Origin of the sequence: Nocardia sp. CA-107356 (assembly GCF_050946365.1) — a bacterium.
In the GTDB taxonomy this organism is placed as follows: Bacteria; Actinomycetota; Actinomycetes; order Mycobacteriales; family Mycobacteriaceae; genus Nocardia.
Genome location: NZ_CP191992.1, coordinates 10,201,383 through 10,246,516, shown reverse-complemented (window position 1 = coordinate 10,246,516; position 45,134 = coordinate 10,201,383). Strand labels below are relative to the sequence as shown.

Annotated in this window: 38 protein-coding genes (1 of these 38 only partly in view); 16 read left to right on the top strand and 22 right to left on the bottom strand. The window is 65.5% G+C overall.

The window, feature by feature from the left end:
- Window positions 1-617: 617 nt before the first annotated feature.
- The 6 genes from rpmH to rsmG all read left to right on the top strand — a co-directional run bounded on the left by rpmH (window position 618) and on the right by rsmG (window position 4,180).
- Window positions 618-761 (top strand): 50S ribosomal protein L34, encoded by a 144-nt coding sequence (gene rpmH, locus ACQP1G_RS46080; RefSeq protein ID WP_083898281.1) that lies wholly within the window; start codon window positions 618-620, stop codon window positions 759-761.
- A 21-nt stretch (window positions 762-782) separates the two neighbouring features.
- Window positions 783-1,214, top strand: a complete 432-nt coding sequence (rnpA, locus tag ACQP1G_RS46075) for a ribonuclease P protein component (protein ID WP_433197084.1) — start codon at window positions 783-785, stop codon at window positions 1,212-1,214.
- Window positions 1,211-1,561, top strand: coding sequence for a membrane protein insertion efficiency factor YidD (gene yidD / locus ACQP1G_RS46070; RefSeq protein WP_433197082.1), 351 nt, complete (start codon window positions 1,211-1,213; stop codon window positions 1,559-1,561). The genes rnpA and yidD overlap by 4 nt, the downstream gene beginning before the upstream one ends.
- A 4-nt stretch (window positions 1,562-1,565) precedes the next feature.
- On the top strand, window positions 1,566-2,657 hold the full coding sequence (yidC, locus tag ACQP1G_RS46065) for a membrane protein insertase YidC (RefSeq protein WP_433197080.1): 1,092 nt from the start codon (window positions 1,566-1,568) through the stop codon (window positions 2,655-2,657).
- Between the two features lie 146 nt (window positions 2,658-2,803).
- Window positions 2,804-3,334, top strand: a complete 531-nt coding sequence (locus ACQP1G_RS46060; RefSeq protein WP_433209456.1) for a protein jag — start codon at window positions 2,804-2,806, stop codon at window positions 3,332-3,334.
- Between the two features lie 117 nt (window positions 3,335-3,451).
- On the top strand, window positions 3,452-4,180 hold the full coding sequence (gene rsmG, locus ACQP1G_RS46055; protein WP_433197078.1) for a 16S rRNA (guanine(527)-N(7))-methyltransferase RsmG: 729 nt from the start codon (window positions 3,452-3,454) through the stop codon (window positions 4,178-4,180).
- Window positions 4,181-4,259: 79 nt separating this feature from the next.
- On the opposite strand, the gene ACQP1G_RS46050 is transcribed toward rsmG, so the two are convergent.
- Window positions 4,260-4,517, bottom strand: a complete 258-nt coding sequence (locus tag ACQP1G_RS46050; RefSeq protein WP_433197076.1) for a hypothetical protein — start codon at window positions 4,515-4,517, stop codon at window positions 4,260-4,262.
- 309 nt (window positions 4,518-4,826) lie between these two features.
- Here ACQP1G_RS46050 and ACQP1G_RS46045 point away from each other — a divergent pair, with 309 nt between their 5' ends.
- The 3 genes from ACQP1G_RS46045 (at window position 4,827) to ACQP1G_RS46035 (ending at window position 7,914) form a co-directional block, all read left to right on the top strand.
- Complete coding sequence (locus tag ACQP1G_RS46045) at window positions 4,827-5,777, top strand: ParA family protein (protein ID WP_433209453.1); 951 nt, start codon at window positions 4,827-4,829, stop codon at window positions 5,775-5,777.
- Between the two features lie 68 nt (window positions 5,778-5,845).
- Window positions 5,846-6,892, top strand: coding sequence for a ParB/RepB/Spo0J family partition protein (locus ACQP1G_RS46040; protein WP_433197074.1), 1,047 nt, complete (start codon window positions 5,846-5,848; stop codon window positions 6,890-6,892).
- Window positions 6,893-7,182: 290 nt separating this feature from the next.
- Entirely contained in the window at window positions 7,183-7,914 is a 732-nt protein-coding gene (locus tag ACQP1G_RS46035; RefSeq protein WP_433197072.1) for a GNAT family N-acetyltransferase, read from the top strand.
- Window positions 7,915-8,026: 112 nt separating this feature from the next.
- On the opposite strand, the gene ACQP1G_RS46030 is transcribed toward ACQP1G_RS46035, so the two are convergent.
- The 8 genes from ACQP1G_RS46030 to ACQP1G_RS45995 form a co-directional block, all read right to left on the bottom strand.
- Window positions 8,027-9,223, bottom strand: coding sequence for an N-acetylmuramoyl-L-alanine amidase (locus ACQP1G_RS46030; protein WP_433197070.1), 1,197 nt, complete (start codon window positions 9,221-9,223; stop codon window positions 8,027-8,029).
- Between the two features lie 186 nt (window positions 9,224-9,409).
- Window positions 9,410-9,736, bottom strand: coding sequence for a thioredoxin (gene trxA, locus ACQP1G_RS46025; RefSeq protein WP_433197068.1), 327 nt, complete (start codon window positions 9,734-9,736; stop codon window positions 9,410-9,412).
- Window positions 9,737-9,768: 32 nt separating this feature from the next.
- Window positions 9,769-10,755 (bottom strand): thioredoxin-disulfide reductase, encoded by a 987-nt coding sequence (gene trxB, locus ACQP1G_RS46020; protein WP_433197066.1) that lies wholly within the window; start codon window positions 10,753-10,755, stop codon window positions 9,769-9,771.
- A 243-nt stretch (window positions 10,756-10,998) separates the two neighbouring features.
- Window positions 10,999-11,847, bottom strand: a complete 849-nt coding sequence (locus tag ACQP1G_RS46015; protein ID WP_433197064.1) for a hypothetical protein — start codon at window positions 11,845-11,847, stop codon at window positions 10,999-11,001.
- A gap of 102 nt (window positions 11,848-11,949) precedes the next feature.
- A complete protein-coding gene (sigM, locus tag ACQP1G_RS46010) occupies window positions 11,950-12,534 on the bottom strand; it encodes an RNA polymerase sigma factor SigM (protein ID WP_433197062.1) in 585 nt (194 codons plus the stop codon).
- Between the two features lie 357 nt (window positions 12,535-12,891).
- A complete protein-coding gene (locus tag ACQP1G_RS46005; protein ID WP_433197060.1) occupies window positions 12,892-17,340 on the bottom strand; it encodes a lipid II flippase MurJ in 4,449 nt (1,482 codons plus the stop codon).
- Between the two features lie 183 nt (window positions 17,341-17,523).
- Window positions 17,524-20,250 (bottom strand): DUF6049 family protein, encoded by a 2,727-nt coding sequence (locus ACQP1G_RS46000; RefSeq protein ID WP_433197058.1) that lies wholly within the window; start codon window positions 20,248-20,250, stop codon window positions 17,524-17,526.
- The gene (locus ACQP1G_RS45995; RefSeq protein WP_433197056.1) at window positions 20,247-20,783 is read right to left on the bottom strand and encodes an NUDIX hydrolase; all 537 of its coding nucleotides are present in this window, start codon (window positions 20,781-20,783) and stop codon (window positions 20,247-20,249) included. The genes ACQP1G_RS46000 and ACQP1G_RS45995 overlap by 4 nt, the downstream gene beginning before the upstream one ends.
- A gap of 712 nt (window positions 20,784-21,495) precedes the next feature.
- Here ACQP1G_RS45995 and ACQP1G_RS45990 point away from each other — a divergent pair.
- The gene (locus ACQP1G_RS45990) at window positions 21,496-22,926 is read left to right on the top strand and encodes a CCA tRNA nucleotidyltransferase (RefSeq protein ID WP_433197054.1); all 1,431 of its coding nucleotides are present in this window, start codon (window positions 21,496-21,498) and stop codon (window positions 22,924-22,926) included.
- A 33-nt stretch (window positions 22,927-22,959) separates the two neighbouring features.
- Here the strand turns inward: ACQP1G_RS45990 and ACQP1G_RS45985 are convergent, their stop codons facing one another.
- The 3 genes from ACQP1G_RS45985 to ACQP1G_RS45975 all read right to left on the bottom strand — a co-directional run bounded on the left by ACQP1G_RS45985 (window position 22,960) and on the right by ACQP1G_RS45975 (window position 29,247).
- Window positions 22,960-23,775, bottom strand: coding sequence for a hypothetical protein (locus ACQP1G_RS45985; protein WP_433197052.1), 816 nt, complete (start codon window positions 23,773-23,775; stop codon window positions 22,960-22,962).
- 126 nt (window positions 23,776-23,901) lie between these two features.
- Window positions 23,902-27,519, bottom strand: coding sequence for a hydantoinase B/oxoprolinase family protein (locus ACQP1G_RS45980; protein WP_433197050.1), 3,618 nt, complete (start codon window positions 27,517-27,519; stop codon window positions 23,902-23,904).
- An 84-nt stretch (window positions 27,520-27,603) separates the two neighbouring features.
- Entirely contained in the window at window positions 27,604-29,247 is a 1,644-nt protein-coding gene (locus ACQP1G_RS45975) for a DUF4185 domain-containing protein (protein ID WP_433197048.1), read from the bottom strand.
- A 157-nt stretch (window positions 29,248-29,404) separates the two neighbouring features.
- Here ACQP1G_RS45975 and ACQP1G_RS45970 point away from each other — a divergent pair, with 157 nt between their 5' ends.
- Window positions 29,405-29,944 carry a hypothetical protein gene (locus ACQP1G_RS45970; RefSeq protein WP_433197046.1) on the top strand — a complete coding sequence of 180 codons (540 nt, stop codon included), beginning with the start codon at window positions 29,405-29,407 and terminating at the stop codon, window positions 29,942-29,944.
- On the opposite strand, the gene ACQP1G_RS45965 is transcribed toward ACQP1G_RS45970, so the two are convergent.
- Complete coding sequence (locus ACQP1G_RS45965) at window positions 29,934-31,286, bottom strand: MFS transporter (protein ID WP_433197044.1); 1,353 nt, start codon at window positions 31,284-31,286, stop codon at window positions 29,934-29,936. The two genes, ACQP1G_RS45970 and ACQP1G_RS45965, sit on opposite strands and share 11 nt — an antisense overlap.
- 480 nt (window positions 31,287-31,766) lie before the next feature.
- Complete coding sequence (locus ACQP1G_RS45960) at window positions 31,767-32,228, bottom strand: NUDIX hydrolase (RefSeq protein WP_433197042.1); 462 nt, start codon at window positions 32,226-32,228, stop codon at window positions 31,767-31,769.
- Between the two features lie 260 nt (window positions 32,229-32,488).
- Here ACQP1G_RS45960 and ACQP1G_RS45955 point away from each other — a divergent pair, with 260 nt between their 5' ends.
- Window positions 32,489-33,268, top strand: a complete 780-nt coding sequence (locus ACQP1G_RS45955; RefSeq protein ID WP_433209450.1) for a pirin family protein — start codon at window positions 32,489-32,491, stop codon at window positions 33,266-33,268.
- 116 nt (window positions 33,269-33,384) lie between these two features.
- A complete protein-coding gene (locus tag ACQP1G_RS45950; protein WP_433197040.1) occupies window positions 33,385-33,867 on the top strand; it encodes a DUF4190 domain-containing protein in 483 nt (160 codons plus the stop codon).
- Here the strand turns inward: ACQP1G_RS45950 and ACQP1G_RS45945 are convergent.
- Window positions 33,845-34,396, bottom strand: a complete 552-nt coding sequence (locus ACQP1G_RS45945; protein WP_433197038.1) for a hypothetical protein — start codon at window positions 34,394-34,396, stop codon at window positions 33,845-33,847. The two genes, ACQP1G_RS45950 and ACQP1G_RS45945, sit on opposite strands and share 23 nt — an antisense overlap.
- A 132-nt stretch (window positions 34,397-34,528) precedes the next feature.
- Between ACQP1G_RS45945 and ACQP1G_RS45940 the strand changes: the two genes are divergently transcribed.
- From ACQP1G_RS45940 to ACQP1G_RS45930, 3 genes are all read left to right on the top strand, one after another.
- Window positions 34,529-35,380 carry a Scr1 family TA system antitoxin-like transcriptional regulator gene (locus ACQP1G_RS45940; RefSeq protein ID WP_433197036.1) on the top strand — a complete coding sequence of 284 codons (852 nt, stop codon included), beginning with the start codon at window positions 34,529-34,531 and terminating at the stop codon, window positions 35,378-35,380.
- Window positions 35,381-35,390: 10 nt separating this feature from the next.
- Window positions 35,391-35,768, top strand: coding sequence for a DUF397 domain-containing protein (locus tag ACQP1G_RS45935; protein WP_433197034.1), 378 nt, complete (start codon window positions 35,391-35,393; stop codon window positions 35,766-35,768).
- Between the two features lie 104 nt (window positions 35,769-35,872).
- Complete coding sequence (locus tag ACQP1G_RS45930) at window positions 35,873-37,900, top strand: M13 family metallopeptidase (protein ID WP_433209447.1); 2,028 nt, start codon at window positions 35,873-35,875, stop codon at window positions 37,898-37,900.
- Between the two features lie 28 nt (window positions 37,901-37,928).
- On the opposite strand, the gene ACQP1G_RS45925 is transcribed toward ACQP1G_RS45930, so the two are convergent.
- From ACQP1G_RS45925 to ACQP1G_RS45895, 7 genes are all read right to left on the bottom strand, one after another.
- Complete coding sequence (locus ACQP1G_RS45925; RefSeq protein WP_433197032.1) at window positions 37,929-39,008, bottom strand: ABC transporter ATP-binding protein; 1,080 nt, start codon at window positions 39,006-39,008, stop codon at window positions 37,929-37,931.
- 68 nt (window positions 39,009-39,076) lie between these two features.
- Window positions 39,077-40,405 (bottom strand): ABC transporter substrate-binding protein, encoded by a 1,329-nt coding sequence (locus ACQP1G_RS45920; RefSeq protein ID WP_433197030.1) that lies wholly within the window; start codon window positions 40,403-40,405, stop codon window positions 39,077-39,079.
- A gap of 18 nt (window positions 40,406-40,423) precedes the next feature.
- On the bottom strand, window positions 40,424-41,215 hold the full coding sequence (locus tag ACQP1G_RS45915) for a carbohydrate ABC transporter permease (RefSeq protein ID WP_433209444.1): 792 nt from the start codon (window positions 41,213-41,215) through the stop codon (window positions 40,424-40,426).
- Window positions 41,216-41,286: 71 nt separating this feature from the next.
- Window positions 41,287-42,216 (bottom strand): carbohydrate ABC transporter permease, encoded by a 930-nt coding sequence (locus tag ACQP1G_RS45910; RefSeq protein ID WP_433197028.1) that lies wholly within the window; start codon window positions 42,214-42,216, stop codon window positions 41,287-41,289.
- A gap of 303 nt (window positions 42,217-42,519) precedes the next feature.
- Window positions 42,520-43,422 (bottom strand): L,D-transpeptidase, encoded by a 903-nt coding sequence (locus ACQP1G_RS45905; protein ID WP_433197025.1) that lies wholly within the window; start codon window positions 43,420-43,422, stop codon window positions 42,520-42,522.
- A 388-nt stretch (window positions 43,423-43,810) separates the two neighbouring features.
- A complete protein-coding gene (locus ACQP1G_RS45900) occupies window positions 43,811-43,975 on the bottom strand; it encodes a hypothetical protein (RefSeq protein WP_433197023.1) in 165 nt (54 codons plus the stop codon).
- A gap of 60 nt (window positions 43,976-44,035) precedes the next feature.
- Window positions 44,036-45,134, bottom strand: the 3' portion of a protein-coding gene (locus ACQP1G_RS45895; RefSeq protein ID WP_433197021.1) for a cytochrome P450. The gene runs 320 nt beyond the window's last position; the window shows 1,099 of its 1,419 coding nt (coding positions 321-1,419); its start codon lies beyond the right edge, outside the window; it ends in the stop codon at window positions 44,036-44,038.

Sequence of the window (45,134 nt, the reverse complement as noted above, 5' to 3'; positions counted from 1 at the left end):
GCAGTTTCCTCCCCGGAAGTAGGCGATAGGAGCAGACGGTCGGGGCATGCGGACTATCGACCGTGGATATGTCGATGTTGTGATTCCGCGTACGCCCGTAACCGGTTCGGACGCTGCCCGGATCCCCTATCCGGGCGGCGGCGTGGCACCGTCGGCCCTACGAATATGCCACTCCAGGGGTCTTTCCACACAATTATCCACAGATGTGGAGAACCCTGGGGAAATGTGAAACGGGGTTGCGCTCTGCCGCTATATGGCCTGGACCTGCGGTTCTGCAGCAATCTCCTGGCTACGTACGTTAGCGGCCGCCGTGTCCGATGGCTAGGGGTGTGGACGAACTCACGGTTATACCCAGGATGCGTGACTCCGGCCGAGCGGTGGTGAGCGGCATCGGAACGGGTGGGCCGAGTTTGACCCGTACTTTGCCGATCAGTACCCTCGTACAGTCACCCCTTGGTGCGGTGGCGGTCTTGTGCTGACCGTGTCGGGTCGATCGACCTCGTGCGCCAGGACCGACGCGCATCGATGATGACCACCTCGCGATTCATCGCGCAAAGACGTATCACTGACAAACTTTGGGCGCCGAACGGTGCCCACCTACTCGAGGAGTGTTGACCGTGGCCAAGGGCAAGCGGACGTTCCAGCCGAACAACCGTCGTCGGGCGCGTGTCCACGGCTTCCGTCTCCGGATGCGCACCCGCGCTGGTCGCGCCATCGTTTCCGCGCGACGCGGCAAGGGCCGCAAGTCCCTTACTGCCTGACCCTCGCTCTCGGACGCTCGGGTGTTGCCTGAGCCGTATCGGTTGCATCATCGTGCCGACTTCTCCCGGACGGTGCGCCGCGGCCAGCGAATCGGGAGGCGAGATCTGGTCGTACACGCGCTCGTGCACGGGTATGACGGAGTCGTGGGCGTGAGTGGACGACAGAGCGATGCGGCAGTGGCCGGATCGTTGGTCCGCGTGGGCGGTCCGCGGTTCGGATTGATTGTCAGCAAGGCGGTGGGCAACGCGGTGATTCGTCACCGCGTCGCCCGCCGCCTGCGTCATATGTGCGGCCAGGTGATCGCCGAGCTGCCCGCCGATGCCGACATCGTGATCCGTGCGCTGCCCGGTGCGGCGACCGCGGATTCGGCGGATCTACTCCGCCAGCTGCGTGCCGCGGTGCGCAAGCTCGATATCGCCCGTCCATCGGCTACCGTGGCCGGTGCGGGATGAGTGCTCGCGCCACCGTCGCTCGGCTTCCCGCGAACACGGTGATTTTCCTGATCGAGCTGTACCGAACGTACGTCTCCCCCATGCGCCTGCCGGTGTGCCGTTTCACCCCGACCTGTAGCGAATATGCGGTGACCGCGTTACGCACCCGTGGCCTGTTCGTCGGCCTCGGATTGACGGTCGTGCGATTGGCTAAATGTGCACCCTGGCACCCTGGAGGGTGGGACCCCGTTCCGGAGCGCAAGACGCGCGGACGGAACGAGGCAGCCGCCGACCCGGAGTCGGCGCCACACGCTTGTAAAGGATCACCGCGCGCGGTGATCGGCGACACGAACGACGGGAGTGCATAGAGCCGTGCTCGACTTCATTTATTATCCGGTGTCCTGGATCCTCTGGTTCTGGCATCGGGTCTTCGGGTTCGCGTTCGGCGCGGACAATGGACTCACCTGGGCTCTGGCCGTGGTGTTCCTGGTGTTCACGCTGCGCCTGGTGCTCTATAAGCCGTTCGTCAAGCAGGTGCGCACCACCAAGCAGATGCAGGAGCTGCAGCCCCAGATCAAGGAGCTGCAGAAGAAGTACAAGAACGATCGCCAGAAGATGGCGACCGAGATGCAGAAGCTGCAGAAGGACCACGGCTTCAACCCGTTGATGGGCTGCCTGCCGATCCTGGCGCAGGTGCCGGTCTTCCTAGGTCTGTTCCATGTGCTGCGCTCGTTCAACCGCACCGGCACCGGCATCGGCCAGCTCAGCATGTCGGCCTACGACAACGCGCATACGCCGAACTATGTCTTCAGCGCCACCGACGTCCAGTCGTTCTTGAGCGCGCGGATCTTCGGCGCACCCATCTCGGCCTACATCACCAGCCCGCCGAGCCAGCTGCAGGCGTTCGCCGATTACGGCGGCGTACCGACCAAGCTGAGCATCGCGCTGGTCTCCATCCCGCTGATGGTGATTGCCGGTCTGGCAACGCACTTCAACGCGCGCGCCTCGGTCGCACGGCAGAGCCCGGAGGCCGCGGCCAACCCGCAGTCGGCCATGATGAACAAGCTCGCGCTGTGGGTCTTCCCGCTCGGTGTGCTCGTCGGTGGTCCGTTCCTGCCGATCGCCATTCTGCTCTACTGGGTCTCCAACAACATCTGGACCTACGGACAGCAGCACCTCGTCTTCGGCCGCATGGCGAAGGAAGATGAAGTCAAGAAGCAGCAGAAACTGGAGCAGCGCGCACAGAACGCGCCGAAGCCGGGTGCCAAGCCGGTCAATGTCAAGAAGAAGCAGTCTCCAGCCGATGCGGCACCCGTCGATGCCGACGCGGCGGTCGAAGCGGCCGACGCAGCACCGTCGACGAACGGCACCTCGAAGTCTCCGACCAAGGCGGGACAGCGGCGCTCGGGCGGTCAGAAGCGACCGGGCAACCGTGGGCGACCCAACCAGAAGCGACGGCGCTGACATATCGCGCGCCTGCGGGATCTCTGAGCAACCCTGTTCGCGTTCTCCGATCGGCGCCAGTCGTCGGTCGCGCGCGATGAGCAGATGAAGGAAATCAAATGACTGTTGAAACCGACGGAGGGGACGCCACTGTGGCGACGACGACGATGGTGAACGACACGGCCGGTCATGACGTCGATGCGGGGACCGAACCCGCCGACGCCGCGAACGATTCCGAGGAAGCCCTGATCGAAGAGGGCGAAATCGCGGGCGACTACCTCGAGCAGTTGCTCGATGTGCTCGACTTCGACGGCGATATCGATCTCGATGTCGAGGGCGACCGCGCCATCGTGAGCATCGATGGCGGCCGCGATCTCTCGAAGCTGGTTGGCCGCAACGGTGAAGTGCTCGACGCGCTGCAGGAGCTGACCCGCCTGGCCGTACAGCAGGCCACCGGGGTGCGCAGTCGGCTGATGCTGGACGTGGCGGGCTGGCGCGCCAAGCGCCGCTCGGAACTGAGTGCGCTCGGCACGGCCGCCGCGCAGCGGGTGCTCGAATCGGGTAAGCCGGAGCCGCTGGCGTCGATGACTCCATTCGAGCGCAAGATCGTGCACGATGCCGTCGCCGCGGTCGACGGCGTCAGCAGTGAGAGTGAAGGCGTGGAGCCGAACCGGCACGTTGTCGTGGTGCCTTCCTGAATCCCACGTTGTGATTGGATAGGGCCTCTGGTCTTCGGACCGGGGGCCCTCGTCATATCTCGGCTGCTCTCCCCTCCCCCGCCTCACCGCCGCACTGAACGACTCGAGTTCGGAAGGATGTTTCACGTGGAACGAGATCTCGCTGGAATCACCGCATTGCCGGATGAGCTGGAGCCCCCGGCCGCGGCTGCAGTGGTGTTCGGTGACCGGCTAGATCTCGCGCGCCGGTATTGCGCCGCACTAGCCACCGCCGGAGTCGAGCGTGGCCTGATCGGTCCCCGCGAGGTGTCGCGGCTCTGGGATCGACACATCCTCAACTGTGCCGTGGTCGGTGAGTTGATGGCCGAGGGTACGACCGTGGTCGATATCGGCAGTGGCGCAGGACTGCCCGGAATCCCGTTGGCGATCGCTCGGCCGGACCTCCGGATTACTTTGGTGGAGCCGCTCCTACGCCGCACCATCTTTCTGAGCGAGTTCATCGAGGCGGCCGGACTCGATGTCACCGTGGTGCGCGGGCGGGCCGAACAATCGGGCGTGACGAAGGAAGCGGGCGGTGCAGATGTGGTGACCTCCCGTGCGGTCGCCCCGCTGGCGAAGCTGGCGCAGTGGTCCATTCCTCTCCTTCGTGACCACGGGAGGATGCTCGCGTTGAAGGGGGTCAGTGCAGCCGAGGAGCTCGAGCGCGACGGGGACGCCTTGGTGAAGGCGGGCGCGGGGAATGCGAAGGTTCTCGAATGTGGAGCCGGACTCGTCTCCACTCCCACTCTCGTGATCAGCGCCGAGCGACTGTCGCGAGCCGAGCGTCCCTCGCGGCGTGCGGGCAAGTCGGCACGGAAGTCGAAGTAGCCCATTCGATTCGGGCCAATGTTTCATGTGAAACAACGCCCGTGGAGTCTTGAATCCGGACGGCTTCCGACGCCAAGCTTCACGTGACGTTTTGAACCTGGTGCCATCGTATGGGGAAATCGATGACCCGGATTGCGCCAGCCTGATCGAGCGCGAGAGCGCCGAGCTTGTCACGCGCGCCGACACTCTCGGTGCTCGCGGGCGAGGGACGACGACGCGACGACGCGTCCCATGTTTCATGTGAAACATGATCCGGACGCCGATCCAGGACTTCATGTTTCATGTGAAACAGCGATTCGGGCGCGCCAATCATGTGTGCGGCAGCGAGATTCGACACAGATTCGCGTGTCCTTTGCGCGTTGCCGCGATTCAGCTTTCTAATCACGCTCCGTGCTGGCAAGCTAGTGAGCGTCGGGCGTGAGCGTTGATGCCACGGAGGGATCTGGGTGTTACAGCGGCGAGACTCCGCTCGGTCGATCGGGCGCCGCGGTCCCGATCGAGCATCATGTTCGATCCGACACAGCTATTTATGACACGGCGCCAAATTCGGTCGGGCGCACGTGATCTGAGGTTCTCGCGTTAGGAGCTGTCTATGTCGAGCGGTCCGGCGAATGTTTCACGGGAAACGACGTCGCGCGTGCCGGGGATGCTGGACTCCAGCACCTTCGATGCGGAGGCATTCGGAAGCACACCGTTCGGGCACATCTCCCCCAGTGAGACCCCGATAGCGGCCGAAGCCCAACGCGCGAGCCAGATATTGCATCCAGGAAAGGTGACAGTGCCGAAACCGTACGAGCAACGCATCATCACCATCGCCAATCAGAAGGGAGGCGTCGGTAAGACGACAACCACCGTGAATCTCGCGGCCGCCCTTGCGCATCAGGGGATGACGGTTCTCGTGATCGATCTGGATCCACAGGGCAATGCCAGCACCGCTCTCGGCATCGAACATCACTCGGGCGTCCCGTCCAGTTATGAACTGCTGATCGGTGAGGTGTCGGTCAAGGATGCGATCCAGCAGAGTCCGCACAACGAGCGCCTGCTGTGCATTCCGGCCACCATCGATCTGGCCGGTGCGGAGATCGAATTGGTTTCCATGGTGGCCAGGGAGGGGCGGCTCAAGGCCGCCATTCAGGAGGCCAATATCGCCGGGTACGACATCGACTACGTGATGATCGACTGCCCGCCGTCGCTGGGTCTGCTCACCGTCAACGCCATGGTCGCGGCCAAAGAGGTCCTCATCCCGATCCAGTGCGAGTACTACGCGCTAGAGGGCGTCGGGCAGCTGCTCCGCAATATCGGTCTGGTGCAAGCGCATCTGAATCCCGAACTCCATGTATCCACGGTGATCCTCACGATGTACGACGGTCGGACCAAGCTGGCCGACCAGGTCGCCGAGGAGGTGCGCGGGCACTTCGGTGATGTGGTGCTGAAGTCGGTGATCCCCCGCAGTGTCAAGGTATCCGAGGCGCCGGGCTACGGCCTGACGGTGCTCGATTATGATCCAGGCTCCCGGGGCGCGATGAGTTATCTGGACGCCGGTCGTGAGATGGCCGCGCGGTCGGTGGTCCGACCCGGTGCGGCAGAGCGCGCGTAATGATCCAACGGGATCACGTGATTGATCGGGTGCAGTGTGGTGGCGAACGAGGAAAGGGTCGATAACCGATGACTCAGGCGAAGAAGGGTGGGCTGGGGCGCGGACTTGCCGCGTTGATTCCGACGGGGCCCGCGGCCACACCGGGTCTCGGTGCCACACCGGGTCTCGGTGCCACACCGGGTCTCGGCAGTGCCGCGGCCAATGTCGTCATCGGAATCGACCCGATCGGGCCGCAGCCGGCATCGGCTTTCCTGCACCGAGTCCCCGACCCCAGCGATGAGCAGCTGTCGGATGGCGGCGCCACCTATCGCGAGATTCCGCCGGAGCAGATCGCACCGAATCCGAAGCAGCCGCGCCACGTCTTCGAGGAGGACGCGCTCGCCGAGCTGGTGCACTCCATCAAGGAATTCGGCCTGATGCAGCCCATCGTGGTGCGTCGGCTGGAGCCGGGGGTGGATAAGTATCAGATCGTCATGGGTGAGCGCCGTTGGCGTGCTTGCCAGGAGGCCGGGCTAGCGGCCATTCCGGCCATTGTCCGCGAGACCGCGGACGACGCGATGCTGCGCGATGCCCTCCTGGAGAACATTCACCGGGTGCAGCTGAATCCGCTCGAAGAGGCGGCCGCCTATCAGCAGCTGCTCGAGGAATTCGATGTCACCCATGAGGAATTGGCTTCGCGAATCGGTCGATCTCGACCGGTCGTGACGAATATGATTCGCCTGTTGAAATTGCCGATCCCGGTGCAGCGTCGGGTGGCGGCCGGTGTTCTCTCCGCCGGACACGCTCGCGCGCTGCTCGGTCTCGAGGCAGGCGCCGACGCCCAAGAGGTACTTGCCGCCCGCATCGTCGCCGAGGGATTGTCGGTCCGGGCCACCGAGGAAGCCGTCACCCTGGCGAACCGGGATCCGGATACGGCCGCTCCCCCGGCAGCCCGGCGTAAGCCGATTCATATGCCGGGGCTGCAGGATGTGGCCGAGCGGTTGTCGGAGTCCTTCGATACCCGCGTCACCGTGAGCCTCGGCAAGCGGAAGGGCAAGATTGTTGTCGAATTCGGTTCGGTCGAGGATCTCGAGCGCATCGTCGGCATGATGGAACATCAGCAGCTCGGCACGTAACAGAAGTGGCAAAAATCGCCCTGTGTTTCCCGTAGGCACGTCCTCAGCGTCGAAACGTCACTGTGACGGCGCGGGAAAACGGCCCCCGGACAGGCTCCTTACCAACAGCACAGCGGCGAGAGCGACGGGCCGAAGGCGGTGCCCTGCGTAGTCACGTAGGGCACCGGGAACGACGCAAATCAAACACAGCGACTGGAATGAGGCGGGTTCTCTTTGATCGCTTATTCTTGCTGGCGAGTGAATGCAGCGTGAGTGTGGATGAATCGGATAGCTGGAGGCTGAGCAGAGCGGTGTCGACCAGCGTCACAGCACTAACCCTCGGCGGACTCGACAAGTTACCCGCGCATGCGCGGCGTTGCGTGTTCTGGGAGATCGATCCGGCCCTCGCCGCGACGTCCCGCGAGTTCAGTGATCCGGTCTTCGAGAAGGAGGCCTGGCTCTCCACGGTCATGCTGGAATGGGGTTCGTGCGGTCAGGTCGCGAATGTGGACGGCAAGGTCGCGGGGTGTGCGCTGTATTCGCCACCGAGTGCCGTACCGCGCGCCGCCCTCTTCCCCACATCGCCGGTAAGCCCGGACGCGGTCCTGCTGACCACGCTGCGGGCCGAATTCCCCCACCAGGATGCCGACATAGCCCAGCGGCTCATGACGGCCGTGGTGGCCGATCTGGTACGTCGCGGCGTGCGTGCGCTGGAGGCCTTCGGGATTCGCACCGAGCCACCGGCGACGGCGATGTCGGATCGTTCGCTCGGTTCGATGCGGTTGATGGAGCGGATCGGCTCACCGGTCCGGGATGCGGCCTCGGCCGGTTCGGCGACCGAATGCTCGCCGGAGACCTGCATGATCGAGGCCGACTTCTTGGAGGATGTCGGCTTCGAAGTGGTGGCGCCACATCATCGTTTCCCCCGACTGCGCTTGGAGCTCAACTCCGATCACGGCTGGAAGGAAGACGTGGAGCGGGCACTCGATCAGCTGCTCGCGGCCGCCTCGCTGACGGTCCCCTTCCGCGTCGGAGCGCCCTGAGACTCCCCCCCGCACAGAACCGGTGCGCCCCTGCTGACGGATTGTCGGCAGGGGCGCACTCGTGTGGCTATTGATCAGTAGATCGTAATGTGTTGGGCCGGGATGTAATTCACTACATGCGGTCGGCCGCGGCCAACTCCTCCGCCAGCAGTTCGGCGAAAGTGTATGTGCCCGTTGGCTGATCGTCCTGCCCGAGTAGATAGAGCCGCTTCACCGAGATGAGGATGGCTTCGGCGATAACATCGCGCATCCGGGGATTGGTGAGCACCGATGCGTCGTATTCGTTGGTGAGATAACCGATATCGACCTGCACGGTCGGCATTTTGGTGAGCCGCAGCAGATCCCACGTGCGTGCGTGAGTTCGGCAGTCCTGCAACGAGGTTCGCGCGACGACCTCACGCTGGATGAATCCGGCGAGCACCTGGCCGATCATCGACACCGAGCCGTGCGAGTTGCCGAAATGGAAGCCGGCGACACCATTGGCCGACGGGCTCGGGTTGGTCGCGCAGCGAAGCGAGATCATCAGATCGGCATCGAAGGCATTGGAGGTGTCGGCGCGCTCGGCGTCGGTCGGATTCGCACCCCAGGGCCGCGACAGGAAGGTTTCCATGCCGGTGGCGGCCATCCGGCCCTCCAGCCTGCTGGCCAGATCCCACAGGATCTCCGACTCATAGACGTCGCCGTATTCGGTCGGCACCGGGAAACCCTTATCCGGGCCACCGAGGCCGGGATCGATGACGATCCGCTTACCGGTCAGCTGTGGACCGGCCCGGTGCACGACCTCCTCCTCGGCGATCCGGTGCGGATTGCCGCCGGTGACGCGCGCGCCGAGCAGCTCGAGTGAGCGCAGTGTGTCCGGACCACAGATACCGTCCGCGGCCAAGCCGATCTCCCGCTGGAATGCGGTCAGGGCGTCATGGGTATGCGGTCCGAAGTAGCCGTCGACGCGGTGCACGTAGAAACCGAGGTCCTGCAGCTTGCGCTGCAGGGTTGCCACGTCGTCGCCGTAGAGCGGTGCGGAGAGCTGGTAGATCAGCGTGCGGGCGCCGAGCCGATACGAAGCTTCCTTGAGCGCCCGGTACGTTGCCGGTCCGACGACGCCGTCGACCAGCAGTCCGCGGTGCTGTTGGAAGGCGCGAACCGCCGAGTCGAGCTGGCGATCGAAGGAGGCGTCGGTATCTTTCCAGTACTCTCGCGGATCAGCGTGATCGGCTGCGGCGGAGTGCGTGTGCAGAAACCCGAGACTTGCCAGGGTGCTCCGAACCTCGGCGACGGCTGGACCGGTATCGCCGTGACGAAGTCGGTGCATGCGTGAGAGCCCTTTCCTTCCGTCAACCCGGGTACCCACTCATGCGATGGCTACACACCTTCGCACGACCGGAGGTCGGTCGATTGTCTCAGACCCGGACCGGAATTCAGCAATTCCCGGCGTCCAGGCATCCTACGGCGCGTCGTCGAATGACGGCGTTCTTTGGACGTGTCGATTTATGAAACGTCAGATAATGCCGTCGAGTTCACGCAGCAGGGCGGCTTTGCCCTTCGCACCGACGATTTGCTTAACCGGCTTACCACCGGAAAACAGCATCATAGTGGGCAGCGAAAGGATCTTGTAATCGCGGGCGGTATCCGGGTTGGCGTCCACGTCCAGCTTGGCCACGGTCAGCTTATCCGCGTGCGTGCCCGCGATCTCCTCCAGTACGGGGGCGACCATCTTGCACGGACCGCACCAGTCCGCCCAGAAGTCGACCAGTACGGGCTTCTCGCTGAGCAGCACGTCGTCGGCGAAGGACGCGTCGGTCACGGTTACCGTGTTTTCGGACATGGCTATCTCCTTGTAGTGCAAAAGTGATGAGATCAGTTGGCGGGCACGCCAACCGGGTTACCGGCGTGATCCAGGGTGTTCGCGGTGATGTCACCCTGTTCGGCCAGCCAGCGCTCGGCGTCCATCGCGGCGCGACAGCCGGTGCCCGCGGCCGTGATGGCCTGACGGTAGGTATGGTCGACCAGATCGCCCGCGGCGAAGACGCCGGGCACCTTGGTCGCGGTCGACGGGTGCTCCACCTGCACGTAGCCCTCGTCGTCCAGTTCCACCTGGCCCTGGACCAGGTCGCTGCGCGGGTCGTGGCCGATCGCCACGAACAGACCGGTCGCGGGCAGTTCGGAGGTCTCGCCGGTGCGGGTGTCGCGCAGTGTCAGGCTCGTCACGCTGGTATCGCCGTTGACCTCGGCGACCTCGGCATTGAGTACGAACTTGATCTTCTCATTGGTCTTGGCGCGCTCCAGCATGATGCGCGAAGCACGGAATTCCTCGCGGCGGTGCACGATGGTCACGCTGCTGGCGAACTTGGTGAGGAAGGTCGCCTCCTCCATCGCGGAGTCGCCGCCGCCGACCACCACGATGTCCTGGCCCTTGAAGAAGAAGCCGTCGCAGGTGGCACAGGCGCTGACGCCGCGGCCGAGCAGCTTCTGCTCACCGGGAACGTTCAGATAACGCGCGGCCGAGCCCATGGCGAGGATCACGGCATAGGCCTGGTAGGTCTCATCGCCGACGGTGACCGTCTTGATCGGGCCGCTCAGGTCGATGGCGTCCACGTCCTCGGTGCGGATATCTGCGCCGAACCGCTTGGCCTGCTCGCGCATCTCCTCCATCAGGTCCGGGCCCATGATGCCGTTGCGGAAGCCAGGGAAGTTCTCGACGTCGGTGGTGGTCATCAGCGCGCCACCGAACTGGGTGCCCTCGAAAAGCAAAGGCTGGAGTTCGGCGCGGGCGGCGTAGACGGCAGCCGTGTAACCGGCGGGTCCGGAGCCGACGATGATCAAGTCGCGAACTGCGGTGCTCATGTGACCCTTCCGAGGGGAGTTTCGTTAGACGTGTCGGTCAACAACAGGGTAAACGGTGTTGTTCCCAACGTGATGCGGCACAACCGCCCGACGTGAACCAGCCCACTCACCGATGATGTTCGCGCGTGTTCTCCCCCGCCAGGCACTGATTCGCCAGTGAATCGTCGTGCGAGGAGCCGAACGTTGCGGGTCGAGTCGCACGATGGCCGTGACGCGGCTGGTCGGCGCGGATACCTTGTGGGGCTAACCGATATCGGTAAGTGCCAACTGTTGGGGATCGTTGGCGCCGCAACCTATTCCGACGACCAGTGCGGTGATCTTGTGCGGGCGCGGGCCGGTCAGCAAGATCAGGACGGCGTCCTTGCCCCGGAAGGTGGTATTGGTCGAGCCGAGCACGGTGCGGTCCAGGCCGTTGGCGTGTACGCAGCGATTCAGGGCCGCCGGGGTGCCGAGTACGCCGGTGACGTCGTTGCGACCGAGTGCGGTGAGTGCGACCGTGGCGTTGAGTTCGTCACCGAGTTGGACGTTGCCGGTGGTCGGTTGCGCGGTCGGCGCGACCTCATGTCCGCGCATGGTCGCCACGGCGATCGCGGCGCAGGCCACGGCCGCGATGAGGGCCGCCGCGGCAGCGAGCCAGCGGAGTCGGCGCGGGCGACGGTCCACGAGCGGGATCGGCGCGGTGAAGGGTTCCGGATGGGTGTCGGAAACCGGCCGCGTCTCGGAAACCATTGTGTCGTCGGCGGATTCGGGCCGCCCGGCGACCGACGTTCCGGACCATGTGGCGGTCGAGGGCAGGTGGTGGATGGTCGCGACCCGCTCGGTGGGCTCTTCGGCCACGTCGAGGCCGTCGACGAACTCTTCCAGCCGGGCCGCGATATCGGCGGGCATCGCGTGCATGATGCGTTCGTCGCGGCCGAGGGCGCGTAGTTCGGCGCTGACGTCGTCGAGCGAATTCAGGAAGCGTAGGGCCTCCGGATCGTTGCGGACCACAGGCCACAGCTGCTCGCTGAGTTCCGGCGCGACATTGTCGGCGTGTAGGTCGGCAAGCAGTTCCGCTGAGAACGGAGGCTGCGGAACGGACCGGGTCGCCATCACACCTCCGTGGTTCTCGAGTGGATATCGCGGGAGCCCGCACGTCGCGGGCACTGCGAATACATCGTCTGGTTGTCCGTCACTATTAATGACGCATCTCGGCTACTTCCGGTTCCCCGGATCGCGCAGAAATTCCAAACGTTCTTGTAGCCGCTGGCGACCGCGCGCACATCGGCTTTTGATCGTCCCCTCCGGAACGCCGAGCAGTGCCGCCGTTTCGGCGACACTACGCCCCTCCAGTTCTACCGCCACCAAGGCGGCCCGCTGATCCTGCGGCAGCGTGAACAGGGCGCGGTCGATCACCAGCGACATCTCCAGCTCGGCGATATCGTCCCTGGTGTCCTTCGGTTCCGGCATGGTCTCCGGCGACAGCGATACGGCTCGGCGGGTCTTATTGCGCCGGATCCGGTCCAGGCAGGCGTTCACCACGATGGCGTGCAGCCAACTGCGCACCTCGGCCTCCGCGCGGAACGAGGCGGCGGTGCGGTGTGCCGAGAGCAGGGCGTCCTGGAGCGAGTCGGCCGCGTCCTCGCGGGTGTAGGAGGTGCGCAAGGCGGTCTGCCAGAGATGGTCGTTATGGCGGCGCAGCAGTTCGGCGAAGGCGTGGCGCTGACCGCGCACATGGGCCTGCAGCAGTTCGACGTCGGTGAACTCATCGGGGATGAACGAACGCTCTCGGAACGCCACAGGCCGCGCCTTCCCCCCGTGGGATTCCTCGTTCAGTTCGGACGGCAAAACCAACCCCTTGGACAGCTCTCACGCGACGACGGGCGCGATCGACCATCATCGAAGATTTCGCAGCATCCAGGATCGAACAACCAGAACCCGGGGAGCTCCCCTGCTGAGAGCGCGGAACGATCATATCGTCAGTAAGGATTCAGCAGCAAGCGAAGTGCTGGGGATCCGAATGCCCGGGGAATCGACACCGGCGGGCGGGATGCGAAGAGCGACAACTGATTTCGCAGGATAACGCGACACTCGACCTGAAAGCAGCTGTCGCGGTACTTACTTGGATGGACTAGAGGTACGCAGAGGCGGAGGAACTCAAGCCGCGGCGTCGAAGCGGAGATCGGCGATCGAGGTCTGGAACTGGCCACCGGAGTTGCCGAGGCCGGTGATCCACACGAGCACGTAGCGGGCTGCCTGATCGGCGTGAACCGGTATTTCGGTGACGCCGTTCTCTAGTCGCGCCGAGCCGATCAACTGGGTCTGATCCAGCGTCGGCGAGGCCGTCGGTGAGGTACGGATCTCGACCGATGTGCCAGGGCTCGGCGATTCGATCGAGACGCTGGTCAGCTTCGCCGGACTCGGCAGTGTGGCCAGCAGCCCGACGCCCTTCTTGAGCGCCGGGAACTGCTGGAAGTACTGATCGGTGCGCCAGACGGTGCCCGGATCGTGATCGAGCACCGCCCCCGTACCGCTGACATTGTCCGGAGTGCCCTCCGGGGAGAAGACCGTCACACCGGTCACCGGAACCGGCACCCCGCCCGTGGGGGTACCCGTGGCACCGCCGGTCGACGGTGCGGGTCCTGGTGAACTGTTCGTGGTGAGGCCGATATTGCGCTGCTCGTTGAGTGGGGCATCGGAGGCACCCGGTGCGAAGACGCTGACCATCCACCAGATGATGATGCCGACCACCAGCGCGGCCAGGATGCCGAGACCGACCATGATCCACATCATCCGCTGCGAGCGTTCCCGTTCCGCCGCAAGCAAATCCGGATCGGCGAGCGATTCTTCGGCACTGCTCGGCGGACGCTGACCGAGTCGCAGCACCGGGATGAAGTCGGTCTTCTGATCGACCACCGAGGCCTGTTCGAGCACATGCTGCACGGTCGCGGCGGTGCGTACACCCTTATTCGATTCCAGCGACCGAACCGCGACCGCCGAGATCTCGAAGGGCACCTCGGGTCTGATCTGCCGCGGCTCGACGGGGGTTCCGTCCGAGCCGAAATCGGCCAGCCGCAGCCCGCCGACCGTCGCCGCAGTGCCGGTCATACCGCCGGCGCGGATGGGCCAGCGTGCGGTGATCAGCGCGTAGAGCATGGCGCCGAGGCCGCGGACATCGGACTGCGCGTCGGAATCGGACAGCGTGCCGGGGAATGCCAACACCGCATCACCGGTCGCGCTGATCCGGACCCGATCCGGATGGTCGATGGACAGCGAACCACCGCCGCGATGCGCCAGCTCAGCCGCGGAGGCCAATGCCCGGATGGCCCTGGCCGCACCGATCGGCGAGGGCACCGTCTCGGCCATCTCGCGCAGCGACCGGCCCGGCGTCCATTCGGCCACCACGATGCCGCCGGAGCTGCCGCGCACCACATCGAGCACGCGGGCCAGGCCCGGCGAGTTGATCCGGCCGAGGCGCAGTGTGCGCGACAGAATGGCCTGCGGACCGTCGTGGCCGGAGTTGTCGGTGGCCTTCTGATCGGCGTCGACGAAGGTCAGCGCGACCTCGCGGTCGAGCTTGATATCGAGTGCCTGCCAGAACCTGAGCCCACGGGAGCCGCCGTGACCAGCGAGCAGCCGGTAGCGGCCGCCAGCAACCGATGCGCCCGGAATCAGCTTGGGGCCGCGCGGTGTGCGCCGACCGGCCGGATCGCCGCCGCCCATCGGCGGTAGCTGCGGCGGGATCGGGATCATCCCGGTGTCGTACATCGGATCGCGCTGCGGAGCCTCCCGCGGTTGCTCACCGGATCCGGACGCCGAATCATGCACCGGCGGACCATTATCGGCCGCCTGGTTCGCGTACCCGGGATCGGAGGCGTCCGCGGTGGGCGGAACATCTGTGGAGAGCCCACCTGCCTTGGTCACAGCAGATTCGGCGGCTGGGACGCCGCCCAGCGCCGCGTCGTCGCTCACCTTCGTTCCTCCTTCGCCCTGATATGTCGAAGTTCCGGCGAACTCGCCACTTGTGCTTCTCTGCCGAACAGGGTACGGGAACTCGCCCATACCGGTGCTGTCAACGGCATGAGCTCTGATCACGGGTAGCACCATGGTCTGGGCATCCATGTACGGGTCGAAACCAGGGTATGCCACATACGGATCGGGCCGCCGGAACACCTGCGTCGCGTACTCGTCCTCGACCGGACCATCGAGGTCGAGATCCGGGGCGGGCGGGGTGAAGCCGAGGCGCCGGGAGATGGCAACGGTGATCGCGACGATCTCCGGAATACCAGCCAGTCGCATCAGCCCGAAGGCGACGGCGAACATGACGATCGCCGATAGCGTCACCCGGATCAGCGAGCCGGGTCCGCCGGAGAGCCGGTCCAGCCCGAGCACCTTGTCCACGATGAGCATCACCGCGCCGCCCGCGATCGAGGCCAGCAGGACGCGGGTCACCGTGCGTCCGACATTGACCATGCGCAGATCGCCGAGACTGCGGTGCAGTAGATAGCCGCCGATGATGGCACCGGCCAGGAAGCCGAGACCGGTCGCGACACCGAGGATGATCACGACCTGATCGCTGCTGCTCGCGAGGAACGGTGCCAGCGCCGAGAACAGGATCTTGATCGTGGTGATGCCGAGGATGATCCACGTCGGCGTCCACGCCTGCTCCCTGGCGTAGAACACGCGCAGGTGGATCAGCACCAGGGAGTACGGGATCAGCGCGAAGGCCGACCAGCTCACTGCTTCACCGAGACGTTCGGCGTCACCGGAAAAGCGTGCGTAGCCGAACAGCGCCTCGCCCACCTGCGGTCCGGCCAGCGTCAGGAAGGTGACGACGGGCACCAGAGCGATCATGGTCAACCGGGTCGCGACGGAGAGATCGTCCACGACGGCCGGGGTGTCGTCGGCGGCCGCGTTGCGGCTCAGTCGCGGCATGATCGCGGTCAGCAGCGTGACACCGAGTACGCCGTAGGGCAATTGCAGCAGCAACCAGGCATTGGTATAGATCGCTGGTCCGGCCTCGTCGGCCGCCGATGCGATGTGATTCGAGACGATCAGACCGACCTGGCTGATCACCACGTACAGGATGATGGCCGAGCCCATCTTGCCGAACTGCTTGAGCCGCGCATCGACACCCCACAGCGGCCGCAGATCGATGTGATTGCGCCGGATCGCGGGCAGCAGACTCAGCGCCTGGGTGGCCACGCCGACGGTGATGCCGCCGCCGAGGACCAGCAGTTTCGGATCACTCATCCGGACCGGATCCAGCGTGATCTCACCCGGCGTCAGGGCATATAGGGCCAGCACGACGAGCACGACGACGTTGTTCAGCACCGGCGCCCACGCGCCCGGCTTGAAGTTCTGCCGGGTATTCAGGATCGCCGTGAACAGCGCCGACATGCCGTAGAACAGGATGGCGGGCACCAGTAGATAAGTCAGTGCCGTCGTCAGTTCGGTATTGACCTTGCCGTCCGAGGAGACGAAGACGCGGGTGGCTAGTACCGGCGTCGCCGCCGCGGCGAACAGGGTGGCCGCGGCGAGTACCGCGAAGGCGGCGGTCACCAACCTGCGGACGAACGCGACGCCGCCATCGTCGTCCTCTTGTTCGGCGCGCACCAGCGTCGGCACCACCATCGCGGTCAGTACCGCGCCGAGGACGAGCTCGGTGATCATATTCGGGATCAGGTTGGCCGAGGTGTAGGCACTGGCGATGGCCGGGCCGAGCGCGGTCAGCAGCAGTAGCTGTTTGCCGAAGCCGGTTATCCGGCTGATCAGCGTCGCGATCGCGATCGAACCGGAGTCGCGCAGCAGTCGCGAACTCGCGCTCTGCTTGGTTTCGGTGGCGACCGCATTCGAGGCGGATGCGGCCGGCCATTCCTCGGTCCGAGGTCGGCTGCCCGGCTCCCGGGGTGGGCGCTGTCGCTCTACCGGGGGCTGTCGATCGATCTGCTGTCGCTCGGGTCGCGGTCGTTCGATCGGCGGCTGGCGCGTCGCGGCGGGCTGCGGCGGCGGTGTCTGATAGCTCGGCCGCGGTGTCTGATAGTTCGGCGGCGGCGCGAAACGCTGGGGTGGCACCCGCGGCGGCCGCCCCGACGGTCCGGGGACCGGCTGGCCGGGCGGCATCGGGCGCTGCCGGGCCGGGCCGGGCGGTGGCTGCGTGGCCGGATATTGGCGCTGGCCCGGATGCGATTGCTGGCTCGGATGCGGCCGGGGTTCGGGATATTGCTGCGGGTCCGGATATTGCTGCGGGTCCGGGTACTGCTGCGGTTCCGGATACTGCGGGGGGCGGGGGCCCGGCCGCTGCGGTGCGGATTGGCGCGGCAGCGCGCCGGAGGGTGGGGCCATCGGCCCGGTGGGCGGCTGTACGACGCGCGGTGCCGGGCGGGCCGGTGGCATCGGACGCTGTGGCGGCCCGGGACGACTCACCTGCGGTACGCGCGGCGAATCGCCGTAACGGTCATCGGGAGTCATGTCCGCGTCCTCCGGTTCTTCCGGTGGCTGCGCCAGGCGCCGTTCCCAGGGGGCCGCGGGCGCCCGGCGGGCCTGGGGTCCGTCGGGCCGATCAACAGGTCGTTGCCGATGAGCGGATAGATCATCGTCGCTCATCGTGCCTCCTGCGCCATGCTGTCCCCCGACACCCGGCCGATGACGTCCAGGGTGTTACGCGATTGTCCTCCACGATGCCATGAGTGGTGCGGGGTCGGTACCGATCAAGGGCGGCCGACTGGTTGCAGGTCGGTCGAAGAGGCACGGCGACGACAGCCGAGCGCGAGCGAGCGGTCGTCGTCTTCATCTCGCCTCCTGATGCTCCTGCTGCTGTAGTACGCGTTGGCGTGCACGCCGATACCTGTTCACTCGGCGCCGGGTGCCCGGATCGAACCCTTCGTCGGCCGGATCCGGCTGTCCGTGGAACCGTCGCCACAACCGGCGCCCGGCCAACAGGAACAGCAGTATTCCGGCACACGCCGTAATTATTGCCAAGGTCTGACCGTAGGCGTTCGAACGCACCGATACCGAAGTGGGATTGCCGAGTGCGATCCCATCGGGCGTGGTAAGGGAGATCGGGATGACCAGGTTACGGCTATCGCTGACCTCGGTCGGAATCTGGAACGACCGACTCCCGGTGGGCGGCAGCGTTTCCTCGCCGGGATCGGTGATCTTCGTCTCCGCTGGTGCCTCGATCCGGAACCTGATCCGAATGGCGACCGGCAGGTCGTTGCGGGCGACCAAGAGCAGCGGGCTCTGTTCGGAGGCCAGCGTGTAGACCCCGCCGGGCGGCAGTACCGTGACCGAACCGTAGAGCCGGTCCATCGTGCGCGTCGTCTGGTCGAGACGGCGCTGGGCATAGGTGTCCGGCTGCGCGGAGTCACCGGAGCGGCGGTCCGAGAGCGTCATTAGGCGCAGCAGATCATCGCGCAGCGGGGTCAGGAATTGGCGCGGTGTCGGCTCGGCCTCGGGCACCTCGACGAGTGCGCGCATGAGTTCGGTGATCCGGTGTCCCTGGTCGCGGACCGGGACTACGAAGCGTTCCGGGACAGCGTCATGGGCGGCCTGCGGCAAGTAGTCGGGTTCGTATGGCTGTGCGTCGGGCGGCTCGGCAACCAATTCGGCGAGCGTGCGCGGGGTGGCGAGATTGTTGTGCAGCAGCAGTTCGACCTGTTTGAGGACTGCGGTGGCCTCGTCCCGGTTCGCGCCCCACTGCTGCGGCGGCACCAGCAATAACGAACGCGGCCGATTCGGTTCCGGGTTCAGCGCGGTCCAGGTGATGGCGCCCAGCGCGTCCTGCAGCCGGGCCATCCGGGAGTCGTTGGTGACGTCGTAGCGAACCCGGGACGGGGTGAACGACGGTGTCGGCGGATTGGAGCCGACCGCGGCGAGGGCGGTCGCGGACCAGATGTCGAAGGTCGCCGCGTGCAATGCCGGGTCGGCGGGCGCAGTCGCTGGCGGGGGCGGGGTGCCGGGGGGCGGTGTGCTGGTGGTGGACGTGCCCGACGTCGAGGTGCTGGGTGCTGGTGTTGCGCTGGTCTGCGGTTCCGGTTCGGGTGTCGCCTCGGGCGTACCGTTCGGTGTAGCGGGCACCGGTGCGATTTCGGCGAGCCGGACCACATCGGGCGTACTCGTCTCCGGCAGCGGCTGGCTCGCGGTGCTCTGGTTGGCGGTGCTCTGATTGCCGGTGCTGTTGCGCCCCGTGGTCGTCGGCGGCTGCGATGCCGCGGTAGTACCTGCGGTGCCGAGCGGGACGGCCGCAGTGTCGGCCAGTACGGCGGTCCCGAAACCGTGGCTGCGCAACAACATTCCCGCGCTCTGATCGATGGAGCCGGAATCGGGCACGCTCACCCCGCGCACCGTTTTGGTGGCCAGGATCGAGTCGACGATATCGGCGGGTGCGTCCAGCGCTCGCGCGGACAGGTCCGCATCATTGACCGCGGCCAGTGCCGTGACATCGACCTGCGCGAACGGCAGTGCGACGGTGCAGACCGACGCGGCGACGGCGCGCAGCCGGTCCAGCCAGGTCTGGGCCTGATCAGCTCCAGCGCCAGCCCGGGTCGCGCCGTCCGGATCGGACGGGCTGGCCAGCACGCGATAGCCCTTGGTCATCGCCTGCGCGGTGATCAGCAGATCGGGATCGACGCCGACGCAGACCGCCGATGTCAGCGTCCGATCGCGAGTCGCCGGATTGGTGCCGAGCACCGACTCCAATGCGCCGAGCAATTGGTCGAGGCGCCCACCCTTGCCCAGCGACGCGGCCAATTCGTCATCGGTGAGCTCGGCCTTCCCATTGACCGAGCCGGGGACACCCGCCACCAGTCGCGGGCGGTCGGCCAGCGGCCACAGCAGCGTCGTCGCCACCGGTGCATCCGGGGCGGCGGGCACCGGCTGGGTCGCCGCACCGGAGGTGTCGGCCGCGGGCGGGACGCCGAGTACCGGGAGCAGGAACCGGGCATCGTCGAGGCGGGCCTGGGTGCCGTAGGCCGGTTCCCCGTTGACATTCAGCAGCAGCGGATAGACGCCGGGCTTGCTGATATCGAGCGCGGTGGAGCTGCCGGAGCGCAGCGCGATGCTGATCGTGAACTGTTTGCGCTGGCCCGGGCTCAAACGTTCGGCGACATCCTCGAACGGTCCGGTCACGTCGTAGTTGACCTGGTCGAGGCGCAGTGTCGAGCGCAGCGCGCTCGGTGTCGCGACCGCGGCGGCGCGCTGGACGCGGACGCTGACGTCGTCGACCACCCGATCACCGATATTGGTGACGGTGCCCGCAACCGTCAGGGTGGGGTCGCTGGTTGTGGTCACCGCGGCCGGATTCACCGAATCCAGGGTCAGCTTCAGGAATTTCGGCGACGACGAACTATTCGGCGTCGTCGGCTGGGCGGCGGCGTGCTGGGCGATCAACACCGGTAGCGCCGTCACCGAGCCGAGAATGGTCAGGACCGCCACGATGATCCGGAACAGGCCCACCCGTCGCCCGGCCACCACCCCCAACGGAATCGCTGCGCGATGCCGAAAAGTCTGGGTCATCGCTTGCCGGTCTCCATCCGGTCGATCATCCGGTTCGCCACTTCGGCGAGGCGTCGCTCATCGGCGTAGGCCAGCCGAGAATCCAGTTCGCTCAACGGAACCCATGCGACCTGTGTGACCTCGACATCGGCGTCGGAGAGTTCACCACCGATGGAACGCAGCAGAAAATGATGCACGGTCTTATGTACCCGACGACCCTCGGTGACGAACCAGTAATCGATGCTGCCGAGTTCGGCGACCACGATTCCGTTGATTCCGGTCTCCTCGGCGACCTCACGGATCGCCGTCTGCTCGGGTGTCTCCCCCTCTTCGATATGTCCCTTGGGCAGCGACCACAGCAGTCTGCCACGCCGATCGGTCCGCCCGATCAGCGCCGCACTGCGTTTTTCGCTCGGCCCGTCCAACCCGTCGACGACAAGTCCGCCCGCCGAGGTTTCCCGTACCGTGCGCATGCGCGGTTTCGCCGCGTTGGCGGCCGAACCGCGGCGCCGGGGCTGGCGGCGTCGACTGTTCGCGCGATCGGCCGGAGACACCACGCAATCCTACTGTGTTGGATTTGCAGCACCTGCGGTGCTGCGTGTTGGCGGCCCCCTGGTGTCTCGCGTCCGAGCCGTCGAGACTCGCGCCTGCGGCGCATGCGCTTCGACGACTCGGACGCGAGACGGGCCGCCAACGGTCGCTCGTAAGACTCGCTCCGTGGTGGTCGCTGATGTGTGGACGTTCGGCGCTGGGTGTACACCGGCCGAGTGGTCGGGACTCGTGCCTGCGGCGCATGCGCTCCGACGGCCCGGCTGAGCCGATGGCTGCTCGTTCGCTCGGACGCGAGACTGGCCGCCGACAGTTGCTCGTAAGACTCGCTTCGTGGTCGTCGCTGATGTGCTGATCGTTCGGCGCTGGGTGTACACCGGCCGAGTGGTCGGGCTCGTGCCTGCGGCGCATGCGCTTCGACGGCCCGGCTGAGCCGATGGCTGCTCGTTCGCTCGGACAGGAGACGGGCTGTGAACGTCGTTCGTAAGACTCGCTCCGAAATGGCTGCGTATCGCGAGTGATCGCGAGCTGGGTGTTGTGCGGATCCGGGGGCGCTCGGTCTTCATGTGCGGTACTCGATACTTATGTGCTGCCAGCTCGCCTCATGCGCTTGCCCTTATATATCTGTGGCGGCTCCGTGGGTTGCGCTGGAATATCGGTTGTGCGCGCTCGGTAAGCTGCTGTTTCGTGGTTTCGCCCAAGTCCGAGGATGCAGCGTTGGATCGACGTACCCGATTGCTGGCCGCGGCCGCGGTCACGCTCGGGCGGTTGTCCGATGTGCTGACGCCGCTGGGTGAGTTGTTCGCCGCGCGCGGCCATGAGCTGTACCTGGTCGGGGGCAGCGTGCGTGACGCCGTACTCGGGCGGTTGGGGACCGATCTGGATTTCACCACCGATGCCAGGCCGGAGCAGGTGCAGGAGTTGCTGCGCGGCTGGGCCGACTATTTGTGGGATACCGGTGGTCTGGCGTTCGGCACGGTCAGTGCGTCGAAGTCCGATCAGCAGTTGGAGATCACCACCTTCCGCAGCGACAGCTATGACCGGGTGTCGCGCAATCCCGAGGTCACCTTCGGTGATTCGCTCGAAGATGACCTGGTGCGCCGCGATTTCACGGTCAATGCGATGGCGGTGAAGATCGGGTCCGACGGGTCGCTGGAGTTCGTCGATCCGCTCGGCGGAATGGACGCGCTGCTCGCCGGAATGCTGGATACGCCTGCGGCGCCGGAGGATTCGTTCAACGACGATCCGCTGCGCATGCTGCGGGCGGCGCGTTTCGTCGCGCAGCTCGGCTTCGAATTACATCCGCGGGTGCGGGCCGCGATCACCGCGATGGCGAGCGAGATCGAGCGGATCACCGCGGAGCGGGTACGCACCGAACTCGATAAGCTCATCGCCTCCGCACACCCCATCGACGGCATCAACGTCATGTGCGAGACCGGCCTGGCCCAGCTGGTGCTGCCCGAGGTGCCCGAGATGAAGCTGGAGATCGACGAGCACCACCAGCACAAGGACGTGTACTGGCATTCGCTCACCGTGCTGCAGCAGGCCATCGACCTGGAGGAGGGCGATCCGGACCTGGTGCTGCGCTGGGCCGCGCTGCTGCACGATATCGGCAAGCCCGATACCAAGCGCAACGAACCGGGCGGCGGCGTCAGCTTCCATCACCATGAGGTGGTCGGCGCGAAGATGGTCCGCAAGCGGATGCGAGCGCTGAAGTACCCCAAGCAGTTCACCGAGGACGTGGCGCGACTGGTGTTCCTGCACTTGCGTTTTCACGGCTACGGCAAGGGGCAGTGGACCGATTCGGCGGTGCGCCGCTATGTCACCGACGCCGATGATCTGCTACCTCGGCTGCACAAACTGGTCCGCGCCGACTGCACCACCCGCAATAAGCGCCGGGCCGCCGCACTGCGCGCCACCTATGACGAACTCGAGGTGCGCATCGCCCGGCTGCAGGAGCAGGAGGATCTGGACCGGGTCCGCCCGGATCTGGACGGCAACGCGATCATGGAACTGCTCGGCATTCCCGCTGGTCCCGAGGTCGGCAAAGCGTGGCGGTTCCTGAAGGAGCTGCGCCTGGATCGCGGACCGCTCAATAGGGACGAGGCCGAAGCCGCGCTGCTGGAATGGTGGAAGTCCCAAGGCTGAATGTTCAGGGCGGAAACCGGATTCGTGCGGGGATCAGAAGATGATCAGCGTGGTCCCGGCCACGATCGCCGAGCGGATCTGCGCGAGATCGAACGAACCGGTGATCTCCGGTAGTTCGACCCGGAAGCGCACCAGATCGCCCTCGCGGGTGGCGTGCACGATGCGTGCGTCGTTCGGCAGCCGATCCAGCAGGATCGCCGGGGAGGTCAGCATATTTCGCGGTATCCGCATGCCCAACCAGTTCGCCCGGTGGATTTCGACAGTCACCAGGTTGTCGCGCACCTGGGCCTCCACCAATGCGGTGATGCGGCGGTCTCGATGCTCGGCCCGGATCAATCCGCTCGCGTCGACGCTGAGTTCCCAGTCGAGCTGCTGGGTATTGAGCCAGCCGACCAGCGCCGCGGCGGTGACGGTTCCGTTCAGGTCCAGCTGCTGCACCCGGGCCTTCGTCGGCACGCCGGGCACCAGCCGGACACCGTGCGCGATTACGGTGACGTGTTCGATCGGGTGATCGTCCCAGCGCATATTGGACAGGACGGTTTTGGTCTGGAAATGCGCGCCGCGGCGGCGCACCTTGAGTACCTGCAGCGTCGCGTTCAGGTCATGGCCGAGCAAGGTGGCGGTGACCGCTTGGCCGCCGAACCGGCTGAGAATGCCCTCACTCAGCACCGTCATCAGTACGTCCGGCATCAGCGCGGTGACCGTGCCCGCACCGAGGTCGGCCACCGGATCCACCCAGGCGGTGGTGAACGAGAGCCATTGCTCCAGCAGGGATTGGTCGAAGAGTCGCTTCCCCAGGTCGACGGCCCGCATCGGTGACCATGACGTCGGATCGAAATACATGGCCATGATTGCTCCGAGCGTACTTGGCCTCGGCGAACACGACCATGTTCACGGCTGTGAACAGTGCGTATCCAGGGAATGACGTGGCTGCGCTCAGTCGTCTCCTTTCCGGCGCGACACCCTGAATGTGAGCTATGTCACTCTGCCGTACCCGCCACCACCTGGCGTCTCGATGACCAGCACATCCCCGGAGTCGAGCTGCGCCGAATCCGCACCACGCAGCTCCTGCACCGTGCCGTCCGCACGCTCGACGCGGTTGCGGCCCATGCCCCCTGGCGCACCGCCCGCCATGCCGTAGGGCGGCACCCGACGGTGACTCGACAGCGTCGATACCGTCACCGCCTCGGTGAACCGGAGTCGGCGCACGGCACCGTCACCGCCGTGCCATCGACCCGTGCCGCCGCTGCCCGTGCGAACCGAGAATTCCTCGAGTAGCACCGGCAGCCGCCATTCCAGCACCTCGGGGTCGGTGAGCCGGGAGTTGGTCATATGGGTCTGGACCACCGGCGCGCCGTCGAAGCCCTCGCCCGCACCGGAACCGGAACCGATCGTCTCGTAGTACTGGCTGCGGTCGTTGCCGAAGGTGACGTTGTTCATCGTGCCCGAGCCCTCGGCCTGCACCCCGAGCGCCGCGTACAGCGCGCCGGTGATCGCCTGAGAGGTCTCGACATTGCCGGCGACGACCGCGGCGGGCGGTTCGGGCGCGAGCATCGAGCCGGGCGCCACAATGATCCGCAGCGGGCGCAGGCAGCCGTCGTTGAGCGGGATATCGTCTGCGACCAGCGTGCGGAAGACATATAGGACCGCCGCGTTCGCCACCGCGTAGGGCGCGTTGAAATTACCGTCCAGCTGTGCCGAGGTTCCGCTGAAATCTATGGTGGCGCTGCGGTTTTCCCGATCAACCGTGACCCGGACGCGAATGACGGCGCCGAGATCGGTCTCGTAGGCGTACTCGCCGTCGTCGAGCGCGTCGATGACGCGGCGCACCGATTCCTCCGCATTGTCCTGCACATGACGCATATACGCCTCGACGACGTCGAGCCCGAAGTGCTCGATCATCTTCCCGACCTCGTCGACACCCTTGGCATTGGCGGCGATCTGCGCACGCAGATCGGCAAGATTGGTGGCCGGATTGCGGGACGGGTACGGCGCTTCGGTGAGCAACCGGAAGGTTTCCGCCTCCCGGAACCGGCCGTTCTCGACGAGCAGCCAGTTGTCGAAGATGACGCCCTCCTCCTCGATGCGACGGCTGTTCGCCGGCATCGAGCCGGGGGCGATGCCGCCGATCTCCGCGTGATGGCCGCGCGAGGCGACGTAGAAGAGGATATGGGTGCCCGCGGTGTCGAATACCGGCGTGATCACCGTGACATCGGGCAGATGGGTGCCGCCGTGGTAGGGATCGTTGACCGCGTAGGTGTCGCCGGGGCGCATGGTCTGCCCGGATTGCCTGCGCCGAATGACCTCCTTGACACTGGTGCCCATCGATCCGAGATGTACCGGAATATGTGGCGCGTTGGCGACGAGATTGCCGTCGGGATCGAAGAGCGCGCACGAGAAGTCCAGGCGCTCTTTGATATTGACCGATTGTGCGGTCGACTCCAGCCGCGCGCCCATCTGTTCGGCGATGGACATGAACAGATTGTTGAAGACCTCCAGCAGTACCGGATCCGCCTCGGTACCTGCCTGCGGTGCGGTCGCCGCCGCGACCCGCTCCATGATCAGATGCCCGAGCTCGTTCACCACCGCCTGCCAGCCCTCGTCGACGACCGTGGTGGAGTTGTCCTCGGTGATGACGGCGGGCCCGAGCACCGCCCTGCCGGGCACCAATTCGGTACGCCGGTAGAGCAATACGTCACGCCAAGCGCCGTCGGTGTGGAGCCGCACGGCCTCCGGCTCGCCGATGGCCGCGAGTGGCCCGGCCAGATCGGCGAGGTCGGGTGGTTCGGTGAGCCCGGTCGCCTCGACCGAGAGCGCCTCGATGACAATCGGGCGATCGAGTACGAAGGAATAGGTGTTGCGGTGGCGTTCGACGAAATCCGTTGCCATTCTCGTCGGTTCGGTGAGTGCTACGGTCAGCGTGGTATCGGTGCCGTCATAGCGCAGCTGGGCGCGACGTACGACGCGGACCTGGTGGGCGGGCACATCCTCACCGAGTAGTTCGGCGCGGGCGATGGCCTCCAGATCGTCGGCGATCTCGACGACGCGCGGCATCGACTCATCGCGTAGCGGTAACTCCACCGATCGCTCACGCATGGCGGTGGTATCGGCCAGACCGATGCCGAGCGCGGAGAGCACACCGGCCATCGGTGGCACCACCACGGTGCGGATGCCGAGGGAATCGGCCACCTTGCCGGCGAGCTGGCCGCCCGCGCCGCCGAAGGTGGTCAGGGCGTACCGGGTGACATCGTGGCCCTTCTGCACCGAGATCCGCTTGATCGCGGCGGCGATATTGGCGACCGCGATCTCGAGGTAGCCCTCGGCGACCTGTTCCGGGGTGCGATCGTCACCGGTGCTGTCGGCGATTTCGTCGGCCAGTTCCGCGAATCGGTCGCGCACCAGCGCATCGTCGAGCGATTCATGTCCGCTCGGACCGAAAACCCTTGGAAAGAAGTCGGGTTGGATGCGGCCGAGCATCACGTTGGCGTCGGTGACGGTCAGCGGTCCGCCGCCGCGATAGCAGGCGGGTCCCGGCACGGCACCCGCGGAATCCGGGCCGACGCGATAGCGGCTGCCGTCGAAATGCAGAATCGAGCCGCCGCCCGCCGCCACGGTGTGGATATCGAGCATCGGCGCGCGCAGCCGGACCCCGGCGATCTGGGTGGTGAAGACCCGCTCGTATTCGCCAGCGAAATGTGAGACGTCCGTGGAGGTTCCGCCCATATCGAAGCCGATGACGCGGTCGAATCCGGCGAGTTCCGACATTCGCACCATGCCGACGATGCCGCCCGCCGGACCGGACAGGATGGCGTCCTTACCACGGAACTGGCCCGCCTCGGTGAGTCCGCCATTGGACTGCATGAACATCAGTCGCACGCCCCTGAGCTGGTCGGCGACCTGTTGGACATAGCGGCGCAGCACCGGCGAGAGGTAAGCGTCCACCACCGCGGTGTCCCCGCGCGGCACCAGCTTCATCAGTGGGCTGACCTCGCTGGACAGTGAGATCTGCGGAAATCCGATACCGCGGGCGACGCGGCCGATCGCCTGTTCGTGCGCCGGATACAGGTGTGAATGCATGCAGACCACGGCGATGGCACGAATACCGCTGTCGTACAACGGTTTCAGTGCGTCGGCGAGGGCGTCGAGGTTCGGCGGTGTCAGCACCGTGCCATCCGCCGTGACGCGTTCGTCCACCTCGATCACCTGCTCGTGCAACAGTTCCGGCAGCACGATCTCCCGCGCGAAGATCTGCGGGCGATTCTGGTAGGCGATGCGCAGTGCGTCGCGGAACCCCCGGGTGATCACCAGAACGGTGCGCTCGCCCTTGCGTTCGAGCAGGGCGTTGGTAGCGACCGTGGTGCCCATCCGAACGGCTTCGATATCGGCATCGCCTTGGCCCGCGTCCGCGAGGATTTCACGGATGCCCGCCACCGCCGAATCATCGTAGCGGGCCGGGTTCTCCGAGAGCAGTTTGTGGGTGACGAGTCTGCCGTCGGGTCGCCGGGCCACGACGTCGGTAAAGGTGCCGCCCCGATCGATCCAGAACTGCCAGCCCGGTCCGTCCGCCGGGCGCGCGGTCGCGCTGTCTGTCACCGGAGCCGCCCGTCCTGAATGGATATGCGCTGGTCGATCACATGCGCACCCTACCGAACCGCCGTTGCGCCGACCCGATCGCGATCAGCGCGGCGGATCGAGTTCGGCGTGCATGAGATACACGTTGTAGGTATCCCATGCCGAGATGGTGAAGTACAGATCCTTGGCCGTCGACCACGGATGGATGAAGCCGCCGTAGGCCTTCGGGTAGTCGTCGGTCGAGACCAGCGCGATGCCATCGGTCCACGCGCCCTGCGGCGCCGCCGCGGTGCGCATCACGATCGCACCGCGGGCGGAGTCGAGGTAGACCATCTGCCACTGTCCGCTGTTCGTGTCGAACCGCACCGACAGTTCGCTGGCCATGCCGAGAACCAAAGGCGTGGCCTGGTTTTCGGCGGCGGGGGCCCAGGTGCCGCCGACCCAGTACTGGTAGGCCGATTTGTTCAGCACCTCGGCCTTCGGCACCCTGGCCAGGCCGATCATGCCGATCCGGCCGTTGGGTGTGCCGAACATGTAGACGTAATCGCCCTGCGGCACCATCGCCGCCACCTGGAAGCGGCCGATCCCGAAGAAGTTGTCCCACTTGGCATGCTGATCCTTGACCCAGGTGCGGCCATTGTCGTCCGAGTACGCGAGACCGCCGTAGTTGGTCGACCACATGCCCGGGATCCGGCTCCAGTGATTCACCGACATATAGCTCATGAACTGGCGCTGCCCGATCGCGAACCCCGAGGTCGGGATGGTGGTCGTCTCCCAGTTCTTGATCTTGCGACTGGATAGCAACTCGGTGGCGTGACAGCGGCTGTCCTGCACCATGGTGTCGATGCCGAGGCCATCGGCGAGGTCGTGGTCGGTGCTGTAGCCGAGCACATTGCTGCGCCAATCCGGCCCGCCGACACCGCCGCTCTGCCAGCCGTCGCCGAAGGTGTCACCGAAGGCGAGGGCGACCTCGCCCGGCTTGGTCTCCCACATGATCCCGAGATCGGTGCCGTCGACCTGCCAGCGCATATCCGTCCGGTTCTGCGAACCGTGTCCGGTCACCTGGCCGACCAGATCCACCGACTCCACCAGCGGCGGAGCGATGGCGGCGGCCTGTGGTCCCGGCTGGGCCGGGTGCACGACCAGCGGTGGCGCTGGCTGCGGTTCGGGTCCGTCGCCGCCGGGCACCGGGATCGGAATGGGTTCGATCTCCGGGCGGATCTCTATGCGCGGCAGCCGGATCGATCCGGAGCCCGAACTCGAGCCGGATCCGGAGCCCGAACTCGACCCGGACCCGGAGCCCGAACTCGACCCGGTGCTCGGTGCGGTATCCGGTTCCGGATCGGTGCCGGGCTCCGGCGGCTTCGGGGTGTCGCGCACGTCCGGGCACGGGTTGCGACACGGGTCCTCGGGCAGCGGCTCCGGATCGATGCGGGTGTTGTTCGGCGGCGGATCGGGCACCGGTACCGGCGTGATCTCCGGAACCGGCACCGGGATATCGATCTGCGGGGGTAGCTGTGGCAGCGGCGGAGGCGGCGGTGCGTTCGGGTCGGGCTCCCGGTTCACCGGATCGAACCCGATCTCGCCGCAGCTGTTCACCGGTGGCGGCGCCCACGGATGCTGTGCGGCCCGTGCGAGCGGCGTCGGTACGGTCAGCGCCCCGGCCAGTAGTACGCCGAATAGTGCGGTTGCACAGGGAGAGGTGGCCGCCGACGCGAATAACCGCGTGCTGCTCGGCCGAAATCCCATGTCTTGTTGGCTCCCTGTCGATTCAGGTCGATGGAAGATCAACTTACTCGACCGTGCTGTCCGAATGCCGTATCGCGAGCGGGTGCGATGGTATCGAATTCGCACCGGCTTCGCGCGATGACGGAACCGGATGGGCGGCAGCCGCGTCCAAATAGATATGAACGAGATCGAGTACGTTTTCGGGACCGGTGACGGTACGGTCCACATCTGGACCAGCCAGGCGGACCTGGATCTATCCGGCTCGGGTGCGGGTGACGCGGTCGGCCTCGACTTCGACGGCGACGGTCTCGCCGATGACGCCCTGTGGGATTCACACGGCACCGGTGTCGCCGATGTGGTCGGGTTGGATCTCGACGACGACGGCGTACTCGACCATTTCTTCACCGATCCGACCGGCGATGGCACCTGGAATCATCAGATCACCGGCAATCCGGCCGATGCGGGCAGCGAACATCTCGCCTGGATCGATCGCACCGAGCCGGAGCCGGATCACCTCGCCGGCCACGAGTTCGGCGCGGCGCCGCCGAATCATGATGAGTCGCCGCAGGATTCCCGATGGTCGGATCCGCAGGCCCCGTCGGACGGTATCGCGCAGCAATTCGATGAGGGGTGGGGGTCGGCACAGGTGGCCGCACTCCAGCACCGCAGCTGGTCCGGCGATGAACCCGGTTACCCCGCAACACCGTTCAGCGAGTAGCCGGTTCGCGCCGGTTGTTCAGTGCGATGGCCGCGATTCCGGCGCAATAGATTCCGGCACCGACCAGCACCACCCCGATCGAGCGACCATCGGTCGGTATCACCAGAGCGGCGATCGCGATCGCCAGCACGAACGCGATATTGAAGACCGTGTCCTGCAATGCGAATACCTGACCGCGCCTGGTGTCGCCGATATCGATCTGCATCGTCGCGTCACCGGTCAGTTTGATGATCTGGCCCGCCAGCCCGAACAGGAACGCACCGACGAGCAGCACCTGATGCGCCCGATGCGCCGCGGTCCCGGCCGTCGCGATGGCGGTCGGCGTGACCAGCGTCAACTGGACCACGGTCGCGGTGAACAGACCGAGCACGACCGTGCGCGACCGCCCGAGGCGCGGAATCAACAACGGTGCGACGACCGCGGCGACCAGCATCCCCGCCGCCGTCGCGCCGATAGCGAGTCCGAAACGGGTCAGCCCGGTATTGGCTCCGCCGCCGTCGACCGGCGCCTGCCGCAGCACCAACACCATGATCAGGGTGTTGGTGCCGAAGACGATCCGGTGTGTGCCGATACCAACCATCGCGGTGGTGACCTGAACCGATCCCCATACCGCCGCGGCACCGTGGCGCAGGCCGGTGGCGACCGCGCGTACCGCACTGTCGCGCACCGCCGTTCCGGGCTCCGGACCCAGTACCCCGGTCCCGAATCCGGCCGCGAGCACCGCACCGAAGACCGACCAGACGGCGCTGATCGCCACCGCGACCGCCGACGCGAAATCACCGGCGCCGATCAGTCCGATAATCGCGACCGCGGCGGCGGCCCCGATACCGGCACAGCCGGACGCCACCGTGGCGAGCACCGAATTCGCGGGCACCAGCCAGTGCTGGTCCAGCACTCGAGGCAGTGCCGCGGACACACCGGAGAGCACGAACCTGCTGATCCCGACCACGGCGAGGGCCAGCAGCAATAAGGGTGTCGAACCGCTACCCGCCAGGAGTCCGACGCTGACCGCGCCGATCAGGATCCCCCGCAACACATTGGCGACCAGCAGCACCGCCCGCCGATCCCAGCGGTCCAGCAGCGCACCGGCATACGGGCCGATCAGCGAGTACGGCAGCAAGAGCACCGCGAAGGCGGCCGCGATGGCCAGCGGATCGGTTTCGCGTTCCGGATTGAACAGGATGGCGCCCGACAGAGCCGCCTGGAACATGCCGTCGCCGAACTGACCGGTGAAGCGGATCAGGGCCAGACGTAGTACGCCGGGACTCTCGCGCAGCGCCGTCTGCAGCGATACCGGCCGCTCGTCTGCGGGAGTTGAGCCTTCGGGGCGACCAGTGGACACAGGGTCATTTTGGCTGCGCCTTCGGCGCGGCGTGTTCGCGGCCCCCTGTTGTCTCGCGTCCGAGCCGTCGAGACTCGCGCCTGCGGCGCATGCGCTGCGACTACTCGGGCGCGAGACGGGCTGCGAACTCCTCGCTCGTGAGACTCGCTCCGTGGTGGTCGCTGAGGTGCCGATCGTCGGTACCCGGTGTACGGCGGACCAGCTGTCGAGACTCGCGATGTCGTTGCATGCGCTGGCTGGGGCGCGCGAGACGGGCCGCGAACACCTCGCTCGTGAGACTCGCTCCGTGGTGGTCGAGTGAGTGGGTCGGTCAGCGCTGGATGTATACCCGCCGAGCTCTCGAGACTCGCGCCCGCGGTGTGTGCTGCAGCGGCTCGGCTGAGTTCGATGGTCGCGCCTTCGCTCGGACGAGAGACGAGCCGCGAACGGGTCGCGCAAAGACTCGTTTCGTGGTCGTCGCGAGTATCGGCGTGTCGCCGATCAAACGCAGTCGACCAAGGTGGTGATTGTTTCGCGCATATCCGGCGCCATCGGCAGCTCGGCGAGGGTGGCGGCGTCGATCCAGGCGAAGGCGTCGTGTTCGCCCGGCGCGAGCGCCACCTCGCCCGGCTCTACCTCGACCACGAAGCTGTACTTGCGGACCCGGGGCTTGGTTCTGGTGGCGTAGTCGAAGTCGCCGAGAAAGTCGGTGATATCGCGCACACGTAGACCGGTCTCCTCGAAGAGTTCGCGTGCCACGCATTCGGCCAGCGTTTCCCCGGATTCGACTCCGCCACCGGGCAGTTCGTACATCCCGCCGCGGTAGTCGTCCGGTACGCGGCGGACTACCAGGAGTTTGCCGTCGCGGAAAACCGCGACACCGACGACGAAATCACTGATCCCGTCGCGCTGTGCGGCATTGCGGAGTTGTCGCTCGATGCGTGCGATCACCTCGGGTCGCATCTGTTCGTCACCTCCGGTTCCGTTGTGGCGCATAGTGTTACGACGCCGCCGTGGGCGCGCGCGGCCGCTTCGGTGCGGTAGCGGGTTGATCAGGGTAGCGATTCGACGAACCGGTCGGTACTGCTCGCCTGCCGTTCACCCGCCGGTCGCTCGCGTAAAATGCCGAGTGCAGGACAATTTACTAGGAATTCGGAGTACCGCGTCGTATGTGCTCCTACCCTGAAAGGTGATCGGTGCACGGTCCCGAGAGGAGGACCATGATGTCCACACTCACGACACCACACATCGATGTCCATCGCGGCGGCGATCGCATGAAGACGCGCGTGTCCTGGCTGGATTCGAAGCACTCTTTCTCCTTCGGAGAGCACTACGATCCCGACAACACCCATCACGGGCTGCTGCTCGTCAATAACGAAGATATTGTTTCCCCTGGTCAGGGCTTTGAAACCCATCCGCACCGGGATATGGAGATCGTGACCTGGGTGCTCGGCGGCAGCCTGGTGCACCAGGATTCGCTCGGTCACAGCGGCGTCATCTATCCCGGCTTGGCGCAGCGGATGAGCGCGGGCACCGGAATTCTGCATTCGGAGAAGAACGACTCCTGGCGGCTGGACAGCAGCACCGAACACGACGAGCCCGTGCATTTCGTACAGATGTGGGTGGTGCCCGACGAGCCGGGCCTGGAGCCGGGCTATCAGCAGCTCGAGATCGACGACGAATTGGCGGGCGGCGGTCTGGTGACCGTGGCCTCGGGCCTCCCGCGCTACCGCGACCGGACCGCGATCGCCATCGGCAGCAGCCATTCGGCGCTGCACGTCGCGCGGATGGCCGGTGACGTCGAGCAGCTGGTCGACCTCCCGGACGCGCCGTACCTACATCTGTTCGTCGCCAGGGGCGAGGTGGAGATGGAGGGTGTCGGCCCGCTGTACTCGGGTGATGCGGTCCGGCTGACCCGGTCGGGTGGGCAGCGAGTGATCGCCCGCGGCCCCGCGGAGATTCTGGTCTGGGAGATGCACGCGCGACTCGGTTCGCAGCCCTAGCGATTGCTCGCAGATCGCTGGAAAAGGATCAGCGTGTTCGGCATTAACATCCCAGCTCAGGTAGTGCGATCAGTAGCCGACTGCCGCACAAGCGCACCGGCTGAGAGGAAGCCCCCATGTCGCAGTATCCGCCGCCAGGTCAATATCCGCCGCCCGGTGGCTACCCGCCCCCGGGGCCGTATCAGGGGCAGCCCAACTATTGGCAGGAATCACCCAAGCGCAAGGGCCTGGCAATCACCACATTGGTGCTCGGCATCCTCGGGTTCCTCAGTTGTTGGACGCTGGTCGGTGGCTACCTGTTCGGCGTCTTCGCACTGATCTTCGGCATCATCGCGTTCTTCAAGATCCGTTCCGGCAGCGCGGGCGGCACCGGCATGGCCGTCGCCGGTGTCATCCTCGGCGTGATCGGGCTGGTCGCCGCGATCCTGCTCACCATTGTCGGGTGGAGCTTCTTCGTCGACTCCGGCGGTAAGGACTACTTGGACTGCGTGCAGAAGGCGGGCAACGATCAGACCAAGCTCAACGAATGCCGGGACAAGTGGCAGCAGAATATCGAGCAGAGCTACAGCGTGACGCTCACTCCGCACCCGACCCGTTGACGCGCTCGACCACCGACCGTACCAGTTCGTGCCCACCTTTCGCGGCACATGCCCTGGTCGCGGCGATGACATCGCTCAGTTCGGGGCGGTAGTCGTCTTCGGGTGGCGCGATCCAGATCCGGTAGCCGCTGTGTTCGTCGGTCGGCGAGGGCAACACGATCCGGCTGCCGGGTAACGCCACCGAGGCGCACATCCGGAACAGCTCCGGGAACAGCGTCATATCCAGATACGAGTTGTCGGTCGGACCGGTGAGGAAGGACCAGCGGCTGGAACGCGGGTGCACGATGATCGGTCCAGTGCGTCCGTTGGTGGCCAGGAGTTGGGCGCGCACCCGCTTGCCGAGTACGGCGGGCATGACGACCGCGCCGACCGCGCCGATTTCCAACAGGATGCGCCCGAGCGTCGGATCGACGACCCCGTAGAGTCCGTTGTCCTTACGGTAGCTGCGACAGCGGGCCAAGGCATCTTGGGCTGCCGCGAAATCCTGGGCTGCTAGGTAGCTACCCGGTTCTATGCGCGACGTACTCATGACGAACCTCGCCTCGACTCTGAGTGGATCGACGTGAAAAGCAAAGTTGCCGCTAAAATTGACCATAGACCTGCACAACTGGGTTGACAATAGTCACGCGCCAGGTAAATTTTCGGCGTAGCATCCGGAGACATGGGATCCGTTTCCCCCACGGTTGCTCGTTGGGAACTGGTGCTGCGTTTGCGGGAATTGCGCGAACAACGCGGCTTCGATTCGGCCACCTTCGCCAAGCGGGTCGGCTTCACTCCCGCCAACTGGTCGCACGTCGAGAAGGGGCGACGAGTTCTCACCACCAACACCATCGGTCCGGTGCTCGAACTGCTCGAGGTGGACGCCGAGGAGCGCGCGGAGTTGCTGACGCTGCTCGAAGCCAGTAAGCAGCGCGGCTGGTGGGCCAAATCGTCGGCCTTGATCGGGCCGGAACTGCAACGGCTGTACGGCATGGAGTTCGGCGCGCAGAGCATTCGCAGCTATGACAGTTTGGTCTTCCCGGGGCTGCTGCAGACCGAGGATTATGCGCGCGCGCTCATCAGTGCGGATGTGATGATCCGCCCGGTACAAGTCGAGCAACTGGTAGCCATCCGGATGCGGCGCCAGGATCGGTTGCGCGGTAAGGGAGCGGTGGAGTTGACCGCGGTGATCGGCGAGGGCACTCTGCTGCAGCAGACCGGTGGTCCGGAGGTACTGCGCGGACAGCTGGAGTATCTGGCGAAGCTGATCGAGCAACTCGACAATATCGAGGTACGGGTCATCCCGTTCGCCGCGCGGGCGGGTGCGGTGCTCGGCGGTTCCAGCTTCCATCTGATCGACTTCGCCGGCGAACAGCTGCCGACCTTTGCCTGGGCCGAGAGCGCGGTCTTCGGCGGGGCGGTAGATGATCCGGAACAAGTGCGCGATTTGAGTTTCGCTTACGTCCGCGCACTGGAACAATCGTTGAATCGTGACAAGTCATTGGCGCTGATCAGCCGCTATGCACGAGTGTAAAATCCTGCCCATGGCCACCACCGCTACCTTCCGGTCGGTTTTTACTGACTGGTTCACGTCGACTCGATCGAACAACGGCAATCAATGCGTCGAGGTCCGGTTCGATGGTGACGCGGTGCTCATCCGTGACAGCAAATACCGCCGCAACCCGGCCAACCGCCCCGCCGAAGAGCCCATCATCACCGTCACCGCGAGCCTTTGGACCTCGTTCATCAACCACCTCAACTGCGGGCGATCGCATAACGAGCTGATCGCGCACACTCACGCCGACGGCAGCGCCATCATGCGCCACGGCGACATCACTCTCACCTATACCCCGGAAGAGTGGGATGCCTTCATCGCCGGAGCTCGCGACGGCGAATTCGATCGCATCATCCTGCCCGCCTGACCGCTCCCCCGGCCGTAGCGACTGCTTGCAGGTCGCTCGAAACGACCAGTCCACGCGGCCGGGGCAACCCTTGGCGTCGGCGGCATCCGCATCACCTCTGCATACTGGAGATCGTGACTTCCGATCTGAGCAGTCCCTCCGGTATCGATTTGTCCTACCTCGACCAGGCCGTGCGGGTGCAAGACGACCTGTTCGCGCATGTCAACGGTGCTTGGCTGGATACTCACGAGATACCCGCGGACCGCGCGGTCGACGGCGCCTTCCGGACGCTGTACGACCAGGCGGAGCTGGATGTCCAGGTGATCATCCAGGACGCGTCGGCTTCCTCGGCAGCGCACGGCAGTGATGCGCGCAAGATCGGTGATCTGTATTCGAGCTTCATGGACACCGAGACGGTGGCGTCGCTCGGGCTGGCGCCGGTCGCGGGTGAACTCACCGAAATCCGCGAGGTCGCCGACCGCGGCGCCTTCGCCGGGTTGCTCGGCAGATTGCAGCGCACGGGTGTCGGCGGCGCGTTCGGCGTGTACGTCGACACCGACGACAAGAACTCCAACCGGTATCTCGCGCACGCCACTCAGTCCGGGATCGGGCTGCCCGACGAGTCCTACTACCGGCAGGACGAATTCGCCGAGATCCGGGCCGAGTACATCGCGCATATCGGCCGGATGTTCGCACTCGCCGCGGCCGAACCGCAGATCGCCGCGCTGCTGCCCGCCGATCTCGACGAGGTCGGACAGCGGATCTTCGAGTTGGAGCGCAAACTCGCGGCCGGGCATTGGGATGTGGTGCGGCGGCGCGACGCCGAGCTGAGCTACAACCTCACCACCTTCGACGCGCTGGTTGCCGAGCACCCAGAATTCGATTGGCATGCCTGGACTTCCGCGCTCGCCGAGGGAGTATCGGCATCCGGTCCGGAGCTGTTCGCCGAAGTGGTTGTGCGCCAGCCGGATTATGTGCGGACCTTCGCCCAGACCTGGGCGGCCGAATCGCTCGCCGACTGGCAGGCCTGGGCGATGTGGCGGCTGTTGCGTTCGCGCGCGGCCTATCTCACCGATGCGATCGTCGAGGAGAACTTCGACTTCTACGGCCGCACCCTCACCGGGGCGCAGGAAAACCGGGAACGCTGGAAGCGCGGTGTTTCGCTGGTGCAGGATCTGCTCGGCGAGGCCGTCGGGAAACTGTATGTGGCCGAACACTTCCCGCCGCAGGCCAAGACGCGGATGGTCGAGCTGGTCGCCAATCTGCAGGAGGCCTACCGCCGCAATATCGCCGACCTGGACTGGATGGGGCCGGACACCAGGGCGGCAGCGCTGACCAAACTGGAGAAGTTCACCCCTAAGATCGGCTACCCGGACAAGTGGCGCGACTATTCCGCCATCGTCGTCGTCCCGACCGATCTGGTCGGCAACTACCGGCGCGGCTACGCCGCCGAACACGATCGCGATCTGAACAAGCTCGGTGGCCCGGTCGACCGCGCCGAATGGTTCATGACCCCGCAGACGGTGAATGCCTACTACAACCCGGGCATGAACGAAATCGTCTTCCCCGCTGCCATTCTGCGGCCGCCGTTCTTCGATATGCACGCCGACGCCGCCGCCAACTACGGCGGCATCGGCGCGGTGATCGGCCACGAAATCGGCCACGGCTTCGACGATCAGGGTGCCAAATACGATGGCGACGGCAATATGGTCGACTGGTGGACCGAGGCCGACCGCGCCGAATTCGGTAAGCGCACAAAGGCTTTGATCGACCAGTACAGCGTGCTGTCGCCCAAGGCGCTGTCCGACGAGCACACCGTCAACGGCGAATTCACCATCGGCGAGAACATCGGCGACCTCGGTGGTCTGTCCATCGCCCTGGCCGCCTACCAGATCTCCCTCGGCGACGCGCAGCCGCCGATGCTCGACGGCCTCACCGGTCTGCAACGCGTTTTCTACGGCTGGGCCCAGGTCTGGCGTACCAAGGCCCGCACCGAGGAGGCCATCCGGCGCCTGGCCACCGACCCGCATTCCCCGCCGGAATTCCGCTGCAATGCGGTTGTCCGCAATATCGACAGCTTCCACGCGGCCTTCGACGTAAAGCCCGGCGACGAGCTGTATCTGGAGCCGGCAGAGCGCGTCAAGATCTGGTGATCACGCGGCGGGCCGAGGACGCCGGGCGTCAGCGCAGGCGTTCCTCGGATTCGCCGTCGAAGAAGAAGATCTCGTCGAGTTTGGGGCGCAGACGCAAACGGTCGCCGAGGGCCACCTGGAATCGGCGGTCGACGCGGGCGACTACCTTGCCGGAGCGGCTGCTCCATTCATCGGTGACACCGTGGCTGTAGATGAAGGATTCCGCGCCGAGTTCCTCGACGAGTTCGGCGGCTACCGCCAGGCTGTTGTCCGGATCGGTGGTGGTTTCCCAGGATTCCGGGCGGATGCCGACGATGACCCGTTCGCTGGTTACCGTGCGGGGCAGCGGAATTCGCAGGTCACCGAGGATGGCGGCACCGTCGCCGACCGGAGCGTCGAGCAGGTTCATACCGGGTGAGCCGATGAAGCCGGCGACGAAGGTATTGACCGGATTGTCGTAGAGCTCACGGGGTTTGGCGATCTGCTGGAGTTTGCCCTCGCGCAGCACCGCGACGCGATCGCCCATGGTCATGGCCTCGACCTGGTCGTGGGTGACGTAGACGGTGGTGGTGCCGAGACGCTTCTGCAGTGCGGCGATCTGGGATCGGGTGCTCACCCGGAGTTTGGCGTCCAGGTTGGACAGCGGTTCGTCCATGCAGAAGACTTGGGGACGGCGCACGATGGCGCGACCCATCGCGACGCGCTGGCGTTGTCCGCCGGAGAGTTTCGCCGGTTTGCGGTCGAGCAGATGCTCGAGTTCGAGCATTTTCGCCGCCTCCTGGACGCGAACCGCGGTATCCGCCTTGTTCATTCCCGCATTGCGCAGCGCGAAGCCCATATTCTGCGCGACGGTCATATTCGGGTAGAGCGCATAGCTCTGGAATACCATCGCCACATCGCGGGCACGCGGCGGCAGCCCGGTGACATCGTTGCCGCCGATCAGAATGCGTCCCGCTGCAACGGATTCCAGTCCGGCCAGCATCCGCAGACTGGTCGATTTACCGCAGCCCGAGGGCCCGACGAGGACGATGAATTCCCCGTCGGCGATATCGAGCTCCAGATTGTCGACAGCAGGCGTCGGCGCACCGGGATACAGATGCGTCACCCCGTCGAAGTGCACTGTTGCCATGCTGTCGCTCCCTGCATCTGATGTGCGGCGCTCCTGGGGCGGATGCTCGCGCCGCGTTCGGTCGGTACTTACTTGGGCAGCTTCGGCGTGATCTGCCGGTCGATAATGGCTTGCAGCTGACTGGCCACATTGGCGAAGGCCGTTGCCGGATCGGCATTCTGCAGACCGATCTGCTCCAGACCGGTGCCGATGATCTGGTCACCGCCGGGCACGAACACGCGCGCGTAATCCTGCGATTTGGTTACCGCGAGTTGGTCGATGGCGACCTTCGACTTCGGATTCTTCGCGAGGTAGTCGACCTCGCTCGGATCGGTCACCGCCGACTTGCGCACCGGCATATATCCGGTGCCCTGCGAGAAGTACGCGGTATTCGCCGCATTGGTGATGAATTCGATGAACTCGAGCGCGTTCACCTTCCGCTGATCCGAGATGCGCGACGGAATCGCCAGGCCAGCGCCGCCGGTGGTGACGCCGGGTCCGTTGGGATGCGGCAGGAATGCGGTGCCGAACTCCAGCTTGCCCTCGGCGTTCTTCTGGATGCCCTTCAGATCACCGGTGGAGGCGATGGTGGAGGCGATGACGCCGGTGCCGAAGTCCACGGCGATCTGCGGTTTGATGCCCGCGTACTTCTTGGTGTAAATCGAATCGCGCAGGAACTGGCCCGCCGCAATGGTTTTGGGGTCGGTGAACTTCAGCGTCCACTGATCGGAGTAGGCGCCGCCGAAGGTCCAGTTCGGACCCTGGAAGGTCCAGGCCAGGTAGTTCTTGGCATCACCCCAGCCGTGCGCGAGTTTGCCGTCGCCGACCACGGACTGGAGCTTCGGGCCCCACTCGTCGAACTCCTGCCAGCTCTGCGGGCCGCGGTCGGGCAGACCGGCCTTCGCCCATACGTCCTTGTTGTAGTAGAACAGCGGCGTCGAGCGCGAGTACGGCAGTGCGTAGTGCTTGCCGTTGAATACGTAGTCCGCGGCCAGCGAATCGACGTAGTCGTCCAGTTGCACCCCGGCATCGGCGAAGTGTGAGTCCAATGGCTCGATGGTGCCGTTGAGCGCGTAGTTGAACCACCAGACATCCGACAGCACAATGACATCGGGCAGCTCACCGCCCGATAGCGCCGCATTGAACCTCTGCGACACCTCCTCGTAGTTCTTGCCCGCGTCGACCAGATGGACCGTCAGGTCCGGATATTTCGCCTGGAACCGGTTGATCAGCTCGGCCTCGAGTTCCTTGGAGGTGCCAGGGTGATTCGACCAGAAGGTGATGGTGTTGGCGTCACCGGACTGCTTGCCGCCACCGCCGCCGCCCGCGCACGCGGTCAGTGCGGTACCCGCGGCGAGCGCACCGGCCAGTCCGATGAATCCACGCCGCGATAGGGCGGGGAACTGTGAAGTGGACACTGTCTCTCCTGTACTCGGTTAACCCTTGACCGCACCGGAGGTGAGGCCCTTGATCATGTGGCGCTGCAGCAGCAGGAATACGACGAGAATCGGCAGCATCGTCAGCAGCGTGCCCGCCATCACCGGCCCCCAGTTGGTGACGCTCGGATTCTCGGTGTTCTGCAACAGCGTCAAACCGACCGGCAGCGTGGCGACCCTGGTGTCATCCGCCATCAAGAACGGCCAGAGGTATTCGTTCCACTCGTTGACCAGCGTGACCACCGCGAAGGCCACCATCGTCGGTCCGGACATCGGCAATACCACCCTGGTGAGCAGCCGCCACCAGTTGGCACCGTCCATCCGCGCCGCCTCGATCACCTCCGACGGCAGCGAGAGGAAATGGTTGCGCATCAAGAAGGTGCCGAAGGCCACCCCACAGAGCGGAATGATGATGCCCTGGAAGGTATTTCGCCAGCCCAGCTGGGCGATCAGCGCGTAGTTGGAGATCACCGTGATCTGGTTGGGCACCATGAGCGCCGCGATGATCACCAGGAACACCGCGGTCTTGCCCGGAAAGCGCAGGAATACCAGGCCGTATGCGCTGAACACCCCGAGCACGAATTTCACCAGCGAGATGATCCCGGTGATGATCAGCGAATTGCGCAGGAACGTCCAGAACGGCAGTGCGGTGGTGGCCTCCTCGTAGTTCTCCGGATGCCAGCTGTGCGGCCAGTACGCCGCGGGCTGGGTGTAGATATCCGGACGCGCCTTGAACGAGGTGATGATGATCCAGAACAGCGGAACGCCGACGATGATCAGCACGCACACCATTGCGGCGTAGCCGAGTAGCGTTACCACCCGCTGCCTACGACGATATGAAAGTGTCTCCACGCCAGCGTGTTTCACTGCTCGCCCCGATCCATGATGCGCACCTGCACCAGCGTGATGACCAGCAGCACGAGGAACATGATGGTGGCGACCGTCGCGCCGTATCCGGCCCGGAAGTTGCGGAAGGACTCTTCGTAGACCTGGTAGACCATGGTCGTGGTGCCGGTGCCGAGCGGTCCGCCGCGCGTCATCACGTTGATGATGTCGAAGACCTGTAGCGAGTTCAGCAGCACCGTGATGGACAGGAAGAACGTCGTCGGACGCAATTGCGGCAAAAGCACTTTGGTGAAGGTGGTCCAGCGGCTCGCGCCGTCCATCTCGGCCGCCTCCATGAGGTCGGCGCGGGTGCCCTGTAGTGCGGCCAGATAGATGACGAAGGTGTAGCCGAGGTTCTTCCAGATATAAGTGACCGTCACCATGAACAGCGCCCAGTGCGGGTCCTGATAGAAGTCGGGCACCTTGTCGACACCGATGCGGTGCAGCACATCCTGGATCAGCCCGAAGCTGGGATCGAAGATGAACTGGAACGCCACACCGATGGCGGCGCCGGAGATGACGAACGGCGCGAAGATGGTCGAACGGACCACGTTGCGGCCGAACAGCTTACGGTCCAGCAGCAGGGCCAGCGCGAGGCCGAGCACCATGCTGCCCACCACTGCGGCCAGGGTGAACACCACGGTATTGGTGACGATCTGCCAGGAGTCGTCACGGCCCCACCACTCCCGGTAGTTCGCGAACCCGATGTAGTTCACGAACGTGTCGGAGATATTGAAGTCGGTGAACGAGAGCCGGATATTGTCGGCCAGCGGGCGGTAGACGAACAGCGTCAGCAGCGCCAGATTCGGCCCGAGCAACACCAGGAACAGTGCATAGTCCTGCCACGGCCGGTTACGCAGTCCACGCCCTCGCGGTTGTGGCAGCACTCGTTCCGGCCTGGTACGCACCGCCGAGACTTTACGTCCCGCAGCAAACAGTCGGTTAACGTTGAGCGCCGATCCGCTGAACATCTCGCGCATCGGGCAAGTGAAGCAAAAGCCGAACACCACGACCGGACTTTTGTCCAATTTGGTCGTAATGTTCGGCTTGCTCCGCTGCCTCCCCGGACCTTCGGCCGGCCGTCAGGCGCGTCAACTGCGCCGTTGTGGGCCAGCAGTCAGGTTACCGGCTGAGTTTTGGGGGTCCCGACGAGTTACCCATGTGCTCGCGAAATCAGTTGTCGCCTTGCGATTTCGGGGGTGGAGGCCAGGTCAGTCGTTCCAGTCGCCGTAGCCGTCGCGGGAGTTGAGGGTGCCGCCCTGGGTGTTCTGGACGATGACCGGATCGCCCTTCTTGGCGTTCTCGAAGAACCACTTGGCGTTCTCGGTGCTGACGTTCAGGCAGCCGTGGCTGGCATTCGAAACACCTTGCTGCGCAACCGACCACGGCGCCGCGTGCACGAAGATGCCGCTGTTGGAGATGCGGGTGGCGTACTCGACCTCGACCTTGTAGCCCTCGGGATCGGTGGTCGGCACACCGTAGGTGGATGAATCCATGGTCATCTTGCGCAGCTGCTCGCCGACGAAGTACGTGCCGTTCGGGGTCTCGTGCTTGGTCTTGCCCATCGAGGTCGGCATCGTCATGACCTCCTCGCCGTTGCGAGTGATCGTGATGGTGTGGGTGTCGTCGTCGGCGGTGGTGATGAAGGCGTCACCGATCCGGTAGGCAGTACGGGTGCCGCCCGCCTCGACGGTCACATCGGTGTTGGCGGTCCAGAACTCGTCCGGCCGCCAGCGCACCTGCTTGTCGTTGAACCAGTAGAAGTGTCCGGGGGCCGGATTCGAGGAGGTGATCTTGATGGCCTGCTCGGCGGTGGCGTGATCGGTCACCGGCTCCTTGAAGCTGATGATGATCGGCTGGGCGACGCCGACGGTCTCACCGTCACCGGGGCTGATGCTCGGCGGCGCGAAATTCGCCTTGGCGCCCGGATCGGTGACGGGCGAGGAAGAGGAGCCCGAGCCGGCGCCGGGCAGCGGATCGGCCTGTGCGGGCGCGACGGCGGTGACACCGATCGCGGCGATCGCCGCCGACAATAGGACGCCCTGCCGGAGTCGGCGGGCTAGCGCTCCCCGACGAGGAGCAGTCGATGTCCTGGTGTGCAAAGCGGCATGCATAGGTTTCTCGTCCAATCCATCTCTCGGCCACGCCGGTGGCATAGCGAGATTTCTTATCGGTGTGGTGCTCGGATGGCGGTCCCACGAAGACTCATGTGGAATCCGGTCGCAAACGCCCACGGAAAAACGGCGTGAGGAACGTGAAGCACCCCACGGGTATTGATGACGCACCCGACCCTGTCGTCCTTCCTACCTGCCCGGTGCGGTCCGATGCCACCGGCGTTTCAGATTGATAGACGTTGGACATCAAATGTGGCGTGCGACACATACGGCGTTGAGGGTCACCATCTTTCGTGATAACTGCCGGTCACGTCGGTGAGTCTGGATGTATCCGAAGGGTGGGCCACGAGCGCGTCCGCGGCGAGCACCAAACTTCTTTGTGACATAACTAACGCAGCTTCACGCCGATGTGTGCGATGGTGGCGCTCTCGGTGCCCTGCTGGTTGCGCAGGCTTCCTCGTTCGGCCCGTCGCCCACGCCGCCGAATCTGATGGTGATGCTCTCGGTGCCGTTCGTGGCTACCCGAGCTGCCTGCTTCGGGCCCGTCGCTCACGACTTCACCTCGCTGGCGCTCGGCTCCATCGTCCGCGCGAAGGCGCACTGTACTGGTGGTTCACTCGCTGACGCTCGCGCACGCCACGACGTCGAATGGGATCGACCGATGTGGCCCCGTCGCGATGTTGTGCGGCACCGACAGCGGCGCCCGCCCCCGCGCATACCGCGGCGTGAGCCGTAGCCGGACCCGACCCAGGACGGTGGCGAGCACGATCCGCAGTTCGTAGTCGGCCAGTGACGTCCCGACACACCGGCGATGTCCGCCGCCGAACGGCGCGAATTCGAACGGTCGGTACTTGTGCTCGATGAATCGCTGCGGCCGGAACAGCCCCGGATCCGACCACACCGCGGGATCGGAGTGCAGCAGCGGCACCGCGACGCCCATCGTCTCGCCCGCCGCGAGTGCGACACCACGCAGTGTGAACGGCGCGGTCAGCCGCCGCAGGACGATCGGCACCGCGGGATGCAGCCGCAGTGTCTCCTGGCAGACCGCGTCCAGATATGGCAGACCGGCGATCTCTAGCGGTGTGGCATCCGGCCCCGCCGCCCGCAGTTCGGCGTGCAGGCGATCGAGCGCCTCGGGTTCTCGATGCAGATGGAACAGCGCCCACACCAGGGTTGTCGCGGTGGTCTCGTGCCCGGCGACGAGCAGGGTGCGCAATTGTTCGCACAGCTCATCATCGGAGATCGAGGTGCCGTCGTCATACCTGGTCGCCAGCAGCATGCCGAGAATGTCGGCGCCCATCGCGCGATCGTCGGCCACCGCACGTCGCCGGGCGATATCGGTCAGGATCAGCTCGTCCAGCCGCTCGCGCGCGCTGCCGAACCGGTCCCACGGCGCATGACCGAACACCCCGTGGCGCAGGGCGGGCACCAGTAGCAGCGGTCCGGAGAAGGCGGTGAGGAACTCCGCGACGGCGGCGGTGTATTCGGCGCGCCGCTCGCGGCTGTCCACCCCGAATACCGCATCCAGAATCACCCGCAGCGTGATGGCCCTGGCTGCCGCGCGCGAGTCGATGCGGGTGCCAGGTCGCCAGGCGGGGCGGGATTCGCTTGTGCTGCCGGACATTTCGTCCACGGCCGAATCGCGGATGAGCTCGCCGTAGGCGCGGATCCTGGCGCTGTGGAACGCGGGCGCGAGCAGTGCCCGATCGCGC

Coding starts and splice junctions, on each gene's coding strand:
- yidD (WP_433197082.1), top strand. CDS start 1,211: ATGAGTGCTCGCGCCACCGTCGCTCGGCTTCCCGCGAACACGGTGATT.
- ACQP1G_RS46060 (WP_433209456.1), top strand. CDS start 2,804: ATGGTGAACGACACGGCCGGTCATGACGTCGATGCGGGGACCGAACCC.
- rsmG (WP_433197078.1), top strand. CDS start 3,452: ATGTTTCACGTGGAACGAGATCTCGCTGGAATCACCGCATTGCCGGAT.
- ACQP1G_RS46045 (WP_433209453.1), top strand. CDS start 4,827: ATGCTGGACTCCAGCACCTTCGATGCGGAGGCATTCGGAAGCACACCG.
- ACQP1G_RS46040 (WP_433197074.1), top strand. CDS start 5,846: ATGACTCAGGCGAAGAAGGGTGGGCTGGGGCGCGGACTTGCCGCGTTG.
- ACQP1G_RS46030 (WP_433197070.1), bottom strand. CDS start 9,223: ATGCACCGACTTCGTCACGGCGATACCGGTCCAGCCGTCGCCGAGGTT.
- trxA (WP_433197068.1), bottom strand. CDS start 9,736: ATGTCCGAAAACACGGTAACCGTGACCGACGCGTCCTTCGCCGACGAC.
- trxB (WP_433197066.1), bottom strand. CDS start 10,755: ATGAGCACCGCAGTTCGCGACTTGATCATCGTCGGCTCCGGACCCGCC.
- ACQP1G_RS46015 (WP_433197064.1), bottom strand. CDS start 11,847: ATGGCGACCCGGTCCGTTCCGCAGCCTCCGTTCTCAGCGGAACTGCTT.
- ACQP1G_RS46005 (WP_433197060.1), bottom strand. CDS start 17,340: ATGAGCGACGATGATCTATCCGCTCATCGGCAACGACCTGTTGATCGG.
- ACQP1G_RS46000 (WP_433197058.1), bottom strand. CDS start 20,250: ATGACCCAGACTTTTCGGCATCGCGCAGCGATTCCGTTGGGGGTGGTG.
- ACQP1G_RS45985 (WP_433197052.1), bottom strand. CDS start 23,775: ATGGCCATGTATTTCGATCCGACGTCATGGTCACCGATGCGGGCCGTC.
- ACQP1G_RS45975 (WP_433197048.1), bottom strand. CDS start 29,247: ATGGGATTTCGGCCGAGCAGCACGCGGTTATTCGCGTCGGCGGCCACC.
- ACQP1G_RS45970 (WP_433197046.1), top strand. CDS start 29,405: ATGAACGAGATCGAGTACGTTTTCGGGACCGGTGACGGTACGGTCCAC.
- ACQP1G_RS45960 (WP_433197042.1), bottom strand. CDS start 32,228: ATGCGACCCGAGGTGATCGCACGCATCGAGCGACAACTCCGCAATGCC.
- ACQP1G_RS45955 (WP_433209450.1), top strand. CDS start 32,489: ATGTCCACACTCACGACACCACACATCGATGTCCATCGCGGCGGCGAT.
- ACQP1G_RS45950 (WP_433197040.1), top strand. CDS start 33,385: ATGTCGCAGTATCCGCCGCCAGGTCAATATCCGCCGCCCGGTGGCTAC.
- ACQP1G_RS45945 (WP_433197038.1), bottom strand. CDS start 34,396: ATGAGTACGTCGCGCATAGAACCGGGTAGCTACCTAGCAGCCCAGGAT.
- ACQP1G_RS45940 (WP_433197036.1), top strand. CDS start 34,529: ATGGGATCCGTTTCCCCCACGGTTGCTCGTTGGGAACTGGTGCTGCGT.
- ACQP1G_RS45935 (WP_433197034.1), top strand. CDS start 35,391: ATGGCCACCACCGCTACCTTCCGGTCGGTTTTTACTGACTGGTTCACG.
- ACQP1G_RS45925 (WP_433197032.1), bottom strand. CDS start 39,008: ATGGCAACAGTGCACTTCGACGGGGTGACGCATCTGTATCCCGGTGCG.
- ACQP1G_RS45915 (WP_433209444.1), bottom strand. CDS start 41,215: ATGGTGTGCGTGCTGATCATCGTCGGCGTTCCGCTGTTCTGGATCATC.
- ACQP1G_RS45905 (WP_433197025.1), bottom strand. CDS start 43,422: ATGCATGCCGCTTTGCACACCAGGACATCGACTGCTCCTCGTCGGGGA.